This window comes from Plantactinospora veratri (assembly GCF_036421995.1).
GTDB classification, from domain to species: domain Bacteria; phylum Actinomycetota; class Actinomycetes; order Mycobacteriales; family Micromonosporaceae; genus Plantactinospora; species Plantactinospora veratri.
The window spans coordinates 1-57671 of the sequence record NZ_JAZGQL010000015.1; the positions used below are offsets into that span (position 1 = coordinate 1).

Sequence of the window (57671 nt, forward strand, 5' to 3'; positions counted from 1 at the left end):
TTCACCCTCGGAACCGACGGAAACCTCACAATCGACCCCCGATACGCCGGCTTCGCACAGGTTCAGGGCAACGCTCTCGTCTTATCGGGATATCAGTTCAGCGTCGACGGTACGCAACTGACTCACGCGCTCCTGCCACTCGACATGCTCGGCGCCCCTCCAGCGCTCGCCAACGACCGACGGCACAATCTCACCTATCTACCCGCTGCGGGATACGGCTTCCAGCCGGCCTCCGGGATCACGGCTGACTTCCGCTTCACCCTCGGAACCGACGGAAACCTCACAATCGACCCCCGATACGCCGGCTTCGCACAGGTTCAGGGCAACGCTCTCGTCTTATCGGGATATCAGTTCAGCGTCGACGGTACGCAACTGACTCACGCGCTCCTGCCACTCGACATGCTCGGCGCCCCTCCAGCGCTCGCCAACGACCGACGGCACAATCTCACCTATCTACCCGCTGCGGGATACGGCTTCCAGCCGGCCTCCGGGATCACGGCTGACTTCCGCTTCACCCTCGGAACCGACGGAAACCTCACAATCGACCCCCGATACGCCGGCTTCGCACACGCGGAGGCGCAGCGACTCCGCCTTCCCGGCTACAAGGTCGCTCTGGACACCACCGAGCTCATCCACGAGATTCTCCCTGAGCTGCTGGGCTATTCGGGCCCAGCTCTATCGCCAGGGCTCAACACGCTGGGGCTACTGCCAGCTCCCGAATATCTCCTCGACACGTCGCCAATCGCCCGACCACGCCTGCGGTTGAGACTCGACATCGATGGGACGACCGAACTCAGGGAGGCCGCCGCCGGAGTAACGGCGCTGTCCGAGAAACGATTTTGCGGCGTACCGGACCAAATCGTTACGCCGCTACAGTTCCAGAACTACGGCGGGAGCATGAGCAGGTGGCCTCGGCGAGACTTGACCTACTCGATCGATGCGACTGCATGCGACGGTCTCGACGCGACCACCGCGGCGGCCGTCATCACGGAGGCGTTCCAGAAGTGGCAGGAGGCCGGCCAGGGCCTACTTCGCTTCACGCCGCGCGACGTGCGGAGCAACATCCGGTGCTCGTTCGTAGGCGAAGATTCCTATGCGAAATTCGGCTTGAAACGACAGAACGGCACGGTGATCGTCCTAGGTGCGGCAAGACTCCCGGGGCATCCAGAGGAAGGCGTCGTGAAATTCAACAAAAGAAACTACTGGTCCCGCGCTGAGCTTCTGTACGTGGCTCTGCACGAGATCGGCCATGCCATAGGACTGTGCCACTCGGACCGTCAGTCCGCGCTCATGTATCCCTACTCTGGGAATTCGGCGGTCGTGGACCGCGAGGCGCGAAACGTGCTGCTCAACCTCTACGGGTGGCCGGACCCGAAGAAGCTTCACGACCGGGCAACCACCGACCAGCCGGTAATGGCTATCATGGGCACCGCCGACTTCACCTCCTCCGACTTCACCATCCACATGGCGTGGAAGGGTGCACTTGACGACCCAGCGATGTGGGAAGCGGCGTTCATCGGCAACGAATGGAGCAGCCAGCGCCGTATCGGAGACCCCTTCAGATCTGCATGTAGTCCGTCGCTGGCCAGCTATCGTACTGAGGGTGGCCCCTCGCTGGGCCTGTACATGGTGTGGCGAGGGGAAAACAATCAGGGGATCTTCTTCTCGAAGAACGACCGGTTCGGCTGGTTCCCGCCAGAGCACATCCCAGGGGTGGGAGCACGGTGCCGGCCGGCCGTCGCCGCCTTCCACCGGACACCTTACCTAGCCTGGAAGGGCGTTGACGAGGACCAGCAACTCTGGTGGACACGCAAGTCGGACGGCGGCGGTTGGGAGCCCCAGCGGAGGGTCGGTGCCGAGTTCTCCTCGGAGTCGCCCGCGCTGGTGGCGTTACCGGACAGGCTGTACCTGTTCTGGAAGGGTCCGGACGGGAACGACAACCTCTACTACTCCTGGCTCGACCACGGTAGCAGCGACTGGCGGCCAGGCAGGATCGCCTCCTATCGGGACTACAATTCGGTCGAACCCGTTGTCCTGAACGTCACCACCGCCGCCGCTCCCGCTGCAGAGATGGTCGGAGGCGGGACGAGCATACTGGTCGCCTGGAGAGGACCAGGGGACGACACGCAGTTGTACTTCTCGTTCTTCGACTGGGAACAAGACATCTTCACCGGACGAATCCCCGTGAGGGATGCCCGCAGCGCGCGAGGGCCCGCCGTGTGCACGTTGTCCGACCGTACTGTTCTGGCGTGGCGAGGCGTGGATACCCGAAATATTTGGTGGTCGGCGCTGGCCCTGCGGTTGTAGCAGGTTGAAATGCCGCCCGCTCCCCACCAGTCTTTTCTCCGCTGGTCATAGAGGAGATTCAGGGTCTTTGTCGGAGTCGGTGCCGGGGTATGAGCTTGCTTAAGGATCTTCGCGTGTCGGACGTCGATATGTAGCGAGGTCTGCGCCGTCCTACTCGGCTCGCCGACCCGGAGCGCGCGAGCCGTACGCCGGGCCGAACACCACCAGCAGCGCCAGGTCCTCGGTCACCTCGTCGAACCGGTGCTCCTCGCCAGCCGGGACGAAGATCACCGAACCCGGGCCCACCTCGGCCGCGCCGTCCGGCGTCACGATCCGGGCCCGCCCCGCGGTGACCACGTAGATCTCATCCTCGGTGTGCGGGCTCTGATCGTCGAGACCACCCGCCGGGATGCAGTACGTTCCCACCGAGAGGTCCGGCACTCTCAGGTGTTCGACCCAGTCGTTGGCGGCCCCAGTGGGTGCGGTCCACCGGCCCGCGCCTTCGATGATCAGCATGGCGGAAGCCTAGAGCCTGTGTCGTAGTCGGTACCGGTACGAGCCGACTTAAGGATCTTGGCGTGTCGGAGGTCGATATATAGCGAGGTCTCCGGTAGAAGGTTCAACGACCAAGCAGGACCTGAAACCGGAGACCTCGTGGACACGCTGGCGGTGACGAGGCGATTCGACCTGACCGACGCCCAGCGAGCGACGCTGGAGCCGCTGCTGCCGGTGCCGAAGCGGCCGGCTCGACCGTCGTGGTGGAGCAGACGCCAGTTGAGCAACGGGATTCGGTGGCGGATCCGGGTCGGCGCCCCCGGGCGGGACGTGCCACCCCAGTACGGGTCTCGGTCGACGGTGTTCGCCCTGTTCCGGCGCTGGCAGTGCGACGGAACCTGGCAGCAGGTCCTCACCACGTTACAGGCCCGCGCTGATGCCCCGGCCAAATCACCTGGGACGTGTCCGTGGACTTGACCATCACCAGCACGCCGCCGGAGCGCGGAAAAGGGGGCTCTGCAGGCCGAACCACCCCGGTGGCGTCACCATCGAGCCGGACGACCACGCCCTCGGCCGTTCCCGTGGCGGGTTGACCACCAAGGTGCACCTGGCACCCGAGCAGGGACAGAAAACCCTCGCGGTTGTGCTGACTCCACGTAGACGAACCAGCTCCGCTGCATCTGCCACCGTCGCCCTGCGCACCGCATTTCCCAGCCCCGCCGACGTCACACGGCCGCAGGACCTCCGGCGGACCCGTAGCCGGCCGTCCCGTTCAGATACGGCCAAAACGAGTCTAGCGACTGGGTTCCTGACGTATGCTATCCCGCCGATAAGGAAAGCCCGCTGTGCGAACAGTCGACGAGGACGCCGACGCACAGCGGCACTACCCGAGGAGGAAAGCATCATGTCGACCACTTCACTAAGTTTGGGAGAGGTTGTTAATGTGGAGGTCCGCGAGGCATCAGGCGCGGTGACACTTTTTTCGCACGATTACCCTGTCGATGCCTCCCGCTTGCTGCGGATACCGTCCTTGGGTCCGGTTCTCGCAGAAGGGAAGCCGCTCACACCGGATCTCCGAGACGATATCTACAACCAGTTCTCCGCCGATGGGGTCCTTTTCGGCCATACGGTCAATCTGGGGCTGAGCGGCATCCGCGTGGACCTCGAGAACACCGTCCAGCCGGGGCAGACGCTATTTCTCCGGCTTCTCAATCCCGACGGCGCCGTCGAGCCGAGCTCGGGGTCGTTCGCGGTCGACGGCTCAGGAAGCATCCACATTCCCTTCCTGGGCGATGTTCTCGTTCGCGACCATCGGCTCTTCGAAGCAGAGCACCAGATCGAACAAGGGCTTATCGACGGAGGCTTTTTCACCCAGCCGCTGGTCAACGTGACCCGCGTACCGCTCGCGTGAGGACCGACGCCGTGTACCGCACAAACACTCGCCTCGTCCCGCACGTGCTGCGGATCGTCGGCACTCACCTGGACAGGCTTGCCGAACTCGACCAGGAGCAACTCGACCAGATCCGCCTGCACGCGGGCGCCGTCCGCCAGGCAGACCTCAACCTGAGCGTTGTGGTCTACCCGTGTCCCCACGGCGTGGACCGGCTTACCCGCATGCTCGTCCGCCCGATCGTGGGCGCCCTCGGCGCGGTCGGGCCGAAAGACCCAGACCAGGCTGACAGGCTGACCGGACCAGCACCTCCGGAGATAGCACGCCTGTTCGAGCGCCGAGTCTAATCACACCGGTCCCGGCGGCGGCGTGCGACACGCACCTCGCGATCGTTTAGCGTCGGTGACCCACCCGGCGAAGAGAGGCAGGTCAACGGGCGACAGCGGAGCTGGGTACTGGCTCGATTCGCCCCGCGGACGGCCCGCACGGTGCGACCCGCAGAGCCCGATAGCCAGAAGTGCTTGCGCGGCGGCCGGGCCTGATAAGGAGAAGCCTAGCCTCGACAGACTGGATACGGTGACCGTTGTGGAAGACCGCGAGAGGCCGTCGTTCGAGGACCTACTGCAGATCTTGACTCAACTCGATTCTTGGCTAGACCGTCTGGATCCTGAGGGGCCACGGTCCGGCGTTGCCGCTGAGAGTGACCTAGGACGGGACGACCAAATCGCCGACCCGTTCCAACTCAGCTTCGCCGCACGACACTCTCTGAGCTACGCCGTGGACCACCTACACATGCTCCGGTCGACGCTCCGCGACGCCGGTGTGATCCACATGTACGCGCCCTACTCCTTGGTGCGCGGCGCGATGGAGAACGGCAGCGCTGCCGTGTGGATGCTGGCCCCGGACTCGCAACCCAAGCGGCTGATGCGTCGCCTGCGCCTTGCCACACTCGACATCGCCAACGGCGAACGAGTCAAGGACCTAATTGGTGTGACGGGACCACGAACACTCAACGAACGCCGCGACCGGGTCCGCCAGGTCGCCCGTGCCGCCGGCCTGGACCCGAAGGAAGCCCTTCGCCATGTCTCCTACAGCGAAATCGTGACTGCAGCTGGGAGTCACACCTCGATCGGCGAGAAGCAGGCACGCCTCGTCTGGAACATGTGCAGCGGCGTAGCCCACGGCGACTTCTGGTCAACAATCAGCGTCACCGACAACGTGGAGCTGCCTGGTGCCCCTGAGGGCATTGCTCATCTGCACGTAACCGCCGACGTACGGAAGCTGGCTCTCGTGACGTTCTTCGCTGCCCAGATGGTGCAGCAGGCATGGCGCCTGTTCGCTCAGCGGTCGGAACCGGTAGCGCAGTCACCTGCCTGAGCCCGCCGGCCGGTGATGACGACACCGGCGGACCAATCGCCGTCATACGCGAACGTCCGACAGGCAGCCACACGTGCGGTGTCGCCAGCAGCAACCCGAAGGTTGTGCCGCGCCCGGCCGCGGGCCTCGTTTGTGGAACCTCAACCCCGATCCTCTGCGGCCGCCGCAAATTGAAATTCGCGGAGCGTCGCTCGCCCTCGCCGCCAGTGCCCGCGCCGGCGGGCGCTACGCTCCCGCAGCCTCCGGGGGTCAGCCAGACTCGCAGTCAACGGGCTTGGCGCCTGGCGAAACGCGGTGCGGCGTGCGCTGGCCGATCAGTCGCGGCCAGCCACGCGTCGACAGGCCCGAGCACTCCCAGTCACGGTAGGCCCGGTAGACGGCGTCATGGACGGTGGGTGGCCAGGACTTCTCTGTGGGCATCGGCACCGGGGCCCCTTCGTCCTGGCGGATTGTGTCGCGTTCATACGCTCACCGCATGTGGCTGAACATCCTGTTGGCTCTCGGCTCGGGTATCGCTGGAGCGATCGCAACGCCCTACCTGACACAGGCTCGGGAACGGCGAGCTGCACGAGCAGCGGTACGAGGCGCGCTGCATGAATCCCGATCCGCCTGGCGCCCCACGTCTACAGACGCGTTCTACGAAGGGCATCCCAACCACAAGCTGGACGAGGCGATCTCCAAGGTTGAGTCACTGGCGATCATTGCGAACGTCCCGCGAGGGCTTATGGCGCGATATGAGAGTGCCCATCGCGCCGCTTACCGAGAGGCGATCGAACAAGCGGATGGCTGGACAACCGCCCCACAGTGTCTAACGGAGCTGCGAGCCGCCACGGAAGCCCTGACCGGCTACCTTTGGCACCCCGCGCGGTACCACCTCGGAGGGAGGCTGTCGTTTAGGCGGCGAGGTGGAGTGCTCCCCTGACCGAGAGCGGCGGCCAGCTCGGCCAGCGTCCCGTACTCCCGACCCTCGACCCCGAATCATCCGCCGAACGGCGGCTCGCCCCAGAGCCGGTGACTGAACCGTCTGCCTGCACCAGGACCTTCCCCTCACGGCCATTGGGCAGTCGTAGCCAGACTGCGCCAGCATCCCCTCGCTGGCGGCACCTGGCGAGGGTGCCCCCGTTTACCCCCCGAAAACTCCTCCTCAAAGTTGACTATCAGTGACAAACGGCAATCAACGCAGGGCAGCGTTTGTGCAGCTCAACGCCAAGATGCGACCAGCGATGACAAGCCCGGGACGGTGACGGTTGGTAAGAGGGGGTCAGGGGTTCAAATCCCCTCAGCTCCACCCAGTTCAAACGCCGTCTCCCACTGAGGGAGACGGCCTTTTCGATCTTGTATAGCAGCGAAGTGCAGCAGCCCGCTGGCTGCCGGGTGATCGCCGCGAGTTCTGTGTTCCACTCGTGACATGTCCCTGCACGAGCTGCCCGACCTGCTGGAACGGCACGTACGGCCCGATCTGACCACTGCGATCGACGGCGTCCGGATCTGCAAGATCTACCCCGGCGCTTCGCCGGTGACCTCGATGTCGGGCACCGTTCTGGCGATCATCGCCCGGGGCGGCAAGCGCCTCGCGCTGGCGGACCGGATGTACGAGTACGGCGTCGGTCAGTACCTCGTCGCGTCGGTCGACCTCCCGGTGACGGGGCACGTCGTCGACGCGGGCCCGGGGCATTCCACACTCGGGTTCGGGATGACCCTGGACCCTGCCACCGTCGCCGAGCTGTTGCTGGAGGTCGGGCCGGGGAATCTGCCAGGTTCCCCAGGTACCGCACGACCGGGAATCGCGGTCAGTGACGCCCCGGACGAGCTGCTCGACGCTGTCGTGCGGCTGCTGCGCCTGCTCGACCGGCCCCGGGACCGGAAGGCACTGGCCCCGTTGTTCAAACGCGAGATCCTCTGGCGGTTGATGACCGGCGAACAGGGTGACCTCGTCCGTCAGCTCGGCCTCGTGGACAGCAGCCTCAGCCACATCACCCGGGCGGTGCGGTGGATCCGGGAGAACTACGCCCGGCCGTTCCGCGTCGAGGAGTTGGCGCAACTCTCCGGGATGAGTGTGTCCGCCTTCCACCGGAACTTCCAGGTGGTGACGACGGTGAGCCCGATCCAGTACCAGAAACACATCCGCCTTCAGACGGCGAGATTGCTGCTGGCGAACAACCCCCACGACGTCACCGGCGTGGGAAGTCGCGTCGGATACGACAATCCATCCCAGTTCAGCCGCGAGTATCGGCGCCTGTTCGGTGTTCCGCCCAGCATCGACGCGGCACGCATCCGTGGCGGAGCCGGCCCCGCCGCAGGCGCGCCGGCGCTGCCGTGAGATCGCCGGAGCGAAGAGGATCGTGCAACAACCCAAGACGATTCTGCTAGCACGGGGTTTGCGGCTTTGTTTTGCTGGGATTACGACCGGAACGGGCACAGGATTCCGGACCGGTGCCGGCGAAACAGGAGGCAAGGAATGAAGGTCGACGGACACCCAACCACCGCCTCCAGGGGAGAAGCATGAACCACCACACGCCCTGGGCCGGACCGGGAACGACGGGGGCGAGGTACCCCTCGACGACGAACGGCCGATGAGACCCGTGACCGTGGATGACGCCGTCGCGCGAGCCCTCGCCATCGGACCGGACTCCTCCCCGGCTGAGCGCACCATCGACATCACCACGCTGGGCGCCCGCACCGGCATCCCGCGCCGCATCGAGATCTGGTTCCACCGCGTCGACGGTCGCTGGTTCCTCAGCGGCATGCCCGGACCTCGCAGCTGGTACGCGAACGTGCGCGCCAACCCGCGGATCGTGGTGCATCTCAAGCACGGGGTCAAAGCCGACCTGCCCGCGACCGCGGTGCCGGTCGACGAGCCGACCCGACGGCGAGTGATCACCGCAATCCTCGACCTCCAGAACCGGCCCGAGATCGCCGCGCGGGTCGCCCGGCGGCAGGAGTTCGACGACTGGTTCGCGCGTAGCCCGCTGGTCGAGATCGTGTTCGATCACGAGGAGCTGCGGACGGCGTCCTCCGCGCGATCCGGGTAGTCCGGGGCTCAGCAAACGGTCACATCGTCTCGTCCGTCGTCCGGTCGGGTTCCCGGCCCCGGCGCGTCGGGTCTTTTCGCGCCGCGCGCCGTCTGCCAGCGCCGGCCACTCAACACACGCCTCCGCAGGAGACAAGAACAGATGAAATACCGCTCGCTGGGCCGGACCGGAATCCAGGTCAGCCCCTACGCTCTCGGCACCATGATGTTCGGCGCCATGGGAAACCCCGACCACGACGACTCGATCCGGATCATCCACCGGGCGCTGGACGCGGGGATCAACTTCATCGACACCGCCGACGTGTACTCCCAGGGCGAATCCGAGGAGATCGTCGGCAAGGCCCTCAAGGGCCGCCGCGACGGCGTCGTGCTCGCCAGCAAGCTGCACTACCCGATGGGCGACGATCCGAACCACCGGGGCAACTCACGACGCTGGATCATGAACGCGGTCGAGAACTCCCTGCGCCGCCTGCAGACCGACCACCTCGACCTCTACCAGATCCACCGCCCCGACCCGGCGGTCGACGTGGAGGAGACGCTGTCGGCGCTGTCCGATCTGATCCACACCGGCAAGGTCCGCGCGATCGGTGCGTCGAGCTTTCCGGCCTCGGAGATCGTCGAGGCGCAGTGGGTCGCCGAGCGGCGTGGCCTGGAGCGCTTCCGCACCGAGCAGCCGCCGTACTCGATCGTCAACCGAAGCATCGAACGCGAGGTCCTGCCGGTCTGCCAGCGGTACGGAATGGGCACGCTGGTCTGGAGTCCGCTGGGCCAGGGCCTGCTCACCGGCCGGTACCGCAAGGGCCAGCAGGCCGACACCCACCGGTCCGGCGCCATGCCGCAGCACTTCCGCGACGACCGCAAGCTCGACGTGGTCGAACGACTCATCCCGCTCGCCAAGGGGGCCGGCCTACCGCTGACCCACCTCGCGATGGCGTTCGCGATCGCCCACCCGGGGGTGACCTCGGCGATCCTCGGGCCACGCACCATGGAACAGCTCGACGACCTGCTCGCCGGCGCCGATGTCACCCTGAACGACGAGATGCTCGACCGGATCGACCAGATCGCTCCGCCCGGTACCGACGTCGCTCCCAACGACGTTGCCTACACGCCGCCGGCCGTCTCGGACGTGAGCCTGCGCCGCCGGCCGATCGCCGAGCGTTCCGCGGCCTGAGACGACGGCTTCGGCTGTGCCGGGGGCTCGGCTCCGGCACAGCCAGGCGGCCAGGCCACCGCACCGCACCGCCGCGCTACTTCTGCACCTGTCGGATCGGACCCTCCTCCGGCCCGCCCGACGAATCCTCAGCCGGGGGACCGGAGCACCTGTCGTTCGTCCCGTGCGGCGCTGGGATCCGCGGCCGCACCCGGGCTAGTCGGTCTTCCGCTCCACGGTCCGTACGAGACCGCCGTCCTGGTCATAGAGGACCTCCCGCAGCACGTGGCCGTCGTCCGAGTATTCGAAGAGCTTCCGGGTGTAGCCGTACGACAGGTCCGGCGGCCCCTCAAGCGTCACCACCCGCTCCTCCAGGACATTGTTGTGCCCGTCGTAGTCGAGGACACGGTACGAGCGGGTTCCGGCCTTCTCGACGAACTTCTTGACCCGGCGGCCGGTCGCCGGATCGTATTCGTACCGCCAGGTATCGACGTACCGCCACCCGCCGGCACCATCCCACTCGTACATCATGTTCTCGACGACGCGGCCGTGCCCGTCGAACGAGAACTGCTTGTAGTGGACGTTCGCCGCGTTGTAGTAGATGTCGGCCCGTGAAACGGTGCCCCGGGTCCAGGTGATGCAGATGCTGGGGCCGGTCGGTGCCACCTGCGTTATTTCGCCGATGCCGACGATCTCCCCGAACGGGGAGATCTCGAGCGCCTTGTACCAGCGCTGACCGGAGAAGACGTCGCTTTGCAGCTGGACCTTCCTGGCGAGCTTGCGCACGTTCTCGGCATAGTTCTTCTTGTTGGTGAAATCCAGGTACGCTCGGCCGGCGAGACGGGCGGGCAAGGGTTCGTCGACGCGCTGGACGAGGATGGGCAGGATGAAGGATTCGCGCTGCTCGCGGACCATGCGTGCGAAAGCCGTCTCGAACTCGATCCCCCGCACGTAGTACGACTGCAGCGACGCCGGAGAAAGCGCCAGGCAGAAGTAGCGGCTCTCCTCGATGCCTTGCTCGATCGTCAAATGGATGAGGTCGCCGACCTCGATCTCGATCGTGTCGAGCCAGGCGTCGACATGGTGCTCGCGTAGGTCGGCGGCCAACCTTTCGATGAACCGCTTGTTCTTCCGCGAATATGACAGGAACAGGTCATGGGCCACTGGGGGCTGCTCCAATCCCGGCACGAGCCTGTGCTCAGGGAAAGTCTCGTCTGTACTCGAATTTTACTCGACTTCCCCAAGGGGCCGGATTCGGGCGATGTGTCCAACTTGGAGTCGAACTCGGAGTCGCTGGTCCGAGACTCGTGGGCGGCGGTGGAGGCCTCCGACCGGGGACGGTTGACCAACTGGCTGGGCCCGTCACGATGATCGCGTCCACGACTGACCAGGGGAACCGACGCCGTCCGGCAGGTAGCCGTGTCACCCCCGACGTACGGGGGATGCGGCCTCCACAGATGTCCTACCGGAGATTGCGCAAGGACTGACGGGCGCCTCTGCAGGGGTGGCCCGCAAGGCCTGCTCCGGCTTCAACTCCGGTGGCGTCGATGAGGGCCGGGGCGACAGAGTTTGGGGCCCGCGAGGACGGAAGAGCAAGATCGAAGGCACTGGGCTGGTCGTTCCGGGGCTTGTCAGGGTCGTCGCGCTCGTAACATGAGGGCGTGGAGTGGGTCACCGTACGCTTCGCAGGCGGTCCGGCCGACGGCACCGCCCGGGAGTTGCCGGCCACACCCGGGGGCGGGCCGCCGCGACGCTGGGTACTCAGCAGCAGCCCGGACGGGCCGCCGGAGCTGCCCGGCGTGGACCATCTCTACGAGCTGCGCCCCCAGCAGGAGGCCGACGGCTGCTGGACGATGTCCTTCGTCCGCTCCGACCCGGTGGGCATGACCGAGTAGCGCCGCCGGGGCGGAAGACCGTGCGGCTGGCCGTCCCCGGAAATTGTCGACCGGAAATACAACCACTTGCCGCCCGGCGAGCATCCCAGTGCCGGAACCGTCTCTGGGAAGGTCGACCCGATGCAGCCGGACTGGGAGCACGAGTACGTCGAGTTCGTCACCGCCGCGATGCCGAGGATGCGGCGGCTGGCGTACCTGCTCTGCGGTGACGCGCACCGGGCCGACGATCTCGTCCAGCAGACCTTCACCACGCTCTACCTGCACTGGCCCCGGGTCCGGACCGTCGCCCACCTCGACGGGTACGTCCGGACCACCCTGGTCCGGTTCTTCCAGGGCGAGAAGCGACGACCGTGGTCGAGGCGGGTACGCCTCACCGAGTCGCCGCCCGAGCCGCTGCCCCGGACCGGCCCGGACGTCGAGGAGCGGACGGTGCTGCGTGCGGCGCTCGACCGGCTGCCCCGGAAGCAGCGGGCCGTACTGGTGCTGCGTTTCCTCTGCGACATGTCCGTCGCCGAGGTGGCCGAAACCCTCGGCTGCGCTCCCGGCACGGTGAAGAGCCAGAGCTTCCACGGGCTGACCACGCTCCGGCGGCTGCTCGACGAGCAGCCGCAGGCGAACAAACCTCCGGCCTCGGAACCGGCCGGCTCACTCGGTCCGGACGTCCGGGCCGGACCGTCGCCGCTGGTCACCGGCACAGCCTGGTCCGCCGGGGTCGCCCCGGCCACCACCCGTGCCCTGCCCCCGGCCGACGAATAGGAGACGAGATGGACGACCTCGACGACGCGGCAGCCCGTGACCTGCTGCGCCCGCTGGACGGAAAGCTGGACCAGCCCTCCACGGTGGAGATCGCCGGCCTGCTCCGCGCCGGCCGGCGTCGGCTCCGCCGCCGCCGGTTGCTGACCGGGAGCGGTCTGGCGGCGGTGACCGCCGTCGTGTTGCTGGCGGTGCCGATCGGGCTGGCGGCGGTACCCGACGGTCGGTCCGCCGACCCCGCTCCGGACCACGGCGCCCAGCCCGGTCCGGCTCCCGGCGACCCGGCCTCGCCGGACGGGTCCGGCACCGGGAGCCCACCACCCCCTCCGACCAGGTGTATGCCGCAGCGCCTCCCGCTTCCGGCCGGTGCCACCAGCAGCCAGGTGTTCGACGGCGACCCGACCGGGCGCTACCTGGTCGGGGTGGCCCGGGACGACCGGACGGCGCGAACCTGGACGCTGCTCTGGGACCGGGGCGCCATGACGGTACTCGAACCGGAGACCACCGATCCGGCCCAACTGCTGGTCAACTCGGCCGGAGTCGTCGCGGGCGACGGCGTAGTGGTAAGGGACGGCAGGGCCGTACTGGTCGCCTGGGTCTACCGCGACGGCCGGTACGTCGACCTGACCGACCCGGACGGCGGCTACGTCGGCGACGTGATGGACCTGAACGAGCGCGGTGACGTGCTCGGCGGCATCCGCACCCTCGCCTACCGGGGCAAGCCGATCGGCACGAAGGGCGGCCCGCCGGAGTCTCCGGATGTGGCCGAGGTGCCGGGAAGCAACCCGGTGGTCTGGGGGGCCGGAGCCGAGCAGGATCCGACCTGGCTGCCCCAGCCGGTCACCGGGCGGCACTACGCCACCGGGCTCGACGACGACGGCACCGTGGTCGGTGGCATCGTCGACTTCGGGCCGGCGGGGACGACCCGGACGACGGCGTGGGCGCCGGACGGTGCGGCCCGCACCCTGGCACCGCCACCCCGACACGCCGCCACCACCGGCGCCCTCTCCGTCCGGGGCGGCTGGGTACTCGGCTGGTCGGCGGCGCCCTCCGGCGCCGAGCAGCACTTCGTGCCGACCCGGTGGAACCCGCGTACCGGGCAGGCTGCGCCGGTGACCGGGCTGGCCTGGGCGGCGGCGATCAACCGACACGGCTGGCTGGCCGGGTTCGTCCGGAACGCGTCCGGCGTCGAGACCCCCGCGGTACTGGCCGGGGACCGGCCGTTCGCGCTTCCGATGCCGGCCGGGGCCGTACCCGGAAAGGAGGGACCGGCGGCGGTGAGCCTCAGCGACGACGGCCGGGTGGTCGGCGGGAGCGTCTCGGTCGCCCCGGACGACGCCGCCACCGCGGCCGTCCGCTGGACCTGCGAGTAGCCCCACGGGTACGGGCACCGCCCCGTTCCAACCGGTGCGGGAACCCGGCGGCGGCCGTTGACGGCATAGATCATCCTGGCTAGTCTCTGCCCGAAACGGCCGACGAGAGGTCTCGTTATCACATCGCTGACGCTGCCCCAGCCCGCAGGGCGGGTGCCGGAGTTCGGCCGTGACGCGCTGATCGTCTGCGAGAGCCTGGTCCGGATCTACCAGACCGGCTCGATCGAGGTACAGGCGTTGCAGGGGCTGGACCTCGTCGTGCAGAGCGGCGAGATGATCGCCGTCGTCGGGGCGTCCGGGTCGGGCAAGTCGACGCTGCTCTCCATCCTTGCCGGAATCGACGCGCCCACCGCCGGGCGGGCCCGGGTCGACCGTTGGGACCTGCTGGCGATGTCCCGCGCGGACCGCGTCCGCTACCGGCGGCACACCGTCGGCTTCGTCCGGCAGCAGAGCACGAGCAATCTTGTGCCCTACCTGACCGCGCGGCAGATGGTCGACCTGCCGATGACCGCAGCCCGCACGCCGGCCCGTACCCGCCGAACCCGGGTCGCCGACCTGCTGGACGCCCTCGGCGTCGCCGACTGCGCCGACCGGCGTCCGGGGCAGATGTCGGGCGGGCAGCAGATGCGGGTCGCCGTCGCGGTCGCCCTCGCCAACCAGCCCCGGGTGCTGCTGGCCGACGAGCCGACCGGCGAGCTGGACAGCGCTACCTCGGCCGAGGTCTTCGGCGCCCTGCGGGACGTCAACCGCCAACTCGGCGTCACCGTCGTCGTGGTGACCCACGATCCCGAGGTCAGCGGCCGGGTCGAGCGGACCGTGGCGATCCGCGACGGGCGGACCAGCAGCGAGGTGCTGCGCCGTTCGGCGACCGGTACCGACGGCGACGTACGGATCATCGCCGAGGAGTACGCCGTGATGGACCGCGCCGGTCGGGTCCAGGTGCCTCGGGAGTACCGCGAGGCGTTGGCGTTGACCAGGCGGGTCCGGCTCGCCCTGGAGGCCGACCACGTCGAGATCCGCCCGGACCGCAGCGACCACGTCGAAACCCCGCCCGACCCCGGCGACCGTCCGTGACTGCCGCCGCGCTGCTCACCGTGCGGGGCGTCAGCCGGAGCTTCGGTTCCGGGTCGACGGCGGTGCACGCGTTGCGGGACGTGTCGTTCGACGTCGAACCAGGAGCCATGGTCGCCCTGGTCGGCCGTTCCGGCTCCGGCAAGACCACCCTGCTCAACATCGTCGGCGGGCTGGACCGGCCGGATTCCGGCACGGTCGTCGTCGACGGCACCGAGGTGACCGCCCTCGACGAGGACGGGCTGTCCCGGCTACGACGCGGGACGGTCAGCTACGTGTTCCAGACGTTCGGGCTGATCCCGGTGCTGTCGGCGGCGGAGAACGTCGGCGCCCCGCTGCGACTTGCCCGTACCCCGGCCCGGGAGCGGGAGCGCCGGGTCGAACTGTTGCTGGAACTGGTCGGCCTGGCCGAGCACGGCCAGCAGCGTCCTGGCGAACTCTCCGGCGGCCAGCAGCAACGGGTGGCGATCGCCCGGGCGCTGGCCGCCTCACCCCGGCTGCTGATCGCCGACGAGCCGACCGGGCAGCTGGACGCCGAGACGGGTCTGTCGGTGATGTCGCTGTTGCGCGGGGTGGTGGAGTCCGAGGGGGTCACCGCGCTGATCTCCACACACGACCCGGTGATGATGGCGCTGGCGGATCGGGTGATCCAGATCCGGGACGGCCGGCTCGACGACACTCCGCCCGGCCCGCCCGACGACGAGTCCGGCGCGGGCGGTACGGCGGGGCGGAGCGACGGGTGCTGAGGCTGCTCGGGCTTCGTGCCCGTGCGCAGTGGCCGATGCTCGCCGCGCTGCTGGCGGTGGTCGCGCTCGGCGCGACACTGCTCGGCACCTGCGCGCTGCTGGTCACCCGTACCGCCGATCGGGCGTTCGAGGTTGCCGCCGCCCGGGCCGCCCCCGGGGAGGTCGGCGTCACCGCCTACACCGTCGACGTGCGGGGCGCCGATGCCAGCTCGGTGGCCGCCGACACCCGTGAGCTGCTGACCTCGACCCTCGCGCCGTTCTCCGCGACGACGGCCATCCGGGCGTCGTCCGCGTTCCGGCTGCTGCCGGAGAGCCTGGCCGGACACGGCAGCGTCCCGACCGAGACGTACCTGTCGGCAATGGACGACCTGCCGGCCCGGGCCGAACTGCTCGACGGCCGTTGGCCACGGGCAGCCGGCGGGGCCACCCCGGTGGAGGCCGTCCTGCTCGAGCCCATGGCCCGCCAGCTCGGCCTCACCCTCGGCAGCCGCGTCCGGCTCGGCGCGGAGTTGAACAGCGAGCCCGCCCCGGCGGTCGAAGTGGTCGTCGTCGGCGTGGCACGTCCGCTGCCCGGTACCGGCTGGGACCGCGACCCGCTCGGCGGGGCCGGCTACGATCCCGCCTTCGGCGACGGGCGCTACCTGCAACCGGTGCACGCCTACGGTCCGGTCGTCGTCGCGCTGCCTGATCTGCTCTCCGGTGCGCACACGCTCGACCGGATGGAGATCACCGCCCAGCCGGACCTCTCCGGCGCGGCCGGCCACGACCTGGAAGCCGTCGCCGCTGCGGTACGCGGTGCCGACCGACGGCTGGCGGGGATCCTCGGCGACCGGGTGAGGATCGAGAATGTCGCCTCGCGGCTGCCTCAGACGCTGTCGAACGCCCGTGCCCAGCAGCGGGTCACCGCTGGTACGGTGCTCGCCGTCGCCCTGCTCGGCGGGGTGCTGACCGCCGCCGCCCTGGCCCTCGCCGGTCAGCTCGCCGCCGGGGTACGCGCCGACGAGACCAGCCTGCTGTCCACGCTGGGTTTCGGCGGTGGCCGGCTCGCCGGCACGGCGGCCGCCGAGGGTGCCGGGTTGGCGGTGCTCGCCGCCGCGCTCGCCGTCCCCGCCTCGTCCCTGCTGCATGCCGGCCTGACCCGGCTGCCACCACTGGCCGGCGCCGGCCTGGCCGGCCCACCGCAGGTGACCGCCCGGCAGGTGGTCGTCGTGCTCGGTGGCGTACTCGTGCTCGCGGGGGTGCTGGTGGCCCGCGTCGTACGGCCGGTTGCCACGGCCGGCGGTCGGCAACAGCCGGGCGGGCTGCTCGCCCGGTCCGGTGCCGACGTGCTGCTCGTGGCGTTCGGCGCCGTCGGTCTGTGGCAGCTGCACGCCCAGGCCACCGGCGCCGACACCCGGATCGACGCCGTCCGGGTGGTCGCACCGGCGCTGTTGCTGGCCGCCGGCGCCGTACTGGCCCTACGCCTGGTGCCGCCCGCGCTGCGCGGTGTCGAGCGGCTGGCCCGGCGGGCCCGGGGACTGGCGCTTCCGCTGGCCGTGTTCGAGGCGGCCCGCCGGCCGCAGGCGGTCGCGGCGGGCCTGCTGGTCGGCCTCACCTGCGCGGCCGGCACGTTCGGGGTCGGTTTCGGCGCCACCTGGGAACGATCGCAGCACGACCAGGCCGACCTGTCGGTCGGCACCGACCTGGCGATCGCGTTGGCGGCCCCGCCGGTCGCCGGGCAGGGCGCGGACGTCAGCGCCGCGACCGGGGGAGCGGTGAGCCCGGTCGCCGCCCGTGGGGTCGCCATCGGCGACTGGCTGGGCAGTGCCGGCGACGCACCCCAGCTGGTCGCGGTGCACACCGGGCAGGCCGAGGCACTGCTCCGGGGACGACTGGACGGCGACCGTGGCTGGGCGGAGGTGGGGGCCGCACTGGCGCCGCCGACCCGCGCCGTCGGCGTCGCCGTACCGGCCGGGTCCGTACTGACCCTGAGCGGCACGGCGACCGGTGCGACCCCGCTCGTGGTGGCCCCCCGGCTGCTGTTGCAGGACGGTACGGGCCTGCGGACGACCTGCACCGGGGCGCCCGTCCGACTCGACGGCGCGGTGCACCGGTTGCCCGGGTGCGTGCCGGCCGACGGTCTGGAACTGGTCGGGCTCTCGCTGCCGATCGCCGCCGACCCGTCGGCCGGAGTCTCCGATCCCGGCAACAGCCAGGTCGCCGTGACGCTGGCGGCGCCCGGGGCACAGGCCCGCAGCGGTGCGGCGCCGTGGACCGCCACCTCCGCCCCGCCCGCACCCGGGATGCTCACCCGGTCGGCCGTCTCGCTCGCCGGCACCGCCTCGGGTACCGAGCTGAGGATGACGACGACCGTCCAGCTCAGCGGCCCGCAGGACGCCGCCCGCAACCTCGTCGTGACCGCCTTCCCCGCCCCCGGACCGGTGCCCGTGGCCGTCTCGGCCCGCCTCCGCGACGAACTCGGCGTGCGCCGTGGCTCTGTGCTGAGCATCGTCGTGAGCACCAGCGACGTCGCCGTCGTCGTCACCGAGGTGGTGCCCGAGGTGCCGGCCGCGCCCGGTGCCGCTGCCATCCTGGCCGACATCGACCTGCTCTCCCGTGCCCTGGTGGTCGCCGGCAACCTGCAGTATCCGGTGAACGGCTGGTGGATCGGCCACCCCGGCCAGCCGGACGCCGCCGCACGCGCCGCCGCGCTGCACATCGGCACGGTCGACAGTAGGGCCGCCGAGACCAGCCGGCTCAGCGCCGGACCGCTGCGCGCCGGACTGCCGGCCGCGCTCCGGTTGCTCGTTCCCGCCGCCGCCCTGCTACTGGTCGCCGGTGTCGTCCTGCACGTCCTCGTCGACCTTCGGGCCCGCGCCGTCCAGGTGGCCCGGCTGCGGGCGTTGGGTCTGACCCGGCGGGAGGTCCGCGCTGTGCTGTTCGGCCAGTACGCCGGCCTGCTGTTGCCGCTGCTGGTCGCGGGTGCGGCCGTCGGCGCGTTCGGTACCTTCGCCGTCGCGCCGCCGCTGATCCGTTCCGACGCCGGTGCCGCGCCCGTCCCGCCCGTCGCGCCGCACTGGCCGTGGGCGGCCGAGGCGGCCCTGCTCGCCCTGCTGCTGGCCGGTTGCCTGCTCGCGGTGGCGCTGGTGGTCACCGTCCGGACCCGCCGCGCCGGGGCCGGGTACCTCCGGGTGGGCTCGTGATCCGACGGTGGCGACCAGCACCGCACTGGCCGACGGTGCGCAGCCGCCCGCGGTTCGACGCCGGGCCGCTGCTGCTGATCGCGGTCGTCGTCGTCTCCGTCGTGCTGTTCGCCGCCGCCGTGCCGCCGCTGATCCGGGCCACCGCCGACGTCGCCGTCCAGGACGCGGTACGTCAGGCCGGCGACGACGCCGCAGTCCGGGTACACACCGGTTGGGAGCCGGACGCCGGGCCACACGGCGGGCGGGTACGGGACCCGTACCTCGCCGAGATCGTCGACGACGTGGCCGGGATGGCCGAGGACGAACTCGGTCCCGAGTTGGCGGCGATGCTGCGGCCACCCATCAGCACCGTCACCAGCGGTACCCTGAAGATCACCGACGGAAGCGTGCAACGCACCTTCCGGCTCAGCTATCTCGCCGGCGATGCCTCGACCGGCGGCGGGCCGGGCGTCACCTGGATCGCGGGCGGGGCGCCCCGGCCGGCCGTTCCGGAGCGGGACAGTCGGATCGAGGTCCCGTACGGTGGGCCGCCCTGGCCGGTGCAGGTCGGCCTGTCGAAGGCGGACGCCGAAGCGCTCGGCGTCGGCCCCGGAGACCGCATCCCACTGGTGGACCAGCAGAACAGGAAGAAGCACGTCCAGGTCAGCGGCATTTTCGAGGCGACGGATCCGGATGATCCGGCCTGGCGGCTCGCGCCATGGCTGCTGCGTCCCGTGCCCGGCGTGGACGGCGTGGGCAGCACCCGGCTCGCCGGGCTGCTCTCCGCCGATTCCCTGCCGGACGCCCGGCTCGCGTTCGAAGACGACGAACTGGACCGGGTCGTCTGGTTCGGGCCGGAACCCGAGGCGCTCGGCCAGGATTCCGCCGCGCGGGTCGCCGCGACCGTGGTCGCCCTGAAGACCTCCTCCGGTTCGTCCAGCCTCTACGGCGGCACGCTGCGCTGGGAGACCCGGCTCGACGTCGTGTTACGGGACGTCCGGACACGGATCGCCGCCGCCACCGCGCAGGCGTCGGTGCTGCTCATCGGGGTGCTGACCGTCACGGTACTGGTGCTGCTGCTCGCCGCCGACCTGCTGGTCCGGCGCCGCGTCCCGGCGTTGTCCGCCGCCCGGCAGCGCGGCGTCGCCCTGCCGGATCTCGCCACGGAACTGCTGGTCGAGTCCACCGTGCTGACACTGGTGGCCACCGCGGTCGGGCTCGGGCTGGCCGCTGCCGTAGCCCCGGGGGTCTCCCTGGGTGCGGCGGCTCCGGTGGTCCTCGCCGCCGTCGCTGCCGGTCCGGTGCTCGGCACCCTCGCCGCCGCCCGGGCCACCCGGGGGCGGCGCGTCCTGGCCAACCGGGCGGCACGCCGCTGGGTCCGCCGCACCGGTGAACTTCGCCGGGCCACCCTGGAGGTCGGGCTCGTGGTCGCCGCGGTGGCCGCTTTCGTCGCACTTCGCCAGCGCGGAATCCTTCCGGCGGTGCCGGCCGGCGCGCCGACCGGTCCGGACGCGGGCCGGGACAGTGGCCTGGCACTGCCGGCGAGTGCGCCCGCACTCGGTGCGCTCGCCGGTGCGCTCGTCCTGCTCCGGCTGCTGCCGGTCGGCACCCGTTTCGCGCTGCGGCGCTCGCTGCGGTCCCGCCGCCCGCTCGCGGTGTTCGGCGCCGCCCGGGCGGCCGCGACCTCGGCCCGGGTACTTCCGCCGCTGCTTCTGGTGACCGCCGTCGCGCTGGCGTCGTTCACGGTCACGTTGCAGGCCACCGTTGTCCAGGGCCTCGCCGCCGGTGCGTGGCGTACGGTCGGCGCCGACGCCCGACTCGACGTCGTCTCGGCGGACGCCGCCGCCACGGGAGCGGTCGCCCAGCGGATCGTCGCCGCGCCCGGGGTCCGCCAGGTGGTCGTCGCGGAGGTGGCTGACGGCGACCGGATCACCGCCGATTCGGTACTGGTCGCACCACGTCTGGTCATCGTCGACGCTGCCGCGTTCCGGCGGCTCCTGGCCACGACGCCGCTGCCGGACGGGCCGGAACTCGACCGGCTCGCCGTGCCCGGTCCCGGCCCCGTCCCGGCGCTGGTGCGTTCCGCGGACGGCGGACTGCGGCCCGGGATGAGGCTGGAACTCCGCCGTCGGGAAGGTCCGGGCATACCGCTCGCGGCGGTCGGCACCGCGCCGACCGTCGGCGACGCCGACGACGTGGTCGTGGTGGATGCCGCCGCCGTCGCCGCCGCCGGTGTTCCGGTTGTGCCGAACACGGTGTGGGCGGCCGGTCCCGGGGCGGCTCGGGCGGTCAGCGACAACGCCGGCGCGGGTGACACCGCGATCCGCGAGGAGGTACTGGCGCAACGCCGGAACGAGCCGCTCTCGCTGGGCCTGCTGCGGCTGGGCTGGATCTCGGCCGCGATCCTGCTGGCCCTGGGGCTGCTCGGGCTCGCCCTCGGCTCGGCGGCGAGCGCGCCGGAGCGGTGGCAGACGCTGACCCGGCTGCGGACGCTCGGACTGCGGCCGGCGGACGCCCGCTGGGTCGCCGCGGGGGAGCTGCTGCCGCCGGTCGTCGTCGCCGCCGTGGGCGGGCCGCTGCTCGGTGTGCTGCTCGCGAGTCAGCTGCTCGGTCCGCTCGCACTGCGGCGGCTGACCGGGCAGATCACCGATCCGGCCCTGGCGCTGCCGTGGTGGCAGCTCGGCCTGTTCGCCGCCGCGTTGCTGGTGGCGGTCGTTTCGGTGATCCGGATCGAGTTCGCGTTGCGGCGTCGCTGGCGGCTGGGCGAGGTCCTGCGGGCCGGTGGGGGATAGCCGCCGGCCCGCCCGGGTGGCGGTCACGGGCGGCGGCGTCACCGGCGAGGTGGCGGCCGCGCCGGTCGGCCCGGTGGTGCCGACCGACTGAGCGGGGCCACCTCGCGGCGACCGGCCGACGCCAACCTGGCGGACCGTCAGGACCTGCGCGCGGCGGCCCGGAGGGCGGTCTCGACGATGCCGGCGTATCCGACGTGTCCGGCCCGGTTCGGGTGGTACGACTCTCCGATCGGGTTGGAGGTGCCGTTCAACCATTCGACGTCGTCGCAGACCGCGTGCCCGGTGAACGGGCCCCGGGCGTCGACGAAGGCGAACCCGTGCGCGGCGGCCCGGGCGGCGATGGTGGTGGCGAGCAGGTCCGCCGCGGCGTTGAGTTCGGCCTGCTCACCGGGGGAGATCCGGGCGATGATGTTGCACTCCTCGCCGTTGAAGAGGCGGGGATAGCCGACCACCGCGACCCGGGCGTTCGGGGCCAGGCTGCGGATCCGGGAGTAGAGCTGGTCGAGCCGGCCCGGCAGCGTGTTCCGGATGGTGTTCTCCGCGCTGTCGATCTGCGACCAGCAGGTGGTGGGCCAGGGCAGCGCGCACTGCACGATCACCGACGACCAGCCGATGTCGTTGCCGCCGGCCTGCACCGTGACGTAGCTGGTGGCCGGGTTGAGGCTGCCGAGCTGCCCGCTGAGCACGCTGGAGGTGGTGGCTCCGGCGCAGGCCGGGAAGCTGAGCGTGGCACCGAGCCGGGCGGCGTCGAGCGTCGGGTAGGAGTGTCGGGAGCGCTGGCAGGATCCGCTGTCCGGGTAGTACTCCCGGGTGCCGGTGCCGGAGGCGTACGAGTCGCCGAGTGCGGTGTAGGTGGTCGCCGCCGCCTGTGCGGGTACGGCGGCCAGCCCGACGGTGAGCGTGGTGACGAGTGCGACGGTGACGGCGGCTAGCAGGGGGACCAGACGACGAGACAGCGACATGGTTGGCCTCCTGACATAGGCGAATGTAGATGTCAGGTTGGCAGATACCTGCGTGGTGCGGAAGTGGCTGTGCAGGTTTCTTTCCTCGTGCGCCTCCGGATGTCGGGATTGTTCGCGACCGTCCTCGAACCGGCGGCACCGGAGCGTCCCGGTCTGTCCTGCCGGGCCGAGTGTCCCGTCTCGACTGAAAGGACGAGGTGCGAGCCATTCGCGATCATCTACCCTCCGGATGCCGGTTGCCGGGCGGGGCGGGGGCCGGTGGGTGGAACGCCCTTCTGGACGCTCCGCCTGCAGATTTAGGACCGAAATGCGCATTTCGCTCTTGCGCCGCGCCACACTGTCCGGTGTGGCCCTCGCGGCGACCGTGCTCGCCGCGTCACCACCACCGGCGGTGGCCGCGCCGGCCGGCAGTGCCGCGACCGGCGCCATCAGCGGCCGGCTGACCACGAGTGCCGGCGCCGGTGCCGTGGGTGCCTGGATCGGCCTCTACGAGGCCGACGGCTTCGACTTCATCAACGGGACCACCACCGGGGAGGACGGCCGGTACACCTTCGAGGGTGTCGCCGCCGGGTCGTACCTGGTCGAATTCGTGCCGAACAGCGGACCCCGGCAGTACTACCGGCAGAAGTCGGATATCTGGGACGCCGACCCGGTCGTCGTCACGGCCGGCGCCACCAGCACGGCCGACGAGCGGCTGTTCCCCAGCGGCATCGTCAGCGGAGAGCTGAGCACGGCGACCGGCGAACCCGCGGCCGACGTCTACGTCAGCGTCCGCGACGACGACAGTGGCGAGTGGTCCGGCGGGCTGACCGACGCCGACGGGCGCTACCGGATCAGCGCGCTGCCCGGCACGTACGTCGTCTCGTTCCAACCCATCCCGGGCACCTACCAGGAGCAGTACGTCCCCGGAAAGCTGGACCCCACGGACGCCACCCGGTTCGAGGTCGTCGCGGACGCCGAGATCGTCGCTAACGACACGCTGCTGCCCGCCGGCAGCCTCTCCGGAAGGTTCACCAGCCAGGCCGGCGAGCCGATGTCCGACGTGCACGTCGCGTTGCAGACCCCCAACGGCCACTACGCGGGCGATGCCGGGTACACCGACGACGACGGCGAGTTCCGGGTGCCGGCGCTGCTCGCCGGGACGTACCAGGTGAGCTTCACCGTCGGTGAGCAGACGCAGTACTACCGGGGCCGGCTCTCGGCGGCGGACGCGAACCCGGTGGTGATCCGCGGCGGCGAGCCGACCCGGATCACCGAGAAGCAACTCGGGACCGGTTCGATCCGGATCACCGCGGTGGACGCGGTCACCGGCGCGCCGGTCGGCCGCTTCTGCGTGCAGTCGCAGTGCGGCAGCGGCTCGGTCACCCTGCACGACCTGCCGAAGGGGGCGCACGACCTCAACCTCTACACCGAGGACGGCAGCTACCACAACAAGGATCTCCTCGGCGTGCGGGTCGGCGTCGGGCAGACCACCGAGCGGACCGTCAAGCTGCGCCCGGCAGCCGTCATCACCACCACGGTGGTCGACCGGGCGACCGGACGGCCGGTCTCCGGCGTCTGTGTCGCCGCGTTCCGGCCGAGGCAGGCGGCGCTCCAGGACGGCTACGGCAACTGCAGCGACAGCGCCGGGCGGATCCGGGTCGGACGGCTGAACGGCGGTGAGCACCGGCTCTTCGTCAACCCGCGCGGCTCGACGTACGGCCGGCAGTGGGTCGGACCGGACGGCGGCACCGGTGACGAACGGCAGGCGGCTGTGGTGACGGCGACGGTCGGTCAGACGGTGACCGCGCCGCAGATCAAACTGGATCGGGCCGGCACCGTCACCGGCCGGATCACCGACGCGGCCACCGGTGCGCCGATCAAAGACGCCTTCGTCTCGGTGCTGACCGCGCACCCCGGCGTCGGAGTGGGCGACGCGCACCCGGACGCCGACGGGCGCTACACCCTGGCACGGCTCGGGCCGTACGAGTGGCCGGTGGTCGTGCACGCGTACGGGTACGCGAGTCAATGGTCCGGCGGTGGCGCGCCCAGCCGGTACACCGCGACCCCGGTCAGGGTCACGGCCGGCGGCAGCGTCACCAACGACGTGGCGGTGGCCGCCGGCAGCGAGGTGGCCGGCAGCTTCACCAACGCCGACGGGGTGCCCTTCGAGAGCGGATACGTGATCGCCCGCAACGCGGAGACCGGTGACGTCGCCGGAAGCGTCTGGATGTCAGGCGGGCACTTCCGGATGCGGGTGACCGGGCCGCAGCGGGTGTACTTCACCTACGACGTGACGTTCCAGGCGGAGGAGCACCTCAACGGCACCTACCGGGTGACCAACCCGGACGGCACCAGGACGGTGCCCCGGTTCAAGGTGCCGGCCAGCGGCACCCTCACCGTCGACCTGGTGGTCCCGACCAGCTGAGTCGGCGACAACCCGCGACGGTAACGTGCGGGCCGGACCTCCCCGGTCCGGTCCGCACGTTCCGCGCCCGGCCCCGGTGGGCCAGACCGGATCTGCGCCCACAACATGAGGTCGTGCGGGTCAGCGGGCCGCGATCGCGTGGAACGCGCCGGCCCGGGTGCCGACGTAGATCCGCCCACGCCACACCGCCGGGGTCGACTCGATGCAGCCGCCGAGCTTGACCTTCCACAGTGGCTTCGGCGCGGCCCTGGTGTCGGCGACGTCGTACGCGTGCAGCGTTCCGCCGCAGTCCCCGATCACCAGTACGTCGTCGACCACCACCGGGGACTGCCAGGTCGGGCCGGGCAGTTCGAACCGCCACCGTACGGCCCCGGTCGCCCGGTCGACGCCGAGCACCTCACCGCCCTGGGTGTCGAAGATCGCGATGTCCTTGTGCAGGGCGGGACTGCCCCAGATGCCGGCCGGCCGGTCCGCGTGGTCGTCGACGTGCCACACGCTCGGGTCGCCGCTCCGCCCGGGGTCGAGCTTCATCATCTGCCCGACCTGCTTGGAGCGTGCCGTGCCGCGCTCGTACTCCGAGCCGACGTAGAGCGCGCCGGTCTCGTCGACCGCGATCGAGGCGTCGGTGTCGTCACCGGTCCAGAACCGGAACACCCGCTTCGGCTTGCGCCCCTGCTTCAGGCCGCTGATGTCCCAGCCCTGCACCAGGCCACCGGAGTTGGCGAAATAGACCACGTTGCCGGAGACGGCCACCGAGTTCTCGATCGAGACCATCCGGTCGTCCACGTCGCGGAGGAGTTGGGCGTCCCAGCCGGGGGCGTTGAACACCAGCTTCGGCTTGACCGTGACCTTGCCGTCGGGGCCGTACCTCCGGTTGAGCTTGACGATGTGGAACTGGCTGTTCTCGCCACCCAGGAAGAGGTGGTCGTCGAGGATCAGGCCGGCACCGTCGAAGTCGTCGTTCCACATCGTCGGCGAGACCGCCCGGGCCGAGAGCTTCCACAGCTCGGTCGGCCTGCCCCGGTCGATCGCGAGAACCCGGTAGTAGTTGTCCCGCGATCCCGAGTAGACCAGCGGGAACCCGTCCGGGTCGACGGTGACGGAACCCTTGATGATGTCGCCGGTCGGGAAGTCCGGCAGGATCCGCTCGCCGGTCTCGCCGTCCAGGAAATGGATCCTGTGGTCGTACGCCCCGAAGACCACCCAGGTCCGCCCGTCCCGCTCGAACACGGCGGGTTGGCCGGTCCAGCCTGTACCGCACCAGACCCGGGTGCCCTTCTCGTCGGTCGACTTCCCGCAGAGGCCGCCGCTGCGCGGGAACTGCCAGCGTCGGGCCGGAGTGGTCCGGGGCATCGGCCCGGTGCCGTAGTAGGTCCGGCTCGGGTTGCCCCGGAAGGTGAGCAGGCCGTTGACCTTGTCGCCGTAGGGTTTGCCGACCAGGGCCGGATCGGACCAGCCGGTGAACGGGGTGGGTTTGGCCGCACCCGCACCGCCCGGAGTGGGTGCGGCACTGCCCGACCAGCTCGGGCCGGCCTCGGGGTCGTCGCCGCCCGTGCCGCACGAGGTGAGGCCGAGTACGGCCACCAGGCCGACCGCGACGAGCCGGGTCGGAGTGGGGGTGAATCCGCAACGCAGTGGTCCGGTCACCGCAACAGTGTGCCTACCCGGGGCAACTATCGGCAGGATCGCTGTTCGGCCGTTTCAATGTCGGCTCGTTCCGCCGGGTTCGCCTGATGATCGGTGGAGTGGCCATCCCGTGAACGGCGGAGCCCGGTGGCCGGTGGTCGGCGTCCCAACGGCGGCGGCGGGTCTGCCGGGCGGCGGCTACCGGTCGCTTCGGACCCTCGCCGAACCGGCCGTTTCGGGGGGCTGATGCCCATCCGGGCGCTCTGCCCGATACGCCCGTTGTGTTCGGCGGTGCGTCGGTCGGAAATCTGACCTGACACCACCCGTTGTGCCGCTGATCCAGGGTGGTTAAGCTCCTTGGTGCGCGCCCCAATCGCCCGCTTCCCCCGTGGCAGGCGATCGGGGCGCGCACCTATGTCCGGCCGTTTGCCGCAGGCCGCGCAGCTTCCCGAGCTGCCACCCCTCTTCCCATGGACTTCCGGTGGCCGTCCACGGTGGAACCGCGCCGCCCGGCCGTCCCGGGCGGCTGTCGGCGAAGGCGTCAGATCCAGCGGTTGCCGAGCCACATCCGGGTCGACCACTCGGCGTAGGGCAGGATCTGCCCCACGAAGATCGGGTGGAAGTAGGCGAAGCAGATCGCCACCAGCAGGACGTAGGTGCCGGCGACGATCGCGCCGATCATGCGGCGGTCGCTGGTCCGGCCGCCGTGCCCACCGTCGCCGTCCGATCCGGCCGGCGGATCACCGCCGGCCGCAGGGCCCGCCGGTGCCGGGGCCGGGGATCGGGCCGGGCCCGTGATCGCGCCCAGCACGTAGGTGACGGCCAGGATCATGAACGGCACCACCGGCGCGACGTAGAAGAAGAACATCGTCCGGCCTTCCAGCGCGAACCAGAACCACGGCAGCAGGCCGGCGGCGACCGGCAGCAGGATCGCCGGGGCCCGCCAGTCCCGCCGGGCCAGACCCAGCCAGGCGAGTGCGGCCAGTGCCGGGAGGAACGACCACCACAGGATCGGGGTACCGAGCAGCAGGATCTCCGAGGCGCAGCTCGGGGCCCCGCAGGTGCCCTGGTCCGACCAGTGGAACGCGACCGGCCGGCCGAGCAGCAGCCACTGCCACGGCCAGGACTGGTAGACGTGTTTGTCGTCCAGGCCGGAATGGAATTTCAGCGCCTCCTGGTGGTAGTGCCAGAGGTTCTGCAGGCTGCCGATGACCGGCAGGCTGGACTGGCCGGTGTCGGCCCGCCAGTTCCGGAAGTAGCCGTTGTCGCTGGCGAACCAGCCGGACCAGGTGGCGAGATAGACGAGCCCGATCAGCACCCCGGCACCGAGCAGCCAGAGCCCCTCGTCGACGAAGGTGTCCCGCCACGGTCGGCGTACCCCTGCGGACCGCCGGGCGCCGACCTCCCAGAGCACGACCAGCAGGGCGAAGACCGGTACGAAGTACAGTGCGCTCCACTTCACCCCGAACGCACAGCCGAGCAGCACGGCGGCGAGCAGGCGCCACCACGGCACCCCGTCGGACCAGCGGAACGGCGGCCGGTTGCGCCGTCCCGGCTGGCTCGGGTCGATGCCGGACTCGATCGCCCGCAGCCAGCGCTTCCGCCGGACGTCCCGGTCGACGACCAGGGCGCCGAACGCGGCCAGAATGAAGAACATCAGGAAGATGTCGAGCAGTGCGGTGCGGGAGAGCACCAGGTGGAAGCCGTCCAGTGCCATCAGCAGCCCGGCGGTGCAGCCGAGCACCGTCGACCGGAACATCCGGCGGGCGATCCTGATCAGCAGCAGGACGGAGAGCGTCCCGACGGCCGCGGCGGAGAACCGCCAGCCCAGCTCGTTGTAGCCCCAGATCTGCTCGCCGATCGCGATCATCCACTTGCCGAGCGGCGGGTGCACCACGTACGCGGCGGTGTTGTTCTTCTCGTCCCATTCGATGCCGCGCAGCAGCAGGTTGTGCGCGTCGGTGGCGTAGTAGATCTCGTCGAAGATCTTGCCCTTGGGGTTGCTCAACCCGACGAAGCGGAGGATGCCGGCGATCAGCACCACCACGGCGGTGGCCAGCCAGGACCACGGTTCGAGCCGGGCGTCGAACGGGGCCAGCCGGCGGCTGATGATCGCCGGTATCCCTCCGCCGGGACGCTCGGGACGCTCGGTGGTGGCCGTTCCGGCCGGGGTGGCCGCGACCACCTCGACCACCGGGGCCGGCGGCGGCCCGGCGGTGCCCGGGCTCTCGGTCTGCGCTGTCGACGCCAGAGTCACCCCGTGATCGTAGGCTGCGATGGTGTGAAACGGGGCACGACGCTCGCTATGTGCGATGACAGTTATCGATGAAGGAGTCAGCTGGTGGGAAAATCGCCCGGTAACGGCCGGCTGATCCTGCTTGGCGCGCCGCTCGGCAACCCCGGCGACGCCTCGGCGCGGCTGCGGGAGGCCCTCGGCGAGGCCGACATCGTCGCCGCCGAGGACACCCGCCGGCTCACCCGGCTGGCCCGGGACCTGGACGTGACCATCACCGGCAAGATCGTGTCGTACTTCGAGGGCAACGAGGAACGCCGTACCCCCGACCTGGTCGACGCCGCCGGGGACGGCGCGCTGGTGGCGCTGGTGACCGACGCCGGGATGCCGAGCGTCTCCGACCCCGGCTACCGGCTGGTCCGGGCCGCGCTCGACGCGGGGGTGCCGGTCACCGTGGCGCCCGGCCCGAGCGCGGTCACCACCGCGCTCGCCCTCTCCGGCCTGCCCACCGACCGCTTCTGCTTCGAGGGGTTCCTGCCCCGCACCGGCGGCCCGCGCCGGGCCCGACTGCGGGCGCTCGCCGCCGAGGAGCGCACCCTGGTCTTCTTCGAGGCGCCGCACCGGGTGGCCGGTGCGCTCGCCGACCTGGCCGCCGCGTTCGGCCCGGAGCGGCCGGCGGCGCTCTGCCGCGAGCTGACCAAGACCTACGAGGAGGTGCTGCGCCGCCCGCTCGGCGAGCTGGCGACCTGGGCCGCCGACGGCGAGCCGCGCGGCGAGATCACCCTGGTCGTGGCGGGCGCCCCGGCGGTCGCCACGCCGGTCCCGGCCGCCGCCGACCTGCGGGCCGCGGTCGCCGACCTGGAGGCCGAGGGTACGTCCCGACGCGACGCCATCACCGCCGTCGCCACCGGGTACGGCCTGCGCAGGCGGGACGTCTACTCCGCGGTGCACCCCCCGACGTCGAGCTGATCGCCGACCGTCGGGGGGTCAGTAGGCGGCTGCCAGGAAACCAGCGGTGAGCAGCAGCGGCCCGGCGACGCTCACCAGGGCGGCGGCGTGCCGGTTGCGCCGCCCCGGCAGCCGCAGCGCCCCGGTGGTCCAACCGGCTCCCGCGCAGCACAGCAGCACCATCCCGAGGCCGAGTACCCAGCGCAGGTGCAGCAGGCCGGTGCCGGCACCGACGTACGCCTTCCCGCTCTCCGTACCGGTCATCCGGGCGGTGAGCCGGCTGCCGAACTCCCGGTGCGCCCCGTCGACCCCGACCAGCCGTACGTCGTGCACCCGCAACAGGCCGCTGTCGGCGCGGAACTCGCCCCGGCAGTGCTGCCCGAGCCCCCGGCCGGTGCAGGTCTCCACCGTCGCCGTGCCCAGTTCGCCGTGGCCGAGGGCGAGCCAGAACGGTTCGGCACTGACCCAGGCGAAGAAGCTCGCGACGAGCGAGCAGAGGATCACGCCCGCGAGCCCGAGCGCCGGGTTGCGCTGCCGCTTCGGCGGTCGGGACACCCGTTGCCGGGCGACGGTCGCGGCCGGGTCCTTCGGCCGGCCGTACCAGGTCCGGGGGGTCGGCTGCACGGGCGTGCCGTCCCAGTGGACCTCCTCGATCGGCAGCCAGAAGTCGTCCTCCTCGGCCGTCTCCTGGCCCGATCCGCCTGCGACGGTCGGTAGCCCGCCGGTCGGTCCGTTCCAGGTCGGCACCGCCCGGGGAGCCCGCTGGGGCAGCATCGCGAGCGGGGCACCGGTGGTCGGCTCGATCCCGGACGGGCCGGCGAGCGTGCCGGGGGCGCCGAGCCAGGCGGAACCGAGCGCGGGCGTGGCACCCCGGAACGGTCCGGCCGGCGCGGGCTCGTGCGCCGGGGTGGCCCTGGCTGGCGCGGGCTCGTGCGCCGGGGCGGTCTCGGCCGTCGCCGGCGGCTGGGGCTCGGCCTCGGAAGGGCACGTTTCCGCTGCTTGCTGGCGACCCTCGTGGCCCGTCACCCGTCCATTGGACAACGCTGATCCGGTTCGTGACGGCAGCCCGGCACGCGTGTCGAAGGAGAAAAAAGTCGGATATCAGTCTGAATATTGGCAGGTTAGGTGATCTTTCGGCTAAACAGCCGTCGATGCGGTCGGGTACGGCGTTGGTTCGCGGTACTCCGACGGTGGTCACTAGGCTTGCTTCCCATGAGTCACGTTCTCGCGGCGGTTGCCTGGCCGTACGCCAACGGCCCGCGCCACATCGGCCACGTCTCCGGCTTCGGGGTCCCCTCCGACGTGTTCAGCCGGTACATGCGGATGGCGGGGCACGACGTACTCATGATCAGCGGCACCGACGAGCACGGCACGCCGATCCAGGTGCAGGCGGACAAGGAGGGGGTCACCCCGCGCGAGCTGGCCGACCGCTACAACCGGGTGATCGTCGAGGACCTGCACGGGCTCGGCCTCTCCTACGACCTCTTCACCCGGACCACCACCCGTAACCACTACGCGGTGGTGCAGGAGCTGTTCGAGACGCTGCACCGCAACGGCTACATCGTCCCCAAGGTGACCATGGGGGCGATCTCGCCGTCGACCGGCCGTACCCTGCCCGACCGCTACATCGAGGGCACCTGCCCGATCTGCGGCTACCCGCACGCCCGGGGCGACCAGTGCGACAACTGCGGCAACCAGCTCGACCCGATCGACCTGGTCAACCCGCGCTCGAAGATCAACGGCGAGACGCCGCAGTTCGTCGAGACCGAGCATTTCTTCCTCGACCTGCCGGCCTTCGCCCAGGCGCTGGGGAAGTGGCTGGACAGCCGGGAGGGCTGGCGGCCGAACGTACTGCGCTTCTCCAAGAACCTGCTGGACGACCTCCAGCCCCGGGCGATCACCCGCGACCTGGAATGGGGCGTACCGATCCCGCTGGAGGGCTGGCGCGACCGGAGCGACAAGCGGATCTACGTCTGGTTCGACGCGGTGATCGGCTACCTGTCGGCGTCGATCGAGTGGGCCCGGCGCTCCGGCGACCCGCAAGCGTGGCGCCACTGGTGGGCGGCGGACGCCGAGGGCAAGGATGCCCAGGGCTACTACTTCATGGGCAAGGACAACATCGTCTTCCACTCGGTGATCTGGCCGGCGCTGCTGCTCGGCTACGACGGCGAGGGTGACCGGGGCGGCGAGCCGGGCGGCCTGGGGCGGCTCAACCTGCCGACCGAGGTGGTCTCCAGCGAGTTCCTGACCATGGAGGGGAAGAAGTTCTCCTCGTCCCGGCAGGTCGTGATCTACGTACGCGACTTCCTGGCCCGGTACGACGCCGACGCGCTGCGCTACTTCATCGCCGTCGCCGGCCCGGAGAGCCAGGACACCGACTTCACCTGGGCGGAGTTCCTGCGCCGCAACAACGACGAGCTGGTCGCCGGCTGGGGCAACCTGGTCAACCGCTCGATCTCGATGGCCGCGAAGAACTTCGGCGCGATCCCGCCGATCGACCCGGCCGGCCTGACCGAGGCCGACGAGGCGCTGCTCACCACCGCACGGGCCGGGTTCGGCACCGTCGGCGAGCTGATCGCCAAGCACCGGCAGAAGCAGGCGATCGGCGAGGCGATGCGGGTGGTCGCGGAGGCGAACAAGTACCTCTCCGAGCAGGCACCCTGGAAGCTGAAGGGCGAGGCCGACAAGCCCCGGATGGGTACGATCCTGCACGTCGCGCTCCAGGTGGTCAGCGACGCCAACACGCTGCTCACGCCCTTCCTGCCGCACTCGGCGCAGCGGGTGCACGAGCTGCTCGGCGGCACCGGCGTGCATGCCCCGATGCCGTCGATCGTGGAGGTCGACGACCTCGACGGCGGACCGTCATACCCGGTGCTGACCGGGGACTACACGGTCGGGGCGAAGTGGGAGTCGGTGCCGGTCGAGGCGGGCCGGGCGCTGGCCGCGCCGAAGCCGGTCTTCCGCAAGCTCGACCCGTCGATCGTGGACGAGGAACTCGCCCGACTCGGCGACTGATCCACTCGGACCGGTACGATTCTTCTTCCCCACTTCCCCCCGAGTCGGAGACGGTGTCAACTGTGGAGCTGGTGTCATGACCGCGCCCAATGACGGAAGTAAGCCGCAGATCCGGCAGGATTTGCCCACCGCCGCCCGGATGTACGACTACTGCCTCGGTGGCAAGGACAACTTCCCGGTCGACCGGGCCGCGGTGCTGGCGGTGCACAAGCAGTTCCCGGAGGGTGTGACCGAGGCCCGGAACAACCGCCTGTTCCTCTACCGGCTGGTGCGCTTCCTGGCCCGCGACGCCGGGATCCGGCAGTTCCTGGACATGGGCAGCGGACTGCCGACCCAGGCCAACGTGCACCAGGTGGCCCAGCAGTTCCAGCCCGACGCGCACGTGGTCTACGTCGACAACGACCCGATCGTGCTGGCGCACGGGCGGGCGCTGCTCGCCGACGACCGGACCACCACCGTGATCGCGGCGGACATGACCGAGCCGGACCGGATCCTCGGTGACCCGGAAACCCAGAAGCTGATCGACTTCTCCCGGCCGGCCGCCGCGCTTTTCCTCTCCATCGGACACTCGATCGTCGACGACGCCAAGCTGCGGGCCATGCTCGTCACCGTCTGGGAAGCCCTTGCCTCCGGCAGCTACCTGGCGTTCTCCCAGGTGTGTGGGGTGGACCAGGCGACGGTGGACGAGGGCAACGAGATGACCAAGCGGCTCGGCCTCGCCTGGCGCAACCGGACGACGGAGCAGGTCGTCGAGCTGATGAGCAGCTTGACGGGGGCGGAGTTGGTGGAGCCGGGTCTGGTGAAGGTCGTCGACTGGCGTCCCGACCCCGACCAGCCGTTGCTGGAACACGTCGACGAGCCGCTGCGGCCGTACCTGGAGTCGCCTCCGGAGAACCAGCGCTCCATGGAGTGCGGCCTGGTGTTCCGCAAGCCCTGACCCGTCCGGCGGGACGTGCCCGGTCAACGGGACCGTCGAGCTGCCCCGCTCGTGCTCCCGGCGCACCCACCCCTGATTGACGAGCGTCACCTGGACAGCAGAGGCGTTATGTGGCACCGGTAACGCCTCTGCTGTCCAGGTCGCCGATCCGGATCCGGCGGCCGGGACTACCGGGCGGGATTCGACCGTACTCGGCCGGTCGAGATAGAGGGCGCCGGTCGGCCCCTCCTGGTAGACCATCGGCGGATCCTCCCGGAGCCGTCGCACCGGAGTCACGCACATCGTGGTAGTCGGACGGGCGGATCCGGCCGAGACGGGGCCAGTGCAGGGCGGCGGCCTTCACCCACTCGTCCCCGGGCAGGTCGACATACGGGAAATAGAGGGCGACGTCGCTCACGGGAAACACAAGGCCCACCCGGTGCCAGCCCGGGGAAGGGACCGGTCGACGAAGCCCGGCGCTCAGATCTCGTACGGCACGTCGAGGACCTGGTCGTCGGTGACCTCGACCGTGGGCGCCCAGGCCTCGTAGACCCCGCGTTCGTAGCACTGCGCGCCGAGCGCCGCCACGTTGTCCTGGTCCGGCTGGCAGAGCCGTACCCGGAGCCAGCCGCCCTCCTCACGCAGCACCAGGCAGCGGGTGTCGCGCCAGGTGACGTACCGGGCCCGGCGGGTCAGCGACTGCACCGGATAGCGGGCCGCCCGGGTCATCGCGAGTACCCGGAACTCGCCGGGCGGGTCGGCGACCGCCTCGTGCTCCTGGCCCCGGTAGCCGCCGATCAGCAGGGTGGAGCGGATCGCGTCGCTGGTCGAGACGTACTCCTGGTCGGGGGAGACGCCGGGCACCGCGACCAGCAGGTGGCGCCAGCGCGGCCCGGCCATCCGCAGCCAGCCGCGCTGCTCCGGCTGGTACGTGTAGAGCACCACCTCGTCCCCGTCCGGGGTGTGCGCCAGCAGTGCCGCGTTCGCCGGCAGCGGCAGGTCGGCGAAGTCCCGGGTGACGAACTCCGGGATCAGGTGCCGGCCGCTCGGGGTGAACCCGGTGCCGAGCACCGGCGGCCCGACCCGGTCGTGCGGCGGCATCGTCATCAACCCCCGGTGTCCGGCGGCCAGCGGTGCGACGTAGTCGACCGGGTCGATCGCCCGCCACCGCAGCAGGTAGGCGACCTCGGGCACCGCCCGCCCCGCCTCCGAGTCGGTACGCAGCAGCATCTGGTCGGCCGGGGTGCGCAGGTGCGCCACGTCGTACTCCCGGTAGCAGAAGCCGTACGGCAGCCAGCCGCGGAGCAGGAAACCGGCGAACTGCTGCGCGGAGAGGGCCTTGACCATCTGACTGCCGCGCCGCACCGTGGCGGATTCGCGTACCGAGACCAGCACCGGGTCCTCGGCGGCGGCCGGGCTCTGGCTGAGGCCGTGGATGTCCGACCAGCCCCAGACCCGGTGCAGTGGCGCGGTCAGCGGGCTGTCCGGCACGCCGAGACCGTTCGCCCGCCCGCCACCCGAACCGCCAGCGCCGCCGTCAGCCCCGCCGCCACCACCGCCGGCCCGCCGGGTGCCCGGCAGGAGCCCGACCTCGCTGGCGTGGGCGTACCGGTGGAACGGGTAGCGGGCGTCGGGGCGGCGGTCCCGTTCGAACCCGGGCGCCGACTCGGTGCTGAACAGCTCGTACGCGGCACCCCGGGCGAGTTCCTCGGCCGGGTGCACGGCTCCGCCGTACCGGACCCGCAGTCCGGCCGGCGTCTCGGGCACCGCACTGGCCGCCGGGGACACGCTCACCGCGCCGACGCTAAGACCGATCAGTACCGGCCCGGTGAACAGTGGGTTACCGCGCGGGGTTGTCGGGGGCGCTCCGAGCCCGATCTGACGGTTCGGTCGGTGCCCGGCACCGGTTCGGTCGCCCGACCCGCCGGTTCGGCCGACATCCCGCCGACGGCTGTCATCCGGTACGCCCGGACCCGGGCACCCGGACCGGTATGTGATGCTGGCGGCGATGACTCAGCAGCCAACCGAGAGCCGCCGCCAGCGGGCCGCCCGCCGGGCGGGGGAGTTCCCAGCGGTACCGGAGCCACTGCCGGTCCCGGTGATCGACAGCCACACCCACCTCGACATCACCCTCGCCGAGGCGGCCACCCCGCCGTGGCACGGCCGGTCGGCCGATCCGGTCGCGGCGGCGGTCGAGGTGGCCGCCGAGGTCGGGGTGGACCGGCTGGTCCAGGTCGGTGTCGACGTGGCCTCGTCCCGGTGGGGCGCGGAGCTGGCCCGGCGGCAGCCGGCCGTACTCGCCACAGTGGCGCTGCACCCGAACGAGGCGCCCCGGCTGGCCGATCTCGACGAGGCGCTGCGCGAGATCGAGTCGCTCGCCGCCGAGGACCGGGTACGCGGGATCGGCGAGACCGGGATGGACTTCTTCCGTACCGGGGACGAGGGGCGGGCGGCCCAGGAGGCGAGCTTCCGGGCGCACATCGCGATCGCCAAGCGGTACGCCAAGCCGCTGGTGATCCACGACCGGGACGCGCACGCCGACGTGCTGCGGATCCTCGACTCCGAGGGCGCCCCCGACACGGTGGTGCTGCACTGCTTCTCCGGGGACGCCGAGTTCGCCGCCGAGTGCGTCGGGCGCGGCTACCTGCTGAGTTTCGCCGGTACGGTCACCTTCGGCAACGCCGCCGGGCTGCGCGAGGCGGCCCGGGTCACCCCGCTTCACCAGATCCTGGTGGAGACCGACGCTCCCTACCTGACCCCGATGCCGCACCGGGGGCGGCCGAACGCGTCGTACCTGATTCCGCTGACCGTCCGGTCGCTGGCCGAGACGACCGGCGCCGACCTCGACGAACTCTGTGCGGCGATCTCCGCCACCGGCGACCGGGTCTTCGGTCCCTGGTGACCACCGCCGGGCCGGTGACCGCCGGCCGCCGGTCCCGACACGGCGCGGCACGACGCGGCACGACCCGGCACGACGCGGCGCGGCACGACACGGCGCGGCTCAGGCCGACGGCCGGCGGTTCCGCGTGGTGCGGCCGTTCCCGGACGGTGTCCCGCCAGCCGGCCCGGCCGGTGCCGGCTCGCCGCCCGTGCCCTCGGCGGCGAGCCGCCGGGCGGCCCACGGGGTGATCACGAAGCCCCGCTTGACGGTGAGCAGTTGCACCCCGGCCGTCCACGCCTGGATGCCGTCGATCCCGCCGAGGGTCTTGGTGGTGAACTCGAAGACGTCGGCGTGGGTCGGCAGGATCACCTCGCACATCAGCGACTCCTGGCCGAGCGTCGCGGCGACGTAGCGGACGCCGCGCAGCGCGGCCAGTTCCCGGGCCACCCCGTCGAGCCGGGACGGCGCCACCGACAGCCAGAAGAAGATCTCCGCCTCGAAGCCGAGCGCCGTCGCCGGGACCAGCGTGATCACCTGTACGCAGCCGGCGTTGTACAGCGACTCGAACCGCCGCCGGACGGTGCTCTCGCTGACCCCCAGCCCGCCGGCCACGGCCTGGAAGCTGTTCCGGCCGTCCTCGCGGAGCGCCGCGATGATGAGTTCGTCGAGTTCGTCGAGGTGTGCCGGCGGGCAGTCGTGCACCGGTGGCGGGGCGACGAGCTGGGGCTCGGTGCCGAGCAGGTGCCGGGACCACTCGTGGGTCGACTTGTAGGTGTGCAGGTTCAGGTCGGCGACGCTGCCCTGCACCCCGGGGATCTTCTGCAACCCGTTGAGCAGCACGCTGTGCAGGCTGGTCCCCTTCGGCACCAGCACCTCGGCTACCAGGTCGTAGACCCCGGTGACCAGCGCGACGAAGCGGATCTCCGGCATCGCGGCCAGCGCCTGCGCGGCGGCGAGCTGGCTGCCGGCCGCGCAGCGGATCCGCACGATGAGCAGGTCGGCCGGGCCGCCGCCGGGCTGCGGTGCTGCGGCGACCTTGACCAGCCCGTCGGCGAAGAGCTGCTGCGCCCGGCGCGCCACGGTGGTGACCGAGGTACCGGTGAGCTGGGCGATCTCCGTCCAGCTCGCCCGGCCGTTGACCTGGAGCGCGGCGACGATGCGCCGGTCGGTCGGATCGAGGTCGTAGGTCTCGCCCGGGATCATGCCTGGTGCGCCGGTAGCCCGGCCAGGAACTCCCGGACGACCTGCTGGAACCGCTCCGCCTCCTCCAGCTGCGGGGAGTGCCCGGAGTGCTCGAAGACCACCAGTTTCGCGTCCGGGATCAGTCGGGCGATGGTTTCGCTGCACTCCACCGGCGTGATCCAGTCATGTCGACCCACGGTGACCAGGGTCGGGCAGGAGATCCCCGGGAGCAATGACTTGATGTCGTAATTCGGCTGGTTGACGGCGAATGCGAAGTTGTGCGTGGCGTACCGGTACGGGGTGTTTTCGACGCGTTGCCGTACCTTGTCCCAATCCAGGTCGTGGTCGTAGAGCGGCAGGATCTCCGCCCAGCAGTCCCGCAGGTCCTCGTCGTCCCGGACCGTGCCGGACATGATCCGGTCCAACTTGACCCGGTCGATCTCCACCCGCGCAGAGGCGAGCGCGTTGCGCAGCGCCAGCTCCTGGTTGGCGTTGTCGGCGGCGGTGTCCCGGAGCACCAGCGCGGCCACCCGCTCCGGATAGCGGATCGCGTACTCCATCGAGATGAAACCGCCGTACGAGCCGCCGGCCATCACGATCCGCTCCGCGCCGATCCACTCCCGCAGCCCGTCCACGTCGGCCGCCCACTGCTCGTGGGTGAAGGGACCGTTCCCCTCACTCGCCCCGGAACCCCGGGCGTCGAAGACCAGCACCCGGTACTCGTCGGCGAAGGCCGCGAACGACGCCCTCGGCTCGGCCATCGAGCCCAGCCCCGGCGCCCCGTGATGCACGATCATCACCGGCTTCTCCGGCTTGCCCGGCGAGTCGCCCTTGCCCGGCGAGTCGCCCTCCCCCGGCGAGTCGTCGCCGAGCACCAGCACGTTGAGCCGGTTGCCGTTGATCTCCACCATCGTCGGTTCGCTGGTCACAGTCATGGTCATGCTCCGATCACGATCTCGTCGAGGTCCCGGGGATAGCTGGTGAGCCGGCGCGGCCCGTCGTCGGTCACCAGTACGGTGTCCGAGATCCGGTAGCCGGCGTGTCCGGGCACGTACACCCCGGGTTCGCTGGAGAGCACCATGCCGGGTGCCAGCACCGTTTCGTCGCCGTCGGCCACCCAGGGCGGCTCGTGGAAGCCGAGCCCGATCCCGTGCCCCTGCCGGTGCCGCAGGTATTCGCCCAACCCGGCCCGACGGATCACCTCCAGGCAGGCCCGGTTCGCGTCCACGCAACGGGTACCCGGACGCAGCGCCTCGGTGCCGACCTGCTGCGCCTGCCGGACCACCTCGTAGTAGCGGCGCTGCTCGGCCGTCGGCTCACCGAGCAGGAAGGTCCGCTCGCTCTCCACGAACCGGCCGCCGACCGCGCAGCCGAGCGAGAGCATGAACGGCTCGCCGAACCGCAGCCGGTCCCCGCCGGGCAGCCGGTGCGGCTGGGCCGAGTTCGGGCCGCCGTACACCAGGCCGCCGGTGAGCATCGGCACCACCACGACGTCGTCGTGCTCGGCGTACATCATGGCCGCGCCGTACCGGGTGACGTGCCCGGCAAGCTCGGTCTCGGTGGGCAGCTCGCCGCCGCCGGCCAGCGCGTCGGCGACCAGCCGGACCCCCTCGGCCAGCATCGCGTCCGCGATCCGGGCCGCCTCGGCGTGCAGCGCGATCTCCTCCGGCGTCTTGCGCAGTCGCAGCGTCCCGACCAGGTCGGACGGCTCCCAGACGGTGCCGGGGAAGGCCCGGCCGATCCCGGCGACCCGGGCGACCGAGGTGGACGGGGCGTAGCCGGCCCGGACCGGCGGCACCGGCACCGCCTCCCGGAGCACCGCCCACGGGCTCCGCTCGCCGGGAAACTCCGGATAGACCACCAGGTCGGCGGCGGCCCGCTGGTCGGCGGCGTACTCCCGCTCCAGGTCCGGGACCAGCAGCAGCACGGCGCCGTCCCGGGCCAGGTAGGCGGCGACCGGGCGCTCGTTGGGGAAGTGCGAAAATCCCGTCAGGTACGCCACGTCGAGCGGATCGTCCAGCAGCAGCGCGTCCAGCCCGGCCCGGTCCAGTTCGGCCCGTACGGTCTCGTGCAGCGCGGAGTAGAAGGAAGCAGCCAGTCGCACCGGCTCGTCACCTCGTCCTCGGATTGCGGGCGTCGTTGTACGCCACGGCGAGCAGGGTGGTCGCCACCACCAGCAGCAGGATGGCCAGCGACGGGAAGAGCGTGGTCCACCAGGCGGTGGCCAGCGAACCGGAGCGCTGCGCCTGGTGCAGGATCGTCCCCCACGACCAACTGTTCGGGTCGCCGAGGCCGAGGAACGACAGTCCCGCCTCCGACAGCACTGCCCGGGAGGTGGTCAGCACCACCGAGACCGCGACGACCGGCGCCACGCCGGGGAGCACGTGCTTGCGGATGATCCACAGGTGCGAGCCGCCGATCACGTGCGCCGCCGAGACGTACGGCATCGGCACCACGGCCAGCCCCTGGGAGCGGACCACCCGGGCCACCTCGGGCCAACTGAAGACCGCGATCACCACCACCAGGGTCGGCACGCTCGGCCCGGCCAGCGCGGCGACCAGGATCATCAGCGGCAGTACCGGCAGCGAGAGCGAGACGTCGACGATCACCCCGAGTACCAGGTCGGCCGGTCGGAAGTACGCCGCGGCGACCCCGACCAGTACCCCGATCACGATCGCCAGCAGGCTGGCCGCCAGCCCGACCACGATGCTGACCCGGGTGCCCCAGACCACCTGGGCGAAGACGTCCCGCCCCAGGTCGTCGGTGCCGAACCAGTGCCCGGCGCCGGGGCCGGCGAGCACCTCTTCGCCGTACCCGCTCGGATAGTCGGCGATCAGCGGCGCGGCCAGCGCGACCAGGCCGAGCAGCAGCAGGATGCCGGCGCTGACCAGGCCGAGCGGGTTGCGCCGGAACGACTGCCAGGTCTGCCGCGCCACCGACTCGGACGGCGGCAGCCCGCCGGCCGTCGGGGTCGCGGTGGCCGGCGGCGGGGTGTCACCGGCCGGCGGCATCACGAGTTCGGTGGTCATGCCGTCCTCACCCTCGGGTCGAGCAGTCCGTAGGCGAGGTCGGTGAGCAGGTTGGCGGCGATCACCGCGAAGGCGAGCATCAGGAACGCCCCCTGCAGGACCGGGAAGTCGAGCTGGCCGACCGCCTCGAAGATCGCCCGTCCGACCCCCGGGTACGCGTAGATCGACTCGGTCAGCACCGCCCCGCCGACCAGGAAGCCGAGTTGCAGCCCGACCAGCGTGGTGGTGGGCAGCAGCGCGTTGCGCAGCGCGTGCCGCCAGACCACCTTGCGGTTCGGCAGCCCCTTGGCCCGGGCCAGCGTGCAGTAGTCCTCGCCGAGCGCGTCGATCAAGGTGCTGCGCAGCGTCAACACGTACGAGCCGAGCTGCACCAGCACCAGCGACAGGCAGGGCAGGATCAGGTGCAGTGCGATGCTGCCGTACGCGGCCAGCCCGTAGACGTCGTCGTCCATCGCGCCGCCGATCGGCAGGATTCCGAAGACCACCCCGAAGACGTAGAGCAGGAAGACCCCGATGCTCGGGATGAAGAGGGACTGGCCGGTGATGCCGCCGACCTGGATCAGCCGGTCCAGGGTGCCCTTGGCCCGGGTGGCCGCGACCACGCCGAGCGGGATGCCCAGCGCCACGGTCACCACCAGCGCGGAGCCGGCCAGCAGCAGGGTCCAGGGCAGCCGCTCCAGCAGGATGTCCAGCACCGGCTGGTTCTGCCGGAACGACACCCCGAGGTTGCCCTGGAGGAGCTGGGTCAGATATTCCCAGTACTGCACCGCCAGCGGCCGGTCCAGGCCGTAGTCGCGCAGCAGCTCGGCCCGCAGTTCCTCGGTCATCCCCGGGTCCGCCACCGCCAGGGCCGGGTCGCCGGGCAGCAGGCGGAGCAGGAAGAACGTCACGGTCACCGCGAACCACATGGTCAGTACGCCGCGCAGCAGGCGGCGGGTGACGAACCGGGCACCAGCAGGCACGTCTCCTCCTCAAGCTGAGGTGTAAGGAAGGGCCCCCCGTTATCGCTTTCTGTTGTAGCGGGGGCCCTTCCTTACACTCCGGTTGGTTAGTTCTTGGTGGCTTGGGCGATCGAGACGGGGTTGACGATGGAGAGCAGCTCACTGGGCTGGACCACGAAGTTGGACCACTCGGCCGAGTGCGCGATGGTGAACTCCTCGACGTAGAGCACGTTGTCGTACACCTTGTCGGTGATGATCTTCGCGGCCTGCTGGATCGGACCCTTCTGGCCGGCCTGGTCCAACTGCGACCGGGCCTGGTCGATCAGGGCGTCCAGCTCCGGGTCGCAGGCGTTGGCGTAGTTGATGAAGCCCTTGCACTTGAACGCGAGCGCCAGGTTGGCCGGCGGGTTCTCCATGATCGCCCACGAGCCGGCGTAGATGTCGTAGTCCCGGGCGGTGTACTTCTCCACGTACGTGTTCCGCTCCAGGCCCTCCAGCTTGATCTCGATCCCGGCCTCCTTGCTGGAGTCCCGGACCAGCTGCGCCCACTTGGAGATGTTCGGGTCGGCCTGGTCGTAGATCATCCGCAGGCTCAGCCCGTCGAAGAGCCCGTCCCCGTTGCCGTCCTTGAGACCGGCGGCGGTGAGCAGTTGCTTCGCCTTCGCCGGGTCGTGCGCGTACTCCTTGGCGGACGGGTCCTGCCACTGCTTCAGCGTCGGGGTCAGCACCGAGGAGTTCGACGAGACCGCCTTGCCCTGCAACGCCACCCGGCGGATCGCCTCGTAGTCGACGCCGGCGGCGAGTGCCTGGCGTACCTCCAGCTTGTCCAGCGGCTTGCGCGCGGTGTTGTACTGCATGTGCGCCCAGCCCAGCGACGGCACCTTGACCAGCTTGAGCTTGCTGTCGCCTTCCAGGGTCTTCGCCAGCGGCGGCGGCAGCGCGTTGGCGATCAGGTCGACGTCGCCGTTGCGCAGCGCCAGCGCCTCGGTGTTCACGTCGGGGAAGACCCGGAAGACCACCTCCTTGGTCTTCGGTCCGCCCTCGACCAGCGGGAAGTTCTCCATCCGCTGAAGCACGTACCGCTGGCCCCGCTCCACCGTGGTCAGCCTGTACGGCCCGGCCGACACCCAGTCCTTGTCGTTGGCGAACTTCTGCACGCTGCCGACCTTGCTGAAGACGTGTTCCGGGACGACCGGCATCCAGAAGCCGACGTTCTCCAGGAAGGTGCCGTCCGGCTGGGAGAGCTGGAACTCGATCTCCGTCGGGGAGATGACGGTGGACTTCTGGTACGACGAGATCAGCCCGGCGACGACGCCGATCTTCTCCTTGGCGACCGCGTCGATGGTGAACGCCACGTCGTCGGCGGTCACCTTCTCCCCGTCGCTCCAGGTGAAGTCGTCCCGCAGCGTCACCTTCGCCTTGCGCCCGCCGTCGGTGTACTCCCACTTGCTGGCCAGGTACGGCGACCGCACCCCGTCCATCCCCATGCTCATCAGCCGGGGGTACATCAGGTTCGTCACCCAGGTGTCGGTACGGCTGTTGCCGACCAGCGGGTTGTAGTTGAGCACGTCGGCGGTGGTGCCGATCGTGATCCGGTCCGCCGAGCCGCCGCTGCCGCCGCCGGCCTGGCTGTCCGGGTTGCTGGGCGAGCAGGCGGTCGCCGCCAGCCCTATCGAGAGCGTGCCCGCCGCCACGGCGAGGGCGCGCCGGAATGTTCGACGCATCACCAGACCTCCTCAAGGACGCGCATGATGTTGCCCCCCAGGACCTTGCCGATCTCGTCGTCCGAGTAGTCGTGACCGACCAGCCAGGAGACGATGTTCCAGTAGCACTCGGCCGGGTTCTCCAGCCCGTCCACGTACGGCACCCGGGGGTGCTCGACGTGGCCGTGCGCCTCGGCGATGGACAGGTGCGCGGCGAAGGTGTCGTGCAGTCCGACATGGTCGCCGAAGAGGGTGTCCGGCCCGAACGCCACGTGGTCGATGCCGACCAGGTCGACGCAGTGCACGAAGTGGTCCATCACCGACTCGATGCTGTGCTCGGGGTGCGCCGGCGAGAGCGTGGTGTGCGGTGCGGCCTCCAGGCCGAGCACCCCGCCGCGCTCGGCGCAGGCCCGGATCACCTCGTCCGGCTTCATCCGGTTGGTCGGCCAGACGGTACGCGATCCGGCGTGCGTGATGAAGATCGGCTTGGTGGAGGCGGTGATCACGTCCAGCGAGGTACGGTCGCCGGAGTGCGACACGTCGATCGCGATGCCGAGCTTGTTCATCCGGCGTACGGCCTTCTCGCCGAAGTAGGTGAGGCCGCCGTCGTTGCGCTCCTTGAGCCCGCTGCCCAGGGTGTTCGCCTCGCTGTAGGCGATGCCCATCTGCCGGACGCCGAAGCCGTAGAGCATGTCGATCCGGTCCAGCTCGTTCTCGATCATCGTGGCCGCCTCGGTGGCCAGCACCAGGCCCATCCGCCCGGTCTCGTGGGCGTGGTGGATGTCGGCCAGCCGCTCCACCCGGATCAGGTAGTCCTGGTGGGCCAGGTCGGACAGCCGCATCCCGAGGTCGGCGACGACGTCGGTCCACTTCCAGCCCATCTGGCTGGTCACGCAGCAGGTGCCGTCCATCATGTTGTCGAAGACGGCGGTCATGCCGGAGCGGGCCAGGCCGGCGTACCCGGTGTGGTGCCGGGCGGTGCGGTTGTAGTCGACGGTCTGGCCGATCTCCTCCGGGAAGACCGACGGGTGGTCGTGCAACGAGATCACGACGTTGTCGGTGAGCAGCCGGCGGACCCGGTCTCGCTGCCCGTCGGTCAGCGACATCCCCTGGTACGCCGGCACCCGGCCGAGTTCCGGAGCGAGCTTGAACTCGCGGTAGTCGGTACCTGCCTCCAGGTAGCTGTAGGACGTGTATCCGGTGTAGCGCGGGGCCGGGTCGAGCACGCCGTTCCCTCCTTCGGTTCGGTGTCAGAGCCGGGGCGCGCGGTGGATTTCGGCGCCGCGACCTGATCTGGGTGTGGATTGTCGGCGATGTGGGAGCAGAGATTGCCAGGATCAGGCGCAGCATGTCAACATGTTGGCCAACTCCGGCGCAGAACGGCGGCTGGACGAGAGAAATCGGTACGGCGGGCAACAACACGGAAAAATCGGGAGGTGTAGTGACCAGCGGGGAAGCAAGCGCACAGCGGTCACCCAAGGTCGACCTGCCGGCCGCGCTGCGGGTCCGGGGACTCGACGTCACCTTCACCGGCCGGCGCGGCACCGTCCCGGCGGTACGCGGGGTCGACCTCGACATCGCCGCCGGCGAGGTACTGGTGCTGCTCGGCGAGTCCGGCTCCGGCAAGTCCGTCACCGCCCGCGCCGTGATGGGCCTGCTCGACTCCGGCGGCGTAGAGGTCAGCTCCGAGCAGATCCGGGTCGCCGGACACGACCTGACCACCGCCGGCCCGGACCAGGTCCGGAAGCTGCGCGGCCAGACCATGGCGCTGGTCTTCCAGGACGCGCTCTCCGCGCTCAACCCGGTGCTCTCGATCGGCGACCAGCTCGGCGAGGTGTTCCGGATCCACCGCGGGCTCTCCCGCCGGGCCGCCCGGGCCGAGGCAGCCGAACTGCTCCGGCTGGTCGGCATCCCGGCCCCCGACCGCCGGGTACGCGACTACCCGCACCAGTTCTCCGGCGGCATGCGGCAACGGATCCTGATCGCCATGGCGGTCGCGCTCGGCCCCCGGCTGCTGATCGCCGACGAGCCCACCACCGCGCTGGACGTGACCGTGCAGGCGCAGATCCTGCAACTCGTCGACCGGCTGCGCACCGAACTCGGGATGGGCGTCCTGCTGATCACCCACGACCTCGGGGTGGCCGCCGAGATCGCCGACCGGGTCGCCGTGATGTACGCCGGCCGGATCGTCGAGACCGGCACCGTCGCCGAGGTACTAGACGGGCCGGCCCACCCGTACACGGCGGCGCTGCTGCGCTCCGTACCCGATCTGGCCCAGCCCGGTGACCGGCTCCGGCCGATCCCGGGCAGCCCGCCGAACCTGCTGGCGCTGCCCAGCGGCTGCGCCTTCCATCCGCGCTGCGACCGGGCGACCGAGGAGTGCACGGTGACCCGCCCGGGGCGGCGGCCGCTCGCCGTACCCGGCCGGACCGCCGCCTGCCACCACGCCGAGGAGGCCGTCGATGCCCCCGTCTGACCACCCGGCCGGGCCCGGCCCAGCCTCCGCCGGCCCGGCCGGGTCCACCACCGCCGTTGGTACCCCGACCGCGCTCGCCACCTCCGCCGGCCCGAACACCGCCGGCCCGCTCACCACCGACGCGCCGGTGCAGGGCGAACCGCTGCTGGTCGCCACCGGGGTCCGCAAGAGCTACCGGGCCGGCCGCGGCCTCGGCGGATCCCGGGTGCACGCCGTCGACGGGGTGGACCTGACCGTGGCGGCCGGCGAAACCCTCGGCGTCGTCGGCGAATCCGGCTGCGGCAAGTCCACCCTGGCCCGGCTGCTGGTCGGGCTGGAACGCCCCGACGCCGGCCAGGTCCGCTACGCCGGCCTCGACGTCGGCTCCGCCCGGGGCGCCCGCCGCCGCGAACTGCGCCGCGCCGTGCAGATGGTCTTCCAGGACCCGGTCACCTCGCTCAACCCCCGGATGCCGATCCTGGACGTCGTCGCCGAGCCACTCGACGTGCACAAACTCGCCCGGGGCGCTGCCGCCCGCCGGGACCGGGTCGCCGAACTGCTGGAGATGGTCGGGCTCGCCCCGGACATGATGCGGCGGTTCCCGCACGAGTTCTCCGGCGGGCAGCGGCAGCGGATCGGCATCGCCCGGGCCCTGGCCACCGAACCCCGGGTGGTGGTCTGCGACGAGCCGGTCTCCGCGCTCGACGTCTCGGTGCAGGCCCAGGTGGTCAACCTGCTCGCCGAGTTGCAGCAGCGGCTCGGCATCGCCCTGGTCTTCATCGCGCACGACCTCGGCGTGGTCCGGCACGTCTCGCACCGGGTCGCGGTGATGTACCTCGGCCGGCTCGCCGAACTCGGCCCGGCCGGCACCGTCTACCAGGATCCGGCGCACCCCTACACCCGGGCGCTGCTCGGCTCGGTACCCGTACGGCACCCGCGTGAGCGGGGGCGGGAGCGGATCGTGCTGGCCGGCGACCCGCCGAGCCCGGTCGACCCGCCGTCCGGCTGCCGCTTCCACACCCGCTGCCCGATCGCCCAGGACATCTGCGCCCGGGAAACACCGGCGCTGCTCGTCCCGGACGGCGACGCCTCGACCGTGGCCGGGGTGCGGGTCGCCGCCTGCCACTTCGCCGGTACGCCGTAGCTCCCGGGCGGGACGAGACCCGGCCGGAAGCCACGGCGGACCGGCGGCGTAGCCGGCGGCGGGCGGCACGCCGCCAGTCGACGGAACACCACGGGTTGCCGGGTGACGATCAGCTCAGGCCGGTTTTCCAGCCCCCAGCCTGGTCGACGAGGTGCACGCCCCGGTACGTCGCCACGCAGCCCTCCGGACCCAGTTGGCGGAGTACGTCGGGGTGGTTCGCGTGGACGTCGACGTTCACCCCGGCAACGTCGTACACGGTCAGGTCGGTCGCCGGTCCGGACCGCGGCCCCCGGTGCGCGGGATGCCCGTCGACGCTGGTGTTCGGCCTGGGAAACTCCTTGCCCGCCGAGTTGGTGCCCTCGGTGTCCTGGTGGGCGTACGGCCACGCGGTGACGTCCAGCATCGTCCCGCGCTGCTGGCCCGGGTCGGAACCGGCCGGTGCGGCGCTGAAGCTGACCGTCGCGCTCCAGCGGGTTGCCGCGGACGGGGCGTCCACCACGTTCACCAGGATCGGCCGCAGCGCAGCCGGCAACCCGGTCACCCCGAACGGCAGCTTCACCCGGTCCGTGCTGCTCAGCCCCAGGTTCTCGGCAACCCGCAGGGCGGTCTCGCCGACGTCTCCGGTCCGGTCGGCGACCCGCACCTCCGCCCAGCTCCCGGGTGCGTACCGCCAGCGCAGGAACGCCTCCCGGAGCTTGGCGCCGCTGTAGGTCGTCCAGACCGCGTCCTGGCCGTCGACCGACGCCGGGGTCACCCTGATCGGCCTTCCCCGTTCCTCCGAGTCGCGCTGCGGCGCGGGCGGAGTAACCCCCCGGGGATAGAGGGCCACCGCGACCCCGCGCCACCCGTCGGGGTTCGGGCTGTCCGGCGGGCTCGCCGACAGGAATGCGGCGGGCCCGTCCAGGGTGAGGCCCGCCTGGTACTGGCGGGTGGAGTAGCCGTCGGGCACCCAGCCGAACCTGAGGTACGACACCTCCGGGTCGATGCTCTCCGGCGCCTCGGCCAGTCCCGGCAGGTGCGGCACGTTCATCGGTACGGCGAAGCCGACGGCGACCGGCTCATCAACGGATGGTCCGTCGGCGGCCCCGACCAGGTTCGGTACGGTGGCCACTCCCGCCCCGAGCGCGGCGACGAGCAGCGCGGCGCTGGCGGTACGCCCATACCACCGCTGACGGCGGCCCGTACGCATGGCCAGGTCGACGTCCAGCCGGCTCGACGCCGGCTCCGACTCGGCCTGCATCAACCTGGCGAAGTCCTTTTCGTCCAACATCTGGATCCGCTGTCCAATCCTCTAGTCGACGGTGACCGGCTGGGCGAGCAGGCGACGCAGCGTCGCCAGTCCCTTCGCGGTCTGGCTCTTGACGGTTCCGGTCGAGCAGTTCAGGGCCGCCGCGGTGTCCTCGATCGTCAGGTCCTGGAAGTAGCGCAGTACCAGCACGGCCCGCTGGCGCGGGGGGACCTGGCGCAGCGCCGCGACGAGCGCGAGCCGCTCGCCCGGGTCGGCCTCGGGTGTGGCGGTCCGCTCGGGCAGCTCGGTGCCCAGTCGTACCCGCGACCAGCCCAGTCGGCGTTCTTCGAGCAGGCGGCGCAGCAGCATCGTGCGGACGAGGCCGTCGAGGCTGTCCGCACGGCGCAGCCGCGCCCACTTGCGGTACAGCTCGGTCAGCACGCGCTGCACGATGTCGTCGCCACGGTCCCAGTCGCCGCACATCAGGTACGCGGTGCGGCGCCACTGCGTCATCCGGGAGCGCACGTACTCCGTGTACGCCGCGTCGGCGCTGGTCCGAGCGTCAGACGAGGTCACCGGACGTGTCGTCCTTCCGTCCGCCGTGGTTCTCGTTGGACTTCATGCCGCATCTCCTTGAGTCGACGGGTTCTCGGAGACTTGGTCGACGCCGGGGCCCCGAAACGTTGCCCTCGTCGCTGCCCGGACTCCCACGGTGAGGATCGCCACCGGATAGGAAGCAGATGTCACGGGCGAGGCGGACCGTACCGCCGGGCGGCGCTCGGGCCGGTGCGGCGGGCCGTACCCTGTTGCAGATGGCCGCAGATCTGCTCGGCCCGGCGGAGATCCGGGAACTCGCCGCCCGGCTGGGCGTGCACCCGACGAAGAAGCTCGGCCAGAACTTCGTGCACGACCCGAACACGGTGCGCCGGATCGCCGCCGCGGCCGGACTCAGCCCCGCCGACGTGGCCCTGGAGGTCGGGCCGGGGCTGGGTTCGCTCACCCTCGGCCTGCTGCCGGTGGCCGGACACGTACACGCGGTCGAACTCGACCCGGTGCTGGCCGGGGCGCTGCCGGAGACGGTGGTCCGGCACGCCGGCCCGGCCGGTGCGGCCCGGCTGACCGTGCACCCCGCCGACGCGCTGCGGATCACCGCCGCCGAACTCGGTGACCCGGCCCCGACCGCGCTGGTGGCGAACCTGCCCTACAACGTCGCCGTGCCGGTGGTGCTGCACCTGCTCGCCGAACTGCCCACCCTGCGGCACGGCCTGGTGATGGTGCAGAAGGAGGTGGCCGACCGGCTGGTCGCCGGCCCCGGCTCCCGCACCTACGGGGTCCCGTCGGTCAAACTCGCCTGGTACGCCGACGCGCGAAGCGCCGGCCGGGTACCGCCGAACGTCTTCTGGCCGGTGCCGAACGTCGACTCCGGGCTGGTCGCCTTCACCCGGCGCGAACCGCCCCGGGACGACGTACCCCGGAAGCAGGTCTTCGCGGTGGTCGACGCGGCGTTCGCGCAGCGCCGCAAGACCCTGCGGGCCGCGCTGGCCGGCTGGGCCGGCGGCCCGGACCGGGCGGCGGCGGCGCTGGTCGCCGCCGGGGTGGATCCCGGCGCCCGGGGCGAGTCGCTGACCGTCACCCAGTTCGCCGCGATCGCCGCGTCGGCTCCGGTGACCGCCCGGGCCGCCGAGTAGGCTGACGGCGTGTCTGGCAGGAGGTGGTCGACGTGACGGCAGAGCCCGTCGGTCCCGCGTCCCGGCGGCCGTGGTCACCGGACCCGGTCCGGCAGCGGTTGGCGAACCACACGATCGAGGATGTGCGCCTGCTGCTGACGCTGGCCAAGCCGTTCGAGGCCCGGCTGCGGGTCCGGGACATCGCTGCATGACCGAGGCATGGGGACCGGACGACTCCGACGAGCGTCCGCGCCGGAGGATGCCCGGCCCGGTCAAGGTCCGGGTGCCGGCGAAGGTCAACCTCCATCTCGGGGTCGGGCCGCTGCGCCCGGACGGCTACCACGAGCTGAACACCGTCTACCACGCGATCTCGATCCACGACGAGCTGACCGCCCGCCGGGGCGACACCCTCACCCTGACCATGGAGGGCGAGGGCGCCGGTGAGCTGGCCCTGGACGAGTCCAACCTGGTGATCCGGGCGGCCAGGGCGCTGGCCGCGCACGCCGGGGTGCCGGCACACGCCCGGCTGCACCTGCGCAAGCAGATCCCGCTCGCCGGCGGCCTGGCCGGGGGGAGCGCCGACGCCGCCGCCACGCTGGTCGCCTGCGACGCGCTCTGGGGTACCGACCTCAGCCGGGACGAGCTGGCCGGGATCGCCGCCGGGCTCGGCTCCGACGTCCCCTTCCTGGTGTACGGCGGCACCGCGCTCGGCACCGGCCGCGGCGAGACGATCAGCCCGATCCTGGCCCGCCCGGTCACCTGGCACTGGGTGGTGGCGATCGCCGAGGTCGGCCTCTCCACCCCGGCCGCCTACCGCGAACTCGACCGGCTGCGCGCCGAACACACCGCCCCGCCGCCGCTGCGCAACGCCGACGCACTGCTCGCCGCCCTGCGCGGCCGGGACCCGGCCCGGCTCGGCCGGGCGCTCGGCAACGACCTCCAGGCCGCCGCGCTCTCGCTGCGCCCGGCGCTCACGGAGACGCTGAAGGCCGGCGAGGCGGCCGGGGCGCTCGCCGGCATCGTCTCCGGCTCGGGGCCGACCTGCGTCTTCCTGGCCACCGACGGCGGGCACGCCGAGCGGGTCGCGGCCGAGTTGAGCGCCTCCGGGCTGTGCCGGGCGGTCCGCACGGCGTACGGTCCGGTCCCCGGCGCCCGGGTGAGCTGACCGGCTGACTACCGTCTGAGTACATGGCCAACATCGTCAATCTGGACCGGGTCTCCAAGGGGTACGGCGCGGCGGGGCAGCTCCTCACCGACGTCTCCCTGGGCCTTTCCGACTCGGACCGGATCGGCGTCGTCGGGTTGAACGGCACCGGCAAGTCCACCCTGCTGCGGCTGCTGACCAAGACCGAGGAGCCGGACAGCGGCCGGGTGACGCACCGTCGCGACCTGCGGGTGGCCTGGCTGCCGCAGACCCTCGTGCTCGACCCCGAGGCCCGGGTCCGGGACGTGGTGCTCGGCACCGCCTGGCTCGACGAGGGGTTCGGCGCCGAGCACGAGTGGGCCGGTGACGCGGGCGTACGCGCGATCCTGGACGGGCTCGGCATGCCGTACCTCGGGCTGGACCAGCCGGTCGGGCCGATGTCCGGCGGCGAACGGCGGCGGGTGGCCCTGGCCGCCCTGCTGGTCCGCACCGCCGACCTGGTGGTGCTGGACGAGCCGACCAACCACCTCGACGTGGCCGGGGTGGACTGGCTGGCCCGGCACCTGGTCGGCAAGCGCGGCGCGCTGGTGGTGGTCACCCACGACCGGTGGTTCCTGGACGCCGTCTGCACCGCCACCTGGGAGGTCGCCGACCGGACGGTACGCGCCTACGAGGGCGGCTACGCCGCCTGGACGCTGGCCCGGGTCGAACGGGAACGGGTGGCCGCGGCCACCGAGGCGCGCCGGCAGAACCTGCTGCGCAAGGAGATCGCCTGGCTGCGGCGCGGCCCGCCGGCCCGGACCTCCAAGCCGCGCTTCCGGATCGAGGCGGCGAACGCCCTGATCGCGGACGTACCGCCGCCGCGCGACACCGTGTCGCTGCAACGGCTCGCCACCGCCCGGCTCGGCAAGCAGGTGTACGACCTCACCGACGTCACCCTGTTGGCCGGGGAGAAGCTGATCCTCGACAACCAGACCTGGCAGGTCGGTCCCGGCGACCGGATCGCGATCGTCGGCGCGAACGGTGCCGGTAAGACCACCCTGCTCAGGCTGCTCGCCGGGGTACGCGGCACGGACGGTGGGCACCTGCGGACCGGCTCCACCGTCCGGCCGGCGTTCCTCTCCCAGGAGCTGGCCGAGTTGCCGGGCAGCCTGCGGGTGCTGGAGGCGGTTGAGGAGGTGGCCCGCCGGGTCGTACTCGGCGACCGTGAGATCAACGCGTCGCAGCTCGCCGAGATCTTCGGTTTCGACGACCGCCGGCTCTGGACCCCGGTCTCCGACCTCTCCGGCGGTGAGCGGCGCCGGCTGCAACTGCTGCGGCTGCTCGCCGCCGAGCCGAACGTGCTGCTCTTCGACGAGCCGACCAACGACCTGGACACCGACACCCTGGCCGCGCTGGAGGACCTGCTCGACTCCTGGCCCGGCACGTTGATCGTGGCCAGCCACGACCGCTACCTGGTCGAACGGGTCACCGACGTGGTCTACGGGATGTTCGGCGACGGCCGGCTGGTGCACCTGCCCGGCGGGGTCGAGGAATACCTCGCCCGCGCTGTCACGCCCGGCGCGCCGCCGCCACCCGAGCGGCACAGCAACGGCGCGGCGCCGGCCGAACGGGCCGAGAGTGCCCTCTCCGGCGGGGAGCTGCGCTCGGCCCGCAAGGAACTGAGCCGGCTGGAGCGGCAGATCGGCAAGCTGGAGCAGCGCGAGGCGGCGCTGCACGACCAGATGGCCGAGCACGCCACCGACTACACCCGGATCGCCGAGCTGGACGGCCAGCTCCGGGCGGTACGGGCCGAGCGGGAGCAGACCGAGGAGGCGTGGCTGGCCCTGGCCGAGCAGGTACCGGAGGGCTGAGCGGCGGCGGTGCGCCGACGAGGAGGCCTGACCGGCGGGGGTGTGCGGCGTCACCCGGATGCCATGCGGAAGAATCTAGCCCTGACCCCTCACTGGCAACGGCGTTGGAGACTGCTGATCATGGCCCACAACCCCGTCAACCATCCCGCGCGGCCGGTCTACCGGGCCATCGGCGGGCTGATCGGCCTCTACCTGGTGGCCTTCGGCGTCCTCGGCTTCGTCGAGGCCGGCGGCGGCGAGTTCTTCGCCCAGGACGACACCCTGGTACTCGGCCAGGGCACCAACCTCGGCCACGCGGTGATCTCGACCGTGCTCGGCCTGGTCATCCTGCTCGCCACCCTGGTCGGCCGGAACATCGACACGACGGTCGACAAGCTCCTCGGGTACGCCCTGATGGTGCTCGGCCTCGCCGAACTGGCGGTGCTGCGTACCGACGCGAACTACCTGAACTTCACCGTCGCCACCACCATCGTGACCATGATCCTCGGGCTGACCCTGCTGATGTGCGGCATGTACGGCAAGGTCGGCTCCGAGGAGGAGGCCAAGGCCTTCGAGGACGCCCGCCTGGTGCTCTGATCCGGCGGTGCACCGGCCGGCCGACGCAGCGGTCCGGCCGGTGCCGATCCGGCGTTCGCCGGGCAATCCCCTCCGGCCCGGGTGACAATCCGGTAGGAAAGTCGCCAACCGGCAGCGAGGAGGGGCCATGGCCCACATTCCGATCAACCATCCGGCTCGTCCGGTCTACCGGGTACTCGCCGGGCTGATCGGCCTCTACATCGTGATCTTCGGGGTCTTCGGACTCTTCGAGACCGCCGGGGAGGACTTCTTCAGCCGGGGCAGCCACTGGGTGCTGGGGCTGCGTACCAACATGGCGTTCGCGCTGGTGTCGGTGATCTTCGGGCTGGTGGTCCTCTTCGGCGCGGTACACCGGGGCAACTTCGGGCACCTGATGAACCTGGCCATCGGGGTGGTCTTCCTGGTGGTCGCGATCGCGATGATGGCCGTGTTGCAGACCGAGGCGAACATCCTGAACTTCTCGATGTCCACGGTCATCGTGTCGATGCTCTTCGGGCTCGTCCTGCTCGCCACCGGCCTCTACGACAAGGTCGGCCCGGCGGAGCACGCCGAGGAGGAACGCGAGATGCACAGCAGTTCGAGCGCCCGCCCCGGCCGCTGAGGCCCACCCTGCGGCGACGCCGGACCTGGCGGCTCAGCGGGTCCGGCGGGTGAGCAGGGTCGGCTTGGCCTCCAGGTGGGACAGGCCGTTCCAGGCGAGGTTGACCAGGTGCGCGGCCACCGTCTCCTTGCGCGGCTTGCGTACCTCGAGCCACCATCGGCCACTCAACGCCACCATGCCGACCAGGGACTGCGAATAGAGTTCGGCGAGCTTCGGGTCGTAGCCCCGGCTCTTGAACTCGGCACCCAGGATGTGCTCCACCTGATGCGCCACGTCGTTCATCACGCTGCTGAAGTTGCCGGTCGCGGAGAGCACCGGCGACTCCCGGACCAGCACCCGGAAGCCGTCCGTCTCCTCCTCGATGTAGTCGAGCAGGGCCAGCGCCGCCTGCTCCAGCAACTCGCGGGGATGCCCGGCGGTCAGCGCGGTGGTGACCCGGTCGAGCAGGGCACGGACCTCCCGGTCCACGACGACCGCGTAGAGGCCCTCCTTGCCGCCGAAGTGCTCGTAGACCACCGGCTTGGAGACCTTGGCGCGGGCGGCGACCTCCTCGATCGAGGTCGCGTCGAACCCGCGCTCGGCAAAGGCCTGCCGGCCGATGGCGATGAGCTGCTCCCGGCGCTGGGCCGCGGGCATCCGAACCCGGGAAACGGACTTGGGGAGCGGTGGCGCCGGAGCCTTGACCTGCCGGCGCCCGAGGCTGCGGTCGGTTCCCGGACCGTCTGTCACCCCGCTATCCCGCTGCTGTTTCGCGACGCCACGCCGACTCGGATCGTCCCTGGTGGCGCCCTCGCTGCGCTCCGTCACCCGGCCATCCTGCCAGGAAGACGCTCGTGGCCGGGTGCCCGGGCGCGTCACGGGTCACTGCGACGGTGTTGATTTGAGTAGTTTCGCGGCAACCCGCTCGGGCTTCGGCCACCGCACGTCGTACGCGGCGCCGACCTTCTCGAACAGCCAGATGACCCGGGCCGAGATGTCGACCTGACCCCGCAGTACGCCGTGCCGGGCACAGGTCGGGTCGGCGTGGTGCAGGTTGTGCCAGCTCTCCCCGAAGGACAGGATCGCCAGCGGCCAGAAGTTCGTCGCCCGGTCGCCCTGGCGCACCTCGAACGGGCGCTCGCCGTAGACGTGGCAGACCGAGTTGATCGACCAGGTGATGTGGTGCAGCAGCGAGACCCGGACCAGGCCGGCCCAGAAGAACGCGGTCAGCGCACCCTGCCAGGACCAGGTGACCAGGCCGCCGACCAGCGCCGGGGTGAGCAGGGAGAGGGCCACCAGCAGCGGGAAGAGCCGGTCGACCCGGTTGATGTCCTTGTCGGCGATCAGGTCGGGGGCGAACCGCTCGCGGTTGGAGAGTTCCCGCTTGAACAGCCAGCCGACGTGGGCGTGGAAGAGACCCTTGGTCAGACCCCACACGCTGCTGCCGAAGCGCCACGGTGAGTGCGGGTCACCCTCCAGGTCGGAGAAGGCGTGGTGCCGGCGGTGGTCGGCGACCCACTGGGTGATGTTTCCCTGGACCGCGAACGAACCCGCGACGGCGAGGGCCACCCGCAGCCAGCGCTTGGCCTTGAACGACCCGTGCGTGAAGTACCGGTGGAAGCCCACCGTGATGCCGAGTCCGGCCACCACGTACCACACTCCGGCGATGGCGATGTCGGTCCAGCTCAGCCATCCGCCCCAGGCCACCGGCACGGCGGCGATCAGGGCGAGGAAGGGGATCGTGACGAAGGACCAGAGGGCGACGAGTATGCCCTTGGACTGGACGCCGTCGGTGAGTGGCTTGGGGCCCTTCTTGGCGCCGGCGGCCGGTTGTTCGAGCAGGACGGAGGACATGGCACCTCGCTGAGCGTAGGGGGAAGAGCGGTAACTTACGCCTACGTCACCGTAACCTACGCTGCCGTAGTCTGCCATGGACGCGAACTGGGAATCGGCTGTCAGCCATCGACGGTTCTTGTCGTACACGAGCTCTAATCTCCTGGTCGTGATCGATCCGCTCGCCGCCGAGGCGCATCGTCTGCGTACGGTCGAGCTGCTCTCCGCCCGCGAGATCAGGCGGCGGCTCGGCATCGGCAAGGACCGGTTGGCGGTGTTGCTGCGGGATGTTCCCGCGCCGGAGTGGACGAAACGGCCCAACGCGAAGGACGAGCTGCGGGCCAGGGCCGTCGAGCTGCGCGGGGCGGGCCGCTCGGTGCCGGAGATCGCCGCCGAGCTGGGGGTGGCGAAGTCGACCGCGTACCGGTGGGTCCGGCACCTGCCGCTCGACCCGGACCCGGAGGCCGAGGCCGACCGCAGACGAGCGCATTCCCGGCGGATGACCGACGCGCTCTGGGGTCCGCACCGAGCGGCCCGGGACGCAGCGCGAGCGGAGACGGTCAAGGCCACGGCGGATTGGGTGAAGACACTTCGCTATCGCGAGTTGATCCTGGTCGGCGCGGCGATCTACTGGTGTGAGGGTGCCAAGGCCAAGCCGTGGCGCCCGAACGACTGCCGCGTCAAGTTCGTCAACAGCGACCCTGGCCTAGTCCTACTGTTTCTCCGCTTCGTCGAGGCACTGGGGATGCGGCGGACGGTCCTCCGGTTCCAGCTCAGCATCCACGAGACGGCGGACGCGACCGCCGCTGCCCGGTGGTGGTCCGACCTGGTCGGCGTGCCGGTGGAGGCGTTCCGGAGGCCCTCGCTCAAGCGGCACCGGCCGGCGACCAACCGGCGGAATACCGGCGACGGTTATCGGGGCTGCCTGGTCATCGAGGTTCCCGGCTCCAGCCGGCTGTACTGGAAGATCGAGGGGATCATGCGGGGGATGACGGATGAGGATCTGGAGGCGGGGCGGTAGGGTGTAGATGCTCTCCGACTGAAGGGAAGTTTGTCCCTTTTAAGTGGTCCCGGGTCGTCTAATGGCAGGACGTCAGGTTTTGGTCCTGATTGTAGGGGTTCGAATCCTCTCCCGGGAGCTTCGCCCATCGTCGCCGGTGCCTGGTTAGCATGGGGCCGCACACTGTCGGCCGTTTCTGACGGGAGCATTCTCGTGTCCCAGCCCCGCCTCCGCACCGTCGTCGTCCTCGCCGCCGGTGAGGGCAAGCGGATGAAGTCGGCGCTACCCAAGGTGCTCCATCCGATCCTCGGCCGCAGCCTGCTCGGCCACGTACTGGTGGCGGCCGCCCCGGTGTCGGCGGACCGCACGCTGGTGGTGGTCGGCCACGGCGCCGACAAGGTCACCGCGCACCTGCGCGAGGTCGCCCCGTACGCCGAGCCGGTGCTCCAGGCCGAGCAGAACGGCACCGGGCACGCCGTCCGGATCGCCCTGGAGAGCGCGCCGGACGCCGGTGGCACCGTCGTGGTACTCAACGGAGACGTGCCGCTGCTGCGTCCGGAGACCGTCATGGAGCTGGTCGCCGCGCACGAGTCCGCCGGGGCGGCGGCGACCGTACTCGCCGCCGAGGTGCCCGATCCGACCGGCCTGGGCCGGATCGTCCGGGGCGCCGACGGCGGACTGGAGCGGATCGTGGAGGAGCGGGACGCCAGTCCGGCCCAGCGGGCGATCCGGGAGATCAACGCCGGGATCTACGCCTTCGACGCCGCACTGCTGCGGGACGCGCTCGGCAAGCTCTCCACCGACAACGACCAGGGCGAGGAATACCTG

Annotated in this window: 48 protein-coding genes and 1 tRNA gene (1 of these 49 running past the window's edge); 31 read left to right on the top strand and 18 right to left on the bottom strand. The window is 71.1% G+C overall.

The genetic code is table 11. The annotated features are described in order from the left end of the window. The coding region (locus tag V1634_RS20290; RefSeq protein ID WP_331209467.1) for a matrixin family metalloprotease at positions 1 to 2307 on the top strand (2307 nt) is incomplete at its 5' end. 150 nt (positions 2308 to 2457) lie between these two features. Here V1634_RS20290 and V1634_RS20295 read toward each other — a convergent pair. Continuing rightward, on the bottom strand, positions 2458 to 2802 hold the full coding sequence (locus tag V1634_RS20295; RefSeq protein ID WP_331209451.1) for a cupin domain-containing protein: 345 nt from the start codon (positions 2800 to 2802) through the stop codon (positions 2458 to 2460). A 213-nt stretch (positions 2803 to 3015) separates the two neighbouring features. Here V1634_RS20295 and V1634_RS20300 point away from each other — a divergent pair, with 213 nt between their 5' ends. From V1634_RS20300 to V1634_RS20330, 7 genes are all read left to right on the top strand, one after another. Further along, positions 3016 to 3258: a transposase gene (locus V1634_RS20300; RefSeq protein ID WP_331209544.1), complete on the top strand. Its 243-nt coding sequence runs from the start codon at positions 3016 to 3018 to the stop codon at positions 3256 to 3258. 427 nt (positions 3259 to 3685) lie between these two features. After that, positions 3686 to 4192 (top strand): polysaccharide biosynthesis/export family protein, encoded by a 507-nt coding sequence (locus tag V1634_RS20305; protein ID WP_331209468.1) that lies wholly within the window; start codon positions 3686 to 3688, stop codon positions 4190 to 4192. A gap of 44 nt (positions 4193 to 4236) precedes the next feature. Continuing rightward, entirely contained in the window at positions 4237 to 4518 is a 282-nt protein-coding gene (locus V1634_RS20310) for a hypothetical protein (RefSeq protein ID WP_331209469.1), read from the top strand. Between the two features lie 229 nt (positions 4519 to 4747). Next, on the top strand, positions 4748 to 5548 hold the full coding sequence (locus V1634_RS20315) for a hypothetical protein (protein WP_331209470.1): 801 nt from the start codon (positions 4748 to 4750) through the stop codon (positions 5546 to 5548). A gap of 1408 nt (positions 5549 to 6956) precedes the next feature. Beyond that, positions 6957 to 7868 carry an AraC family transcriptional regulator gene (locus V1634_RS20320; protein ID WP_331209471.1) on the top strand — a complete coding sequence of 304 codons (912 nt, stop codon included), beginning with the start codon at positions 6957 to 6959 and terminating at the stop codon, positions 7866 to 7868. A gap of 268 nt (positions 7869 to 8136) precedes the next feature. After that, positions 8137 to 8580, top strand: a complete 444-nt coding sequence (locus V1634_RS20325; protein WP_331209472.1) for a nitroreductase/quinone reductase family protein — start codon at positions 8137 to 8139, stop codon at positions 8578 to 8580. Between the two features lie 141 nt (positions 8581 to 8721). Further along, positions 8722 to 9750, top strand: a complete 1029-nt coding sequence (locus V1634_RS20330) for an aldo/keto reductase (protein ID WP_331209473.1) — start codon at positions 8722 to 8724, stop codon at positions 9748 to 9750. A 195-nt stretch (positions 9751 to 9945) separates the two neighbouring features. Here V1634_RS20330 and V1634_RS20335 read toward each other — a convergent pair whose 3' ends face one another. Next, positions 9946 to 10893, bottom strand: coding sequence for a toll/interleukin-1 receptor domain-containing protein (locus V1634_RS20335; protein WP_331209474.1), 948 nt, complete (start codon positions 10891 to 10893; stop codon positions 9946 to 9948). A gap of 497 nt (positions 10894 to 11390) precedes the next feature. Here V1634_RS20335 and V1634_RS20340 point away from each other — a divergent pair, with 497 nt between their 5' ends. The 7 genes from V1634_RS20340 to V1634_RS20370 all read left to right on the top strand — a co-directional run bounded on the left by V1634_RS20340 (position 11391) and on the right by V1634_RS20370 (position 21520). After that, positions 11391 to 11624 carry a hypothetical protein gene (locus tag V1634_RS20340; RefSeq protein WP_331209475.1) on the top strand — a complete coding sequence of 78 codons (234 nt, stop codon included), beginning with the start codon at positions 11391 to 11393 and terminating at the stop codon, positions 11622 to 11624. Positions 11625 to 11744: 120 nt separating this feature from the next. Beyond that, positions 11745 to 12380 (top strand): SigE family RNA polymerase sigma factor, encoded by a 636-nt coding sequence (locus V1634_RS20345; protein ID WP_331209476.1) that lies wholly within the window; start codon positions 11745 to 11747, stop codon positions 12378 to 12380. 8 nt (positions 12381 to 12388) lie between these two features. After that, positions 12389 to 13750: a hypothetical protein gene (locus tag V1634_RS20350; protein ID WP_331209477.1), complete on the top strand. Its 1362-nt coding sequence runs from the start codon at positions 12389 to 12391 to the stop codon at positions 13748 to 13750. A gap of 153 nt (positions 13751 to 13903) precedes the next feature. Further along, positions 13904 to 14824, top strand: a complete 921-nt coding sequence (locus tag V1634_RS20355) for an ABC transporter ATP-binding protein (protein WP_331209478.1) — start codon at positions 13904 to 13906, stop codon at positions 14822 to 14824. Further along, positions 14821 to 15567: an ABC transporter ATP-binding protein gene (locus V1634_RS20360; RefSeq protein WP_331209479.1), complete on the top strand. Its 747-nt coding sequence runs from the start codon at positions 14821 to 14823 to the stop codon at positions 15565 to 15567. Before V1634_RS20355 ends, V1634_RS20360 begins: the two co-directional genes overlap by 4 nt. After that, entirely contained in the window at positions 15561 to 18749 is a 3189-nt protein-coding gene (locus tag V1634_RS20365) for an FtsX-like permease family protein (protein ID WP_331209480.1), read from the top strand. The genes V1634_RS20360 and V1634_RS20365 overlap by 7 nt, the downstream gene beginning before the upstream one ends. Before the next feature lie 35 nt (positions 18750 to 18784). Beyond that, entirely contained in the window at positions 18785 to 21520 is a 2736-nt protein-coding gene (locus V1634_RS20370; protein ID WP_331209481.1) for an FtsX-like permease family protein, read from the top strand. Positions 21521 to 21657: 137 nt separating this feature from the next. Here the strand turns inward: V1634_RS20370 and V1634_RS20375 are convergent, their stop codons facing one another. Next, complete coding sequence (locus V1634_RS20375; RefSeq protein ID WP_331209482.1) at positions 21658 to 22482, bottom strand: SGNH/GDSL hydrolase family protein; 825 nt, start codon at positions 22480 to 22482, stop codon at positions 21658 to 21660. Between the two features lie 346 nt (positions 22483 to 22828). Here V1634_RS20375 and V1634_RS20380 point away from each other — a divergent pair, with 346 nt between their 5' ends. Next, positions 22829 to 24889 carry a carboxypeptidase regulatory-like domain-containing protein gene (locus V1634_RS20380; protein ID WP_331209483.1) on the top strand — a complete coding sequence of 687 codons (2061 nt, stop codon included), beginning with the start codon at positions 22829 to 22831 and terminating at the stop codon, positions 24887 to 24889. A gap of 120 nt (positions 24890 to 25009) precedes the next feature. On the opposite strand, the gene V1634_RS20385 is transcribed toward V1634_RS20380, so the two are convergent. Both V1634_RS20385 and V1634_RS20390 read right to left on the bottom strand, forming a co-directional pair. Beyond that, on the bottom strand, positions 25010 to 26536 hold the full coding sequence (locus V1634_RS20385; RefSeq protein WP_331209484.1) for an outer membrane protein assembly factor BamB family protein: 1527 nt from the start codon (positions 26534 to 26536) through the stop codon (positions 25010 to 25012). Between the two features lie 520 nt (positions 26537 to 27056). After that, positions 27057 to 28709 carry a dolichyl-phosphate-mannose--protein mannosyltransferase gene (locus V1634_RS20390; protein WP_331209545.1) on the bottom strand — a complete coding sequence of 551 codons (1653 nt, stop codon included), beginning with the start codon at positions 28707 to 28709 and terminating at the stop codon, positions 27057 to 27059. Between the two features lie 147 nt (positions 28710 to 28856). Here V1634_RS20390 and rsmI point away from each other — a divergent pair, with 147 nt between their 5' ends. Further along, positions 28857 to 29717: a 16S rRNA (cytidine(1402)-2'-O)-methyltransferase gene (gene rsmI / locus V1634_RS20395; protein ID WP_331209485.1), complete on the top strand. Its 861-nt coding sequence runs from the start codon at positions 28857 to 28859 to the stop codon at positions 29715 to 29717. 18 nt (positions 29718 to 29735) lie between these two features. On the opposite strand, the gene V1634_RS20400 is transcribed toward rsmI, so the two are convergent. Beyond that, a complete protein-coding gene (locus V1634_RS20400; protein ID WP_331209486.1) occupies positions 29736 to 30722 on the bottom strand; it encodes a hypothetical protein in 987 nt (328 codons plus the stop codon). Positions 30723 to 30908: 186 nt separating this feature from the next. On the opposite strand from V1634_RS20400, the gene metG reads away from it, so the two are divergent. Both metG and V1634_RS20410 read left to right on the top strand, forming a co-directional pair. After that, positions 30909 to 32711 (top strand): methionine--tRNA ligase, encoded by a 1803-nt coding sequence (gene metG / locus V1634_RS20405; RefSeq protein WP_331209487.1) that lies wholly within the window; start codon positions 30909 to 30911, stop codon positions 32709 to 32711. A gap of 76 nt (positions 32712 to 32787) precedes the next feature. Then, positions 32788 to 33648, top strand: a complete 861-nt coding sequence (locus V1634_RS20410) for an SAM-dependent methyltransferase (protein ID WP_331209488.1) — start codon at positions 32788 to 32790, stop codon at positions 33646 to 33648. A 459-nt stretch (positions 33649 to 34107) separates the two neighbouring features. Here V1634_RS20410 and V1634_RS20415 read toward each other — a convergent pair whose 3' ends face one another. Beyond that, positions 34108 to 35421 carry a hypothetical protein gene (locus V1634_RS20415; RefSeq protein ID WP_331209489.1) on the bottom strand — a complete coding sequence of 438 codons (1314 nt, stop codon included), beginning with the start codon at positions 35419 to 35421 and terminating at the stop codon, positions 34108 to 34110. Positions 35422 to 35623: 202 nt separating this feature from the next. On the opposite strand from V1634_RS20415, the gene V1634_RS20420 reads away from it, so the two are divergent. Next, the gene (locus V1634_RS20420) at positions 35624 to 36529 is read left to right on the top strand and encodes a TatD family hydrolase (RefSeq protein ID WP_331209490.1); all 906 of its coding nucleotides are present in this window, start codon (positions 35624 to 35626) and stop codon (positions 36527 to 36529) included. A gap of 99 nt (positions 36530 to 36628) precedes the next feature. Here the strand turns inward: V1634_RS20420 and V1634_RS20425 are convergent, their stop codons facing one another. From V1634_RS20425 to V1634_RS20455, 7 genes are all read right to left on the bottom strand, one after another. Then, entirely contained in the window at positions 36629 to 37711 is a 1083-nt protein-coding gene (locus V1634_RS20425) for an Lrp/AsnC family transcriptional regulator (RefSeq protein ID WP_331209491.1), read from the bottom strand. Further along, positions 37708 to 38631, bottom strand: coding sequence for an alpha/beta fold hydrolase (locus tag V1634_RS20430; protein WP_331209492.1), 924 nt, complete (start codon positions 38629 to 38631; stop codon positions 37708 to 37710). The genes V1634_RS20425 and V1634_RS20430 overlap by 4 nt, the downstream gene beginning before the upstream one ends. After that, positions 38628 to 39794 (bottom strand): M24 family metallopeptidase, encoded by a 1167-nt coding sequence (locus tag V1634_RS20435; protein ID WP_331209493.1) that lies wholly within the window; start codon positions 39792 to 39794, stop codon positions 38628 to 38630. Before V1634_RS20435 ends, V1634_RS20430 begins: the two co-directional genes overlap by 4 nt. Before the next feature lie 7 nt (positions 39795 to 39801). Continuing rightward, complete coding sequence (locus tag V1634_RS20440; protein WP_331209494.1) at positions 39802 to 40719, bottom strand: ABC transporter permease; 918 nt, start codon at positions 40717 to 40719, stop codon at positions 39802 to 39804. Continuing rightward, a complete protein-coding gene (locus V1634_RS20445) occupies positions 40716 to 41681 on the bottom strand; it encodes an ABC transporter permease (RefSeq protein ID WP_331209495.1) in 966 nt (321 codons plus the stop codon). Before V1634_RS20445 ends, V1634_RS20440 begins: the two co-directional genes overlap by 4 nt. Positions 41682 to 41767: 86 nt before the next feature. Continuing rightward, positions 41768 to 43384, bottom strand: a complete 1617-nt coding sequence (locus tag V1634_RS20450) for an ABC transporter substrate-binding protein (protein WP_331209496.1) — start codon at positions 43382 to 43384, stop codon at positions 41768 to 41770. Continuing rightward, positions 43384 to 44589, bottom strand: coding sequence for a dipeptidase (locus V1634_RS20455; RefSeq protein WP_331209497.1), 1206 nt, complete (start codon positions 44587 to 44589; stop codon positions 43384 to 43386). The genes V1634_RS20450 and V1634_RS20455 overlap by 1 nt, the downstream gene beginning before the upstream one ends. Positions 44590 to 44804: 215 nt before the next feature. Here V1634_RS20455 and V1634_RS20460 point away from each other — a divergent pair, with 215 nt between their 5' ends. Both V1634_RS20460 and V1634_RS20465 read left to right on the top strand, forming a co-directional pair. Then, the gene (locus tag V1634_RS20460) at positions 44805 to 45839 is read left to right on the top strand and encodes an ABC transporter ATP-binding protein (protein WP_331209498.1); all 1035 of its coding nucleotides are present in this window, start codon (positions 44805 to 44807) and stop codon (positions 45837 to 45839) included. Next, positions 45826 to 46962, top strand: coding sequence for an ABC transporter ATP-binding protein (locus V1634_RS20465; protein ID WP_331209499.1), 1137 nt, complete (start codon positions 45826 to 45828; stop codon positions 46960 to 46962). Before V1634_RS20460 ends, V1634_RS20465 begins: the two co-directional genes overlap by 14 nt. Positions 46963 to 47071: 109 nt before the next feature. Here V1634_RS20465 and V1634_RS20470 read toward each other — a convergent pair whose 3' ends face one another. Then, entirely contained in the window at positions 47072 to 48232 is a 1161-nt protein-coding gene (locus V1634_RS20470; RefSeq protein WP_331209500.1) for a hypothetical protein, read from the bottom strand. Positions 48233 to 48253: 21 nt separating this feature from the next. Further along, positions 48254 to 48766 (bottom strand): SigE family RNA polymerase sigma factor, encoded by a 513-nt coding sequence (locus tag V1634_RS20475; protein WP_331209501.1) that lies wholly within the window; start codon positions 48764 to 48766, stop codon positions 48254 to 48256. 236 nt (positions 48767 to 49002) lie between these two features. On the opposite strand from V1634_RS20475, the gene rsmA reads away from it, so the two are divergent. The 6 genes from rsmA (at position 49003) to V1634_RS20505 (ending at position 54031) form a co-directional block, all read left to right on the top strand. Next, complete coding sequence (gene rsmA / locus V1634_RS20480; protein ID WP_331209502.1) at positions 49003 to 49878, top strand: 16S rRNA (adenine(1518)-N(6)/adenine(1519)-N(6))-dimethyltransferase RsmA; 876 nt, start codon at positions 49003 to 49005, stop codon at positions 49876 to 49878. Between the two features lie 32 nt (positions 49879 to 49910). Then, complete coding sequence (locus V1634_RS20485; protein WP_331209503.1) at positions 49911 to 50069, top strand: hypothetical protein; 159 nt, start codon at positions 49911 to 49913, stop codon at positions 50067 to 50069. After that, complete coding sequence (locus V1634_RS20490; protein WP_331209504.1) at positions 50066 to 51022, top strand: 4-(cytidine 5'-diphospho)-2-C-methyl-D-erythritol kinase; 957 nt, start codon at positions 50066 to 50068, stop codon at positions 51020 to 51022. The genes V1634_RS20485 and V1634_RS20490 overlap by 4 nt, the downstream gene beginning before the upstream one ends. Positions 51023 to 51045: 23 nt before the next feature. Beyond that, positions 51046 to 52854, top strand: a complete 1809-nt coding sequence (locus tag V1634_RS20495) for an ABC-F family ATP-binding cassette domain-containing protein (RefSeq protein ID WP_331209505.1) — start codon at positions 51046 to 51048, stop codon at positions 52852 to 52854. A gap of 120 nt (positions 52855 to 52974) precedes the next feature. After that, positions 52975 to 53430 (top strand): DUF4383 domain-containing protein, encoded by a 456-nt coding sequence (locus V1634_RS20500; RefSeq protein ID WP_331209506.1) that lies wholly within the window; start codon positions 52975 to 52977, stop codon positions 53428 to 53430. Between the two features lie 127 nt (positions 53431 to 53557). Beyond that, the gene (locus tag V1634_RS20505; protein ID WP_331209507.1) at positions 53558 to 54031 is read left to right on the top strand and encodes a DUF4383 domain-containing protein; all 474 of its coding nucleotides are present in this window, start codon (positions 53558 to 53560) and stop codon (positions 54029 to 54031) included. A gap of 33 nt (positions 54032 to 54064) precedes the next feature. Here V1634_RS20505 and V1634_RS20510 read toward each other — a convergent pair whose 3' ends face one another. Both V1634_RS20510 and V1634_RS20515 read right to left on the bottom strand, forming a co-directional pair. Further along, positions 54065 to 54760, bottom strand: a complete 696-nt coding sequence (locus V1634_RS20510; RefSeq protein WP_331209508.1) for a TetR/AcrR family transcriptional regulator — start codon at positions 54758 to 54760, stop codon at positions 54065 to 54067. A 132-nt stretch (positions 54761 to 54892) separates the two neighbouring features. Continuing rightward, on the bottom strand, positions 54893 to 55864 hold the full coding sequence (locus V1634_RS20515; RefSeq protein ID WP_331209509.1) for an acyl-CoA desaturase: 972 nt from the start codon (positions 55862 to 55864) through the stop codon (positions 54893 to 54895). A gap of 148 nt (positions 55865 to 56012) precedes the next feature. On the opposite strand from V1634_RS20515, the gene V1634_RS20520 reads away from it, so the two are divergent. The 3 genes from V1634_RS20520 to glmU all read left to right on the top strand — a co-directional run. Further along, positions 56013 to 56864: a helix-turn-helix domain-containing protein gene (locus tag V1634_RS20520; RefSeq protein ID WP_331209510.1), complete on the top strand. Its 852-nt coding sequence runs from the start codon at positions 56013 to 56015 to the stop codon at positions 56862 to 56864. A 47-nt stretch (positions 56865 to 56911) separates the two neighbouring features. Then, a tRNA-Gln gene (locus V1634_RS20525) sits at positions 56912 to 56982 on the top strand. 74 nt (positions 56983 to 57056) lie between these two features. After that, positions 57057 to 57671: the 5' end (the start) of a bifunctional UDP-N-acetylglucosamine diphosphorylase/glucosamine-1-phosphate N-acetyltransferase GlmU gene (glmU, locus tag V1634_RS20530; protein ID WP_331209511.1), read on the top strand. 900 nt of this gene lie beyond the right edge of the window; only the first 615 of its 1515 coding nucleotides appear in the window; it begins with the start codon at positions 57057 to 57059; its stop codon lies off the right edge, out of view.

Bases quoted from the DNA above. Each gene is read 5' to 3' on its own strand.
- V1634_RS20295 (WP_331209451.1), bottom strand. From the start codon at position 2,802: ATGCTGATCATCGAAGGCGCGGGCCGGTGGACCGCACCCACTGGGGCC.
- V1634_RS20305 (WP_331209468.1), top strand. From the start codon at position 3,686: ATGTCGACCACTTCACTAAGTTTGGGAGAGGTTGTTAATGTGGAGGTC.
- V1634_RS20320 (WP_331209471.1), top strand. From the start codon at position 6,957: ATGTCCCTGCACGAGCTGCCCGACCTGCTGGAACGGCACGTACGGCCC.
- V1634_RS20330 (WP_331209473.1), top strand. From the start codon at position 8,722: ATGAAATACCGCTCGCTGGGCCGGACCGGAATCCAGGTCAGCCCCTAC.
- V1634_RS20345 (WP_331209476.1), top strand. From the start codon at position 11,745: ATGCAGCCGGACTGGGAGCACGAGTACGTCGAGTTCGTCACCGCCGCG.
- V1634_RS20350 (WP_331209477.1), top strand. From the start codon at position 12,389: ATGGACGACCTCGACGACGCGGCAGCCCGTGACCTGCTGCGCCCGCTG.
- V1634_RS20375 (WP_331209482.1), bottom strand. From the start codon at position 22,482: ATGTCGCTGTCTCGTCGTCTGGTCCCCCTGCTAGCCGCCGTCACCGTC.
- metG (WP_331209487.1), top strand. From the start codon at position 30,909: ATGAGTCACGTTCTCGCGGCGGTTGCCTGGCCGTACGCCAACGGCCCG.
- V1634_RS20410 (WP_331209488.1), top strand. From the start codon at position 32,788: ATGACCGCGCCCAATGACGGAAGTAAGCCGCAGATCCGGCAGGATTTG.
- V1634_RS20420 (WP_331209490.1), top strand. From the start codon at position 35,624: ATGCTGGCGGCGATGACTCAGCAGCCAACCGAGAGCCGCCGCCAGCGG.
- V1634_RS20425 (WP_331209491.1), bottom strand. From the start codon at position 37,711: ATGATCCCGGGCGAGACCTACGACCTCGATCCGACCGACCGGCGCATC.
- V1634_RS20430 (WP_331209492.1), bottom strand. From the start codon at position 38,631: ATGACCATGACTGTGACCAGCGAACCGACGATGGTGGAGATCAACGGC.
- V1634_RS20440 (WP_331209494.1), bottom strand. From the start codon at position 40,719: ATGACCACCGAACTCGTGATGCCGCCGGCCGGTGACACCCCGCCGCCG.
- V1634_RS20450 (WP_331209496.1), bottom strand. From the start codon at position 43,384: ATGCGTCGAACATTCCGGCGCGCCCTCGCCGTGGCGGCGGGCACGCTC.
- V1634_RS20465 (WP_331209499.1), top strand. From the start codon at position 45,826: ATGCCCCCGTCTGACCACCCGGCCGGGCCCGGCCCAGCCTCCGCCGGC.
- V1634_RS20470 (WP_331209500.1), bottom strand. From the start codon at position 48,232: ATGTTGGACGAAAAGGACTTCGCCAGGTTGATGCAGGCCGAGTCGGAG.
- rsmA (WP_331209502.1), top strand. From the start codon at position 49,003: ATGGCCGCAGATCTGCTCGGCCCGGCGGAGATCCGGGAACTCGCCGCC.
- V1634_RS20490 (WP_331209504.1), top strand. From the start codon at position 50,066: ATGACCGAGGCATGGGGACCGGACGACTCCGACGAGCGTCCGCGCCGG.
- V1634_RS20495 (WP_331209505.1), top strand. From the start codon at position 51,046: ATGGCCAACATCGTCAATCTGGACCGGGTCTCCAAGGGGTACGGCGCG.
- V1634_RS20500 (WP_331209506.1), top strand. From the start codon at position 52,975: ATGGCCCACAACCCCGTCAACCATCCCGCGCGGCCGGTCTACCGGGCC.
- V1634_RS20505 (WP_331209507.1), top strand. From the start codon at position 53,558: ATGGCCCACATTCCGATCAACCATCCGGCTCGTCCGGTCTACCGGGTA.
- V1634_RS20515 (WP_331209509.1), bottom strand. From the start codon at position 55,864: ATGTCCTCCGTCCTGCTCGAACAACCGGCCGCCGGCGCCAAGAAGGGC.